At 70.6% G+C, this 56,602-nt stretch carries 49 protein-coding genes (2 of these 49 running past the window's edge); 23 read left to right on the forward strand and 26 right to left on the reverse strand.

The window, feature by feature from the left end; genetic code table 11:
• The 3 genes from ACZ7M7_RS17125 to ACZ7M7_RS17135 form a co-directional block, all read left to right on the forward strand.
• Positions 1–998, forward strand: partial view of an ArnT family glycosyltransferase gene (locus ACZ7M7_RS17125; protein ID WP_472117361.1) — the 3' portion only. Its footprint begins 790 nt before the window's first position; only the last 998 of its 1,788 coding nucleotides appear in the window; its start codon lies beyond the left edge, outside the window; its stop codon occupies positions 996–998.
• An 80-nt stretch (positions 999–1,078) separates the two neighbouring features.
• Positions 1,079–1,999 (forward strand): MurR/RpiR family transcriptional regulator, encoded by a 921-nt coding sequence (locus ACZ7M7_RS17130; RefSeq protein ID WP_369276425.1) that lies wholly within the window; start codon positions 1,079–1,081, stop codon positions 1,997–1,999.
• 364 nt (positions 2,000–2,363) lie between these two features.
• A complete protein-coding gene (locus ACZ7M7_RS17135; protein WP_383627387.1) occupies positions 2,364–2,738 on the forward strand; it encodes a hypothetical protein in 375 nt (124 codons plus the stop codon).
• Between the two features lie 45 nt (positions 2,739–2,783).
• Here the strand turns inward: ACZ7M7_RS17135 and ACZ7M7_RS17140 are convergent, their stop codons facing one another.
• Positions 2,784–3,599 carry a cellulose binding domain-containing protein gene (locus ACZ7M7_RS17140; RefSeq protein WP_472117364.1) on the reverse strand — a complete coding sequence of 272 codons (816 nt, stop codon included), beginning with the start codon at positions 3,597–3,599 and terminating at the stop codon, positions 2,784–2,786.
• A gap of 227 nt (positions 3,600–3,826) precedes the next feature.
• Between ACZ7M7_RS17140 and ACZ7M7_RS17145 the strand changes: the two genes are divergently transcribed.
• Positions 3,827–6,271 (forward strand): polysaccharide lyase 8 family protein, encoded by a 2,445-nt coding sequence (locus ACZ7M7_RS17145; RefSeq protein WP_472117367.1) that lies wholly within the window; start codon positions 3,827–3,829, stop codon positions 6,269–6,271.
• Positions 6,272–6,307: 36 nt separating this feature from the next.
• Here the strand turns inward: ACZ7M7_RS17145 and ACZ7M7_RS17150 are convergent, their stop codons facing one another.
• From ACZ7M7_RS17150 to ACZ7M7_RS17180, 7 genes are all read right to left on the reverse strand, one after another.
• The gene (locus tag ACZ7M7_RS17150; protein ID WP_472117370.1) at positions 6,308–7,150 is read right to left on the reverse strand and encodes an ATP-grasp domain-containing protein; all 843 of its coding nucleotides are present in this window, start codon (positions 7,148–7,150) and stop codon (positions 6,308–6,310) included.
• A 76-nt stretch (positions 7,151–7,226) separates the two neighbouring features.
• Positions 7,227–8,765 carry an HAD-IA family hydrolase gene (locus ACZ7M7_RS17155; protein ID WP_472118016.1) on the reverse strand — a complete coding sequence of 513 codons (1,539 nt, stop codon included), beginning with the start codon at positions 8,763–8,765 and terminating at the stop codon, positions 7,227–7,229.
• A gap of 83 nt (positions 8,766–8,848) precedes the next feature.
• Positions 8,849–9,853 carry a hydroxyacid dehydrogenase gene (locus ACZ7M7_RS17160; RefSeq protein ID WP_472117373.1) on the reverse strand — a complete coding sequence of 335 codons (1,005 nt, stop codon included), beginning with the start codon at positions 9,851–9,853 and terminating at the stop codon, positions 8,849–8,851.
• Positions 9,854–9,900: 47 nt separating this feature from the next.
• Entirely contained in the window at positions 9,901–10,824 is a 924-nt protein-coding gene (locus ACZ7M7_RS17165) for a carbohydrate ABC transporter permease (RefSeq protein WP_472117376.1), read from the reverse strand.
• A complete protein-coding gene (locus ACZ7M7_RS17170; protein ID WP_453820741.1) occupies positions 10,821–11,645 on the reverse strand; it encodes a carbohydrate ABC transporter permease in 825 nt (274 codons plus the stop codon). The genes ACZ7M7_RS17165 and ACZ7M7_RS17170 overlap by 4 nt, the downstream gene beginning before the upstream one ends.
• Before the next feature lie 350 nt (positions 11,646–11,995).
• Positions 11,996–13,336, reverse strand: a complete 1,341-nt coding sequence (locus ACZ7M7_RS17175; RefSeq protein ID WP_472117379.1) for an ABC transporter substrate-binding protein — start codon at positions 13,334–13,336, stop codon at positions 11,996–11,998.
• A gap of 115 nt (positions 13,337–13,451) precedes the next feature.
• A complete protein-coding gene (locus ACZ7M7_RS17180) occupies positions 13,452–14,546 on the reverse strand; it encodes a substrate-binding domain-containing protein (protein ID WP_472117382.1) in 1,095 nt (364 codons plus the stop codon).
• 337 nt (positions 14,547–14,883) lie between these two features.
• Between ACZ7M7_RS17180 and ACZ7M7_RS17185 the strand changes: the two genes are divergently transcribed.
• The 3 genes from ACZ7M7_RS17185 to ACZ7M7_RS17195 all read left to right on the forward strand — a co-directional run bounded on the left by ACZ7M7_RS17185 (position 14,884) and on the right by ACZ7M7_RS17195 (position 19,162).
• Positions 14,884–15,561 (forward strand): TetR family transcriptional regulator, encoded by a 678-nt coding sequence (locus tag ACZ7M7_RS17185; protein WP_383627930.1) that lies wholly within the window; start codon positions 14,884–14,886, stop codon positions 15,559–15,561.
• Positions 15,562–15,728: 167 nt separating this feature from the next.
• Positions 15,729–16,142: a Zn-ribbon domain-containing OB-fold protein gene (locus tag ACZ7M7_RS17190; RefSeq protein ID WP_389453487.1), complete on the forward strand. Its 414-nt coding sequence runs from the start codon at positions 15,729–15,731 to the stop codon at positions 16,140–16,142.
• Positions 16,143–16,381: 239 nt separating this feature from the next.
• On the forward strand, positions 16,382–19,162 hold the full coding sequence (locus tag ACZ7M7_RS17195; RefSeq protein WP_472117385.1) for an alpha/beta hydrolase: 2,781 nt from the start codon (positions 16,382–16,384) through the stop codon (positions 19,160–19,162).
• A gap of 179 nt (positions 19,163–19,341) precedes the next feature.
• On the opposite strand, the gene ACZ7M7_RS17200 is transcribed toward ACZ7M7_RS17195, so the two are convergent.
• Positions 19,342–19,734 (reverse strand): PPOX class F420-dependent oxidoreductase, encoded by a 393-nt coding sequence (locus tag ACZ7M7_RS17200; protein WP_383601737.1) that lies wholly within the window; start codon positions 19,732–19,734, stop codon positions 19,342–19,344.
• Positions 19,735–19,808: 74 nt separating this feature from the next.
• Positions 19,809–20,984 (reverse strand): MalY/PatB family protein, encoded by a 1,176-nt coding sequence (locus ACZ7M7_RS17205; protein ID WP_472117388.1) that lies wholly within the window; start codon positions 20,982–20,984, stop codon positions 19,809–19,811.
• Positions 20,985–21,211: 227 nt separating this feature from the next.
• On the opposite strand from ACZ7M7_RS17205, the gene ACZ7M7_RS17210 reads away from it, so the two are divergent.
• Positions 21,212–22,570 carry a S1 family peptidase gene (locus ACZ7M7_RS17210; RefSeq protein ID WP_383627358.1) on the forward strand — a complete coding sequence of 453 codons (1,359 nt, stop codon included), beginning with the start codon at positions 21,212–21,214 and terminating at the stop codon, positions 22,568–22,570.
• A 399-nt stretch (positions 22,571–22,969) separates the two neighbouring features.
• On the opposite strand, the gene ACZ7M7_RS17215 is transcribed toward ACZ7M7_RS17210, so the two are convergent.
• Entirely contained in the window at positions 22,970–23,155 is a 186-nt protein-coding gene (locus ACZ7M7_RS17215; RefSeq protein ID WP_369275248.1) for a hypothetical protein, read from the reverse strand.
• Between the two features lie 100 nt (positions 23,156–23,255).
• A complete protein-coding gene (locus tag ACZ7M7_RS17220) occupies positions 23,256–24,416 on the reverse strand; it encodes an ROK family transcriptional regulator (RefSeq protein WP_472117391.1) in 1,161 nt (386 codons plus the stop codon).
• Between the two features lie 192 nt (positions 24,417–24,608).
• Here ACZ7M7_RS17220 and ACZ7M7_RS17225 point away from each other — a divergent pair, with 192 nt between their 5' ends.
• The 4 genes from ACZ7M7_RS17225 to ACZ7M7_RS17240 are packed head-to-tail and all read left to right on the forward strand — an operon-like array spanning position 24,609 to position 29,087.
• Positions 24,609–25,574 carry a carbohydrate ABC transporter permease gene (locus ACZ7M7_RS17225; protein WP_472117394.1) on the forward strand — a complete coding sequence of 322 codons (966 nt, stop codon included), beginning with the start codon at positions 24,609–24,611 and terminating at the stop codon, positions 25,572–25,574.
• An 18-nt stretch (positions 25,575–25,592) separates the two neighbouring features.
• Entirely contained in the window at positions 25,593–26,510 is a 918-nt protein-coding gene (locus ACZ7M7_RS17230) for a carbohydrate ABC transporter permease (RefSeq protein ID WP_383627349.1), read from the forward strand.
• Between the two features lie 22 nt (positions 26,511–26,532).
• The gene (locus ACZ7M7_RS17235; RefSeq protein WP_472117397.1) at positions 26,533–27,870 is read left to right on the forward strand and encodes an ABC transporter substrate-binding protein; all 1,338 of its coding nucleotides are present in this window, start codon (positions 26,533–26,535) and stop codon (positions 27,868–27,870) included.
• Between the two features lie 14 nt (positions 27,871–27,884).
• Positions 27,885–29,087, forward strand: a complete 1,203-nt coding sequence (locus ACZ7M7_RS17240) for a Gfo/Idh/MocA family protein (protein WP_472118020.1) — start codon at positions 27,885–27,887, stop codon at positions 29,085–29,087.
• Positions 29,088–29,128: 41 nt separating this feature from the next.
• Here the strand turns inward: ACZ7M7_RS17240 and ACZ7M7_RS17245 are convergent, their stop codons facing one another.
• Complete coding sequence (locus ACZ7M7_RS17245; protein ID WP_472117400.1) at positions 29,129–29,830, reverse strand: L,D-transpeptidase family protein; 702 nt, start codon at positions 29,828–29,830, stop codon at positions 29,129–29,131.
• A 158-nt stretch (positions 29,831–29,988) separates the two neighbouring features.
• Positions 29,989–30,786, reverse strand: a complete 798-nt coding sequence (locus ACZ7M7_RS17250) for an SDR family NAD(P)-dependent oxidoreductase (protein WP_472117403.1) — start codon at positions 30,784–30,786, stop codon at positions 29,989–29,991.
• A 50-nt stretch (positions 30,787–30,836) separates the two neighbouring features.
• Between ACZ7M7_RS17250 and ACZ7M7_RS17255 the strand changes: the two genes are divergently transcribed.
• On the forward strand, positions 30,837–31,385 hold the full coding sequence (locus ACZ7M7_RS17255; protein ID WP_472117406.1) for a hypothetical protein: 549 nt from the start codon (positions 30,837–30,839) through the stop codon (positions 31,383–31,385).
• Here ACZ7M7_RS17255 and ACZ7M7_RS17260 read toward each other — a convergent pair.
• The 3 genes from ACZ7M7_RS17260 to ACZ7M7_RS17270 all read right to left on the reverse strand — a co-directional run bounded on the left by ACZ7M7_RS17260 (position 31,376) and on the right by ACZ7M7_RS17270 (position 34,162).
• Complete coding sequence (locus ACZ7M7_RS17260; protein ID WP_472117409.1) at positions 31,376–32,290, reverse strand: SDR family oxidoreductase; 915 nt, start codon at positions 32,288–32,290, stop codon at positions 31,376–31,378. The genes ACZ7M7_RS17255 and ACZ7M7_RS17260 overlap by 10 nt on opposite strands.
• 154 nt (positions 32,291–32,444) lie before the next feature.
• A complete protein-coding gene (locus tag ACZ7M7_RS17265; protein ID WP_472117412.1) occupies positions 32,445–33,074 on the reverse strand; it encodes an MBL fold metallo-hydrolase in 630 nt (209 codons plus the stop codon).
• On the reverse strand, positions 33,074–34,162 hold the full coding sequence (locus tag ACZ7M7_RS17270) for an S-(hydroxymethyl)mycothiol dehydrogenase (protein WP_472117415.1): 1,089 nt from the start codon (positions 34,160–34,162) through the stop codon (positions 33,074–33,076). Before ACZ7M7_RS17270 ends, ACZ7M7_RS17265 begins: the two co-directional genes overlap by 1 nt.
• Positions 34,163–34,439: 277 nt before the next feature.
• Between ACZ7M7_RS17270 and ACZ7M7_RS17275 the strand changes: the two genes are divergently transcribed.
• Positions 34,440–36,263: an ABC transporter ATP-binding protein gene (locus ACZ7M7_RS17275; protein WP_383601695.1), complete on the forward strand. Its 1,824-nt coding sequence runs from the start codon at positions 34,440–34,442 to the stop codon at positions 36,261–36,263.
• A gap of 31 nt (positions 36,264–36,294) precedes the next feature.
• Here the strand turns inward: ACZ7M7_RS17275 and ACZ7M7_RS17280 are convergent, their stop codons facing one another.
• A complete protein-coding gene (locus ACZ7M7_RS17280; protein ID WP_472117418.1) occupies positions 36,295–37,140 on the reverse strand; it encodes a (2Fe-2S)-binding protein in 846 nt (281 codons plus the stop codon).
• 382 nt (positions 37,141–37,522) lie between these two features.
• Here ACZ7M7_RS17280 and ACZ7M7_RS17285 point away from each other — a divergent pair, with 382 nt between their 5' ends.
• Genes ACZ7M7_RS17285 through ACZ7M7_RS17310 form a run of 6 tightly spaced genes read left to right on the forward strand, consistent with a single transcriptional unit; the run spans position 37,523 to position 44,162 of the window.
• On the forward strand, positions 37,523–38,698 hold the full coding sequence (locus ACZ7M7_RS17285) for an ATP-grasp domain-containing protein (RefSeq protein ID WP_472117421.1): 1,176 nt from the start codon (positions 37,523–37,525) through the stop codon (positions 38,696–38,698).
• Positions 38,695–40,386 carry an IucA/IucC family protein gene (locus tag ACZ7M7_RS17290; RefSeq protein ID WP_472117424.1) on the forward strand — a complete coding sequence of 564 codons (1,692 nt, stop codon included), beginning with the start codon at positions 38,695–38,697 and terminating at the stop codon, positions 40,384–40,386. Before ACZ7M7_RS17285 ends, ACZ7M7_RS17290 begins: the two co-directional genes overlap by 4 nt.
• On the forward strand, positions 40,383–40,652 hold the full coding sequence (locus tag ACZ7M7_RS17295) for a hypothetical protein (protein ID WP_472117427.1): 270 nt from the start codon (positions 40,383–40,385) through the stop codon (positions 40,650–40,652). The genes ACZ7M7_RS17290 and ACZ7M7_RS17295 overlap by 4 nt, the downstream gene beginning before the upstream one ends.
• Positions 40,652–42,433 (forward strand): IucA/IucC family protein, encoded by a 1,782-nt coding sequence (locus ACZ7M7_RS17300; protein ID WP_472117430.1) that lies wholly within the window; start codon positions 40,652–40,654, stop codon positions 42,431–42,433. The genes ACZ7M7_RS17295 and ACZ7M7_RS17300 overlap by 1 nt, the downstream gene beginning before the upstream one ends.
• Positions 42,430–43,746, forward strand: coding sequence for a type III PLP-dependent enzyme (locus ACZ7M7_RS17305; RefSeq protein WP_472117432.1), 1,317 nt, complete (start codon positions 42,430–42,432; stop codon positions 43,744–43,746). The genes ACZ7M7_RS17300 and ACZ7M7_RS17305 overlap by 4 nt, the downstream gene beginning before the upstream one ends.
• Positions 43,747–43,796: 50 nt before the next feature.
• Positions 43,797–44,162, forward strand: coding sequence for a nuclear transport factor 2 family protein (locus ACZ7M7_RS17310; RefSeq protein WP_383601676.1), 366 nt, complete (start codon positions 43,797–43,799; stop codon positions 44,160–44,162).
• 233 nt (positions 44,163–44,395) lie between these two features.
• Here ACZ7M7_RS17310 and ACZ7M7_RS17315 read toward each other — a convergent pair whose 3' ends face one another.
• Together ACZ7M7_RS17315 and ACZ7M7_RS17320 are read right to left on the reverse strand one after the other, a co-directional pair.
• Entirely contained in the window at positions 44,396–45,376 is a 981-nt protein-coding gene (locus ACZ7M7_RS17315; protein ID WP_472117435.1) for a CU044_5270 family protein, read from the reverse strand.
• Entirely contained in the window at positions 45,369–45,902 is a 534-nt protein-coding gene (locus ACZ7M7_RS17320) for an RNA polymerase sigma factor (RefSeq protein ID WP_383601671.1), read from the reverse strand. The genes ACZ7M7_RS17315 and ACZ7M7_RS17320 overlap by 8 nt, the downstream gene beginning before the upstream one ends.
• A gap of 105 nt (positions 45,903–46,007) precedes the next feature.
• Here ACZ7M7_RS17320 and ctaD point away from each other — a divergent pair, with 105 nt between their 5' ends.
• Both ctaD and ACZ7M7_RS17330 read left to right on the forward strand, forming a co-directional pair.
• Positions 46,008–47,636, forward strand: coding sequence for an aa3-type cytochrome oxidase subunit I (gene ctaD / locus ACZ7M7_RS17325; protein WP_472117438.1), 1,629 nt, complete (start codon positions 46,008–46,010; stop codon positions 47,634–47,636).
• The gene (locus ACZ7M7_RS17330) at positions 47,633–47,956 is read left to right on the forward strand and encodes a hypothetical protein (protein ID WP_451168865.1); all 324 of its coding nucleotides are present in this window, start codon (positions 47,633–47,635) and stop codon (positions 47,954–47,956) included. Before ctaD ends, ACZ7M7_RS17330 begins: the two co-directional genes overlap by 4 nt.
• A gap of 7 nt (positions 47,957–47,963) precedes the next feature.
• On the opposite strand, the gene ACZ7M7_RS17335 is transcribed toward ACZ7M7_RS17330, so the two are convergent.
• Positions 47,964–49,925, reverse strand: coding sequence for a ricin-type beta-trefoil lectin domain protein (locus tag ACZ7M7_RS17335; RefSeq protein WP_472117441.1), 1,962 nt, complete (start codon positions 49,923–49,925; stop codon positions 47,964–47,966).
• Positions 49,926–50,126: 201 nt separating this feature from the next.
• On the opposite strand from ACZ7M7_RS17335, the gene ACZ7M7_RS17340 reads away from it, so the two are divergent.
• Positions 50,127–51,341: a glycosyltransferase gene (locus tag ACZ7M7_RS17340; protein ID WP_472118023.1), complete on the forward strand. Its 1,215-nt coding sequence runs from the start codon at positions 50,127–50,129 to the stop codon at positions 51,339–51,341.
• Between the two features lie 66 nt (positions 51,342–51,407).
• Here the strand turns inward: ACZ7M7_RS17340 and ACZ7M7_RS17345 are convergent, their stop codons facing one another.
• From ACZ7M7_RS17345 to ACZ7M7_RS17365, 5 genes are all read right to left on the reverse strand, one after another.
• Entirely contained in the window at positions 51,408–52,070 is a 663-nt protein-coding gene (locus tag ACZ7M7_RS17345) for a TetR/AcrR family transcriptional regulator (protein WP_451168867.1), read from the reverse strand.
• 70 nt (positions 52,071–52,140) lie between these two features.
• Positions 52,141–53,340 carry a glycosyltransferase gene (locus tag ACZ7M7_RS17350; RefSeq protein WP_472117444.1) on the reverse strand — a complete coding sequence of 400 codons (1,200 nt, stop codon included), beginning with the start codon at positions 53,338–53,340 and terminating at the stop codon, positions 52,141–52,143.
• Positions 53,341–53,349: 9 nt separating this feature from the next.
• Positions 53,350–54,126, reverse strand: coding sequence for a MerR family transcriptional regulator (locus tag ACZ7M7_RS17355; RefSeq protein WP_383627289.1), 777 nt, complete (start codon positions 54,124–54,126; stop codon positions 53,350–53,352).
• A gap of 62 nt (positions 54,127–54,188) precedes the next feature.
• Positions 54,189–56,048, reverse strand: a complete 1,860-nt coding sequence (locus ACZ7M7_RS17360) for an endoglycosylceramidase (RefSeq protein ID WP_472117447.1) — start codon at positions 56,046–56,048, stop codon at positions 54,189–54,191.
• A gap of 78 nt (positions 56,049–56,126) precedes the next feature.
• Positions 56,127–56,602 carry the 3' end of a GTP-binding protein gene (locus tag ACZ7M7_RS17365; protein ID WP_472117450.1) on the reverse strand. The gene runs 1,495 nt beyond the window's last position, so 476 of the gene's 1,971 nt are visible here — the last part of the coding sequence; its start codon lies beyond the right edge, outside the window; the stop codon is at positions 56,127–56,129.

Consider the following 56,602-nt stretch of genomic DNA (forward strand, 5'->3'; position numbering starts at 1 on the left):
CGGTCCCGGTGCTACTGGCGCTCACGGGACTGTCGGTCTGGTGCGCGAAGTCGCCCACGGAGTCCCGCCGACGGGCGCTCGGCCGGGCCGCCGTGAGCGCCGGGGTCGTGGCGGCGGCCGCCATCGCGGTCGTATGGGCCTCGTATCTGGTGGTCGACCCACGGCTGCGCTGGACGCCGCAGCAGCCTGTCCCCGTGGTGCACGGGCTGCGCGAACTCGTCATCGATCTGCTGCCGTTCCCGGAGTCCTACGGCGACGGGATGCGGGTGCAGTTCGGCTTCGAGGAGTACCCGTGGCAGGGCTTCCTCTTCGGCCGGCTCTACACCGGCTCACTCTGGTACTACCTGCCGGCCGCGCTGCTGGTGAAGACGCCGCTCGGCATGCTCGCCCTGTGGGCGGCGGGTGTCGTGGCGGTGGTGGCCGTACGGCGGCTGCGTCCGGCGGCGCCCTACCTGCTGGTGCCCGCCGCCGTCCTGCTTGCCGCGGCGATGCTCGGGTCACGGGACTTCGGCACGCGTTACGCCGTCTTCGTGCCGATGTTCCTGGCTGTGGCGGCGGGTTGTGTGCTCACGGTGCGGTGGCGGTGGGCGCCGGTCGCGGTGGGGGCGCTGGTGGCGTTCGTCGCGGTCAGCTCGCTGCGGACGTACCCGTACTACCTGCCGTACTCCAACGAGGCGTTCGGCGGTCCGGCGAAGACCCATGTGCGGCTGCACGACTCGAACGTGGACTGGGGCCAGGACCTGGGCCGGCTCGCGGACCGGCTGGACGAGCGGTATCCGGGCGAACGGATCTGGCTGGTGTACAAGGGCAGCGGAGTGCCGTCCTTCTACGGCATCCATGCCGCCGATCCGCGCAAGGTACCCGCCCGTGAGGTGCGCGGACTGCTGGTCGTGTCGGACTCCTCGGTGGCCAAGGCGACCGGCCGACTGGCCGAATTGATCGACAACAGTCACCCGATCGATACGGTCGGCCATTCGATCACCATCTATCGTCGGTGAGCGCGGGCCTCATACCAGCCCAGGTCACCACAGTGTGTGAGCTATGTTGAAGCACTGTGGAAGACAAAGGAGCCGCCTCCCTGCCATCGCCGCAGCAGGCACGCGCACAGGCATCCGCGATCACCTCGGGCAAGTCCGCCGGCGAAGCGGAGGCGTCCCCGACTTCCCAGCTCAGGACACTCTTCGATCAGCCCCGGCTGTCCCCCGGGCAGCGGCGCATCGCCCAGTATCTGATCGAGCACATCACCGAAGCGGCGTTCCTTTCGATCACCGATCTCGCCGAGCGGGTCGGTGTCAGCCAGCCGTCGGTGACGCGTTTCGCCGCGGCGGTGGGCTTCAGCGGTTACCCCGCGCTACGGGAGAAGCTCCAGTCGATCGCGCTCGGCCATCTCGCCGGTGGCCCCGCGGCCGAGGAGAACGGCGCGAACGAACTACAGTCCGCCGTGGACGCCGAGATCGACAACCTGGAGAACCTGCGGCGCGACTTCGGCGACCCCGACCAGGTCATCGACATCGGCCGCAAGCTGTCCCGGTCGACCCCGCTGACCATCCTCGGACTGCGCATCTCGGCGTCCCTCGCCGAGTACTTCGCCTACGCGGCGCGCCGCGTCCACCCCGATGTGCGGCTGGTGACCCGGGGCGGCAGCGTCGCCTACGACGCGCTGCTGCAGTCGCGTGAGGCGGGCGGCACCTGGGTGCTGGCGTTCTCCATGCCCCGGCACGCCCAGGAGACCCTGACGGCCGTACGGGTCGCGCGCAGTGCCGGACTGCGGGTCGCCCTGATCACCGACCTGGCGCTCGGGCCGGTGGCCGACAACGCCGACGTCGTCTTCGCCACCGGCACCGGCTCACGGCTGGTCTTCGACTCCTACGCCGCACCCGGCGTGATGGCCGCCGCGCTGCTGCAGGCCATGACCGACGCCGACCCGGAGCGGACACAGGCGCGGCTCGAGGACTACGAGCACATCTCCGACCAGCACCAGTTCTTCCTCCGGGACTGATCCCGCCCCACTTCGCTCGAACCGCACCACAGGGGGACCATTCACTTCAAATCACGCATGAATGTTTTCATACGTCTTGCAAAGCGGACGGCATATATAAATACTTCACACGCACCATCCGCCCGCAGAGAGCAGCCGGTCCGTTCATGCGCACGTCACCCCATCCGTCGTGCGATTGCCGTCTGCCCTTCCGGGCTCCTCAACGAACACCCGTTGCCGCCGTCTCCTACCCGCGTCGGCGCGCGGGCTGTTCGGTCGGGCATCGCCTGCGCGAGCGCCCGTGGCGGCGGCCCCGGTCATCCCCTAGGCCGGGGCCGCCCCGACCACGTCGAACACCCCGGACGACGCCGCACACCCGGAAGCGATGATCATGACTCTGACGACCACGCGCATCACCCCGGACTGGCCGTGCCAGGTCAAGACCCCCGGTTCCTACGACTGGGAACGCTCGGCGGCCAAGTGGCTGCGTGAGCTGGTGCCGGCCCGCTACGCCAGCTACCCGGCCCTGATCCGGCACCCCGTGCTGCTCGCCCGCCATGCGCAGATCCAGGTCCAGAACGAGATCCGGGTCGCGCGCACCGCACTGCAGACCGCCCGGGCCGACCTGCCCGCCCTCGGCATGCCGGAGGCGGTCATCGAACACACCATCAAGCTGTACGCGGCCGAGGTCATGCAGCTGCAGCACATCGCCCGCAGCGTGCGTGCGGTGTCGCAGGCGCTGGTCGATCACGGGCGCTGACCGGCCGAGCCGGCCTCGCCCGAGGCGCGCGGCCGTGCGGGGGCGTCAGGAAGCATCCGCCGTCGCCGCGCAGGTGACCTCCGCGGACGGGGCTCCGGACGCCGAGGTGTCCGCGATGAAGCCGAACTTGACGCTCGCGCCGGGCGCCAGCTTCCCGTTCCATGACGCGTTGGCGACGGTGGCCGTGCCATCTCCGGTCGTGGTGAGGGTGCCGTCCCAGACCTGGGTGAGGCGGGCGCCGTCGGCCGGTACGACCGTCGCGGTCCAGCCGCCGGCCGAGGACGCGGGCGCGCCGGTCACCGTCACCTCGCCCTGATAGCCGCCCTGCCAGCTGCTGACGGTCCGGAAGGACGCGCTGCAGGCGGGAGGGTCACCGGGCTCGTCGGCGCCGGGTGCGCCGGGTGCGCCGCCTGCGCCGGGGGCATCCCGGGTGGGCGCGGCCGACGCGGAGGCCGTGGCGGACGGAGCCGGATCCTTCGCCGCCGCCGTCCCGTCGCCGCGGCCGGAGAGCAGGAGCGCCCCGCCGAAGCCGATGACCGCGGCGGCCGTCACGGCGACAGCGACGGCCGCGCGGCGAAACCCCGGGCCTGGCGCGTCCGGGCCGGGCACGTCCGGGCCGGGGCGGACGGCACTGCCGCGCGGTGCGATCCTCGTTTCCCCGGCGACGGCCGGGAGTTCCTGTGTCGCGTCCTCGGCGCCGGGCAGGGAACCGGGCACGACGACGGTCTCGTAGCCGTTCCTTTCCTGCTCCAACTCCTTGAACAGCTCAGCGAGGGCGTCGGTGCGACGTGGGCGCAGGACGTGGATCGGTTCCAGGGCCGGGTCTTCGTCGGGCTGCGCGGGGTCGGGCCGTGTGGGCACGCCGCTCTCCTTCCGTCCCGTCTTCACGGGCGTCGCCAATCCCCGAGGAGTGATACGGGGTTGCCGTCCCGCCGGTTCAGCGGAGAGCGCCACCGGCGCGGCGGAGGGCGCCGACCGCCTCGCACCGGTCCACGTTCACCTTCCCCCACCTCCCCGAAATGATCGATACGATCAATTCGGTATTCACTATTGAGCGTTTGAACGTTCCCCTGCTAGAAAGCGCCGTCATGACGACTCGTTGGTCACGTCGCGGCTTTCTGGCCGCAAGCACCGGCACCGCTGTCGCGCTCGGCCTGTCCGTCCAGGCGAGCGCCGCGCCTCCGTCCGCCGAACCGGCCGCGGAGGCTGACGAGTTCACCACGCTGCGGGCGAAGTGGCGCTCGCTCATTCTGGGCGAGGGGTTCAACCCCACCTCGGAACCGTTCAAGAGCCGGCTAGCCGAACTCGGCAGCACCGCGGGCCAGTTGCGGTCCTCCATGGCCCCGGCGGCCGGCTCGCTCTGGCCGGATCTGGTGTACGCCGATCCGGAGCCCGACACCGATCAGGAGTCCTACGGCTACTCCGGCAACATGAACACCAGCTACAACCGGCTCAACACGCTCGCCCAGGCGTACTCCCAGCAGGGCACCGGCCTGACCGGCAACACCGGGCTCAGGGACGCGATCCTCACCGGCCTCGATCACCTCCACTCGGAGGTCTACAACGCGAGCCGGACCCGCTACGGCAACTGGTACAGCTGGCAGATCGGTGCTCCGCAGGCGCTGCTCGACGTCTGTGTGCTGATGTACGACCACCTGTCGGCGGACCGGATCGCCGACTACGTCGCCGCGGTGGACCACTTCGTGCCCGACTCGGCGGTCGCCCAATACACCGGCACCAGTACCGGCGCCAATCGCGTGGATCTGTGCCGGGTGCTGGCGCTGCGCGGGATCGTCGGTGCGAACCCCGCCAAGGTCGCGCTGGCGCGGGACGCCCTCTCCCCCGTCTTCCCCTATGTGACCAGTGGCGACGGGCTCTACACCGACGGGTCGTTCATCCAGCACACCACGGTGCCGTACACGGGCTCGTACGGCTCGGTGCTGCTCGGCGGGCTCGGGTCGCTGTTCGCGCTGCTGGCCGGGTCGAGTTGGGAGGTCACCGACGCGAACCGGCAGATCGTGTTCGAAGCGGTGGAGCGGGCGTGGGCGCCGTTCCTCTACAACGGGCTGGTGATGGACAGCGTGTCCGGGCGAGCGATCAGTCGGGGACTGTCCGCGTCCGACACGAAACAGATCCAGCAGGACGATCACCTCAGGGGTCATCCGATCCTCGCGTCGATCGTTCTGCTCGGTCAGGGAGCGAGTGCCACGGAGAACGCTCGCTGGCGCGGTCTGGTCAAGGGATGGCTGCAACGCGACTACTACAGCCCGCCCATGAGTAATCAGACGATCGGGCTCACCGCTCTGGCCCGCCTCAAGTCGGTCCTGGACGACACCTCGATCACTTCGATCGCCGAGCCGACCGGCCACCGGCTGTTTCCCAACATGGCCCGGGCCACGCACCGCAGACCCGGTTGGGCCGCCTCGCTCAGCATGGCCGACCGGCGGATCACGTACTACGAGACGGGCAACGGAGAGAACCTGCGCGGCTGGCACACCGGCTCGGGGATGCTCTCCTGGTGGGGTGACACCTTCGGCAACGGCCAGTACAGCGACGCGTTCTGGCCCACGATCGACCCGTACCGGCTGCCCGGCACGACCACGTCGCGCAAAACGCTCGCGGACGCGGCAGGCGGCGACTGGGGTGCTTCCCTGCCCGATGTGAACTGGGTCGGCGGGGCCACCGACGGGCAGCGGGCGGCGATCGGGCAGTACCTGAAGGGTCTGCAGTCCACGCTGCTCGCGAAGAAGTCCTGGTTCTTCCTGGACGACACGGTCGTCTGCCTCGGCGCCGGCATCAAGTGCACCGACGCCATGGCAGTGGAGACGACGGTCGAGAACCGCAACCTCGGCCCCACGGGCGGCGCCCCCTTCGTCGTCGACGGCACCGCCAAGCCCGCCGGCTACCCCTGGTCGGAGACGCTCACCGGCGCCGCGTGGGCCCACATCGGCGGGCACGGCGGCTATGTGTTCCCCGGCGGCGCGACCGTGAAGGCGCTGCGGGACGCGCGGGACGGTCGATGGAGCGACATCAACAAGGGCGGCTCCACGACGGTCCTCAACCGCAAGTACCTGACCCTGTACGTCGATCACGGCACGAATCCGACCGACGGCCGCTACGCCTATCTGCTCATGCCGGGCGCGACAGCCGCCCAGACCCAGGCCCGCGCCGCCGCCACGACCTGGCTGACCGTTCTCGCCAACACCGACGACCAGCAGGGCGTCGCCGTTCCCTCGCTCGGCTTCACCGGCGTCAACTTCTGGTTCGGCGGCACGGTCGGGCCCCTCGTCGCGAGCAATCCGTGCTGCGTGATGATCAGTGAGAGGTCCGACGGCACGGCGGTCATCTGCGTCAGCGATCCGATGCGGATGCAGACGAGCCTGACGCTCACCTGGAACAGGGCCGTGTCCGCGGTGGTCTCCAAACCGTCCACGGTGACCGCGGCGACGACCGGTTCGTCACTGAGGCTCACCTTCGGCGACCTGAGCACGACGAAGGGCGCGACGCAGAGGATCACCGTCCGCGTGGGGTGAGCGCGCGGCCTCGGACCGGTGTGAGCGCGGCCCCGGTCAGCCCGCCGCGGCGAGGAAACGGTGCAGGGACGTCTTCATCGCGATGACGAACGCGTCCCTGCGCCTGTCGTCCAGGGCGTCCAGGGACAGATAGGGGTTGAGGTCCTCCAGCTCGACCAGCAGCAGTTCGCCGCCCGGCGCCCGGCAGGCGTCGACGCGCTGGATGCCGTGGTCGATGCCGTTCCACTCGATGAAGCGCCGGGCGAACTCCAGGTCACCGCCGGTGGGCTCGTACGGCTCCAGCTGCCAGCGCCGGTCGGTGTGCGGCGCGTACAGGGCGTACTGGAAGTCGTGGTCGACGAAGTAGAAGGAGACCTCGTAGGCGAAGTCGACGCACGGCTGGATCAGGACGGTCCCGCCGGCCTCCTCACCCACGCCCTCTTCGACCGGGTCCGAAACGATCCTCAGCCCGATCGAGTCGGCGCCGAGCTTGGGCTTGACGACATACCGATCGGACTCGGGCAGCAGGTGCAGGTCCTCGCGGCGGTCCACGGTCGGGATGACCGGGTACCCGGCGACGGTCAGGTCGAGCAGGTACTGCTTGCCCGCCATGTCCGCCTTGCCCGACAACGGGTTGTACACCCGCGTCCCCTCGGCGACGGCACGCCGGCGGAACTCGTCGTACGCGTCCTGGTGGCCCAGTACCGGACCGCTGTTGCGGACGACGACCGCGTCGAAGGCGTCCATGAGCGCGGCCGCGTCCCGGGGGTGGCACAGGGCGAGGTCGAAGTCCTCGCGCAGCCGTGAGGTGAGGAAGATGTCCTCGTCGCAGTACCGCCGCCCGCGTGCCTGGTAGGCCAGGTCGGTGACGTACAGGAGGCGGGGTCGGGCGGGTGGCATGCGGGCTCCTCGGCTGCGGCGGCAGCCGATCGTAAGCGGACCGGCTGTCACCGAACAAACGTCGGGCCGGCCGAGGTCACAGCCCGGCCGCCCACAGTTCCTCCCTCCCGATACCCTCCAGGCCCCGCCGCACGGTGCGCCGAGGACCGGGGTCGATGGGCGCGTAGGACGGGACCGCGAGCACCCGGCAACCCGCCGCCTCGGCCGCGGCGACGCCCGTGGGCGAGTCCTCGACGGCCAGACAGGCCGCGGGGTCCACCCACAGGGCCCGGGCGGCGGCGAGGTACGGGTCGGCGGCGGGCTTGCAGCGCGGAGTCTCGCCCTCCGCGACCGTCGTACGGAATCTGTCGGCGCCCAGGGTCTTCAGTACGGCGTCCATCACCGGCCGCGACGATGCCGAGACGAGCGCCGCCGGGATGCCCGACTCCTGAAGCAGATCGAGGAGGGCGAGGGCGCCGGGGAGTGGGGCGGCTTCACGCTGGACGGCTGTGAGGAAGCGGGCTTCCAGGTCCGCCGCGAGGGGCTGCGGGTCGTTGTCGCCGGTCAGGGGCAGGAGGCGGGCGGCCGCCTCGGCGGCCGAGCGGCCCAGGACGTCGAAGAGGTCGTCGGCGCCGATCCGGGGCACGGCCTCGCGCACCGTGCGCAGCCACAGCGACTCGGTGTCGACGAGGGTGCCGTCCATGTCGAGGAGCACGGCGTGCGGGGCAGCGGCGAAGGGGCGGCCGTCGAGGGTCCAGTGCCGGTCCGGGTGTCGGCCGAGGGCTGCGAACACCTGGGCCGCGACATCGGCATGCCGGAGCGGACGCGGCGCCGGGCCGATGCCCGGTCCGGCGGCGACCAGCCACGCCGTGCGCTCCTCGGACGTACGGCCGCCATGGCCGCCGGCGTCGACATGGCCGTGGTCGGTCACGACCAGGAACGTCCACTGCTCGTCGGCGTACGAGGGCCGGGAGCGCACGGCTGCGAGCAGCCGGCCGAGGCGGGCGTCGGCGCGGCGGATCGAGGCTTCGTACTCCTCGCCGCAGCCCAAGAAGTGTGCGGTCTCGTCGGGTGCGCCGAGGTAGACGAAGGACGCCACGACATCGTCGGCGGCTCCCGCTACGCCTTCTGCTGCCGCTTCGGCATCGGCATCGGCTTCGGCTTCGGCTTCGGCTTCGGCTTCGGCCAGCACGCGTACCGCCTCCTCGGTGATCTGCTCGTCGCAGTGTTCCCAGGCCTCGGGCGTGTCGGCCGTCGGAGAGATGTACGCCGTTCTGGACGGGGCGCGGAAGAGGGGCCCGCCGTGGTGTGCCTGCATCAGAGGTTGCCAGCCGGCGGCGACGAAGGTGCGGCGGCCGTCCTGGGCGGCGAGGCGGGTGGCGAAGTCGGGGAAGACGTCGAGGCGGTTGCCGGTGAAGTCGTTGCTCCACACGCCGTGTTTGGCGACCGTGACGCCGGTGACGACGGTCGCCCAGCAGGGGCCGGACATGGTGGGCGTGTCGGCGTCCACCTCGATCGGGGCGAGGAAGCCTTCCGCGGCCAGGGCGTCGAGGTGCGGGGTGGGCAGACGGTTCAGTACGTCCAGGCGTACGCCGTCGATGCCGACGACGAGGACGCGGTGTGCGGCTCGGTGCACGGAAGGTCCTTTCCCTGACTGGTTGTTGGCGGGCTTGACGGGCTTGACCGCATGGACGGGGTGGGCCGGCTTCGCCTGCTCGCTCACGCCGAGCGGGTCAGCTCGTCCGGCGCGACCTCGTACGCGAACGGCACCCCCTGTGCGTACCGCACGACCTCCTCGACGGCCCAGTCGGTCATCCGGCCGAGTTCGTTGCCGAGAGAACCCGCGATGTGCGGGGTCAGCAGCACGTTGGGCAGGGAGTACAGCGGCGAGTCCGCAGGCGGTACCTCGGGTTCGGTGACGTCGAGGACGGCATGGATACGGCCGGTGACCAGGTGCGCGGTGAGCGCGTCGGTGTCGACGAGGCGGCCGCGGGCGGTGTTGATGAGGGTGGCGCCGTTCTTGAGGAGGGCGATGCGGCGGGCGTCGAACATGTGGTGTGTCTCGGGCAGTTGGGGTGCGTGGACGGAGACCACGTCGCTGCGCCGGACGAGTTCGTCGAGGCCGGCCTGCGCCGCGCCGAGGGCGTGCGCTTCCTTCGGGCTCAGGTAGGGATCGTGGAGGAGGACGTGGAGGTCGAACGGGCGCAGCAGGTCCAGGACCCGGCGGCCGATGCGGGAGGCGCCGACGATGCCGACGGTGCGGTGGTAGTTGCCGTAGCCGTCGTAGTACGGCAGCAGGTCGGGGCGGCTCCGGGTGGCTGCGTAGGTGCGGGAGGCGTCGAGGACGCGCTTGCCCGCGAAGAGGATGGCGGCGAGGGTGAATTCGGCGACGGGCACGGCGTTGGCGGAGGCGGCCGAGGAGACTGCGATGCCGTGGCGCCAGACGGCGTCGGTGATGTGGTGCTTGACGGAGCCGGCCGCGTGGACGACCGCGCGAAGTCGGGGCATGCGGTGCAGCGCGTCCTCGGTGAGCGACGGTGCGCCCCAGTGGGTGAAGAGGACTTCGGTGCGGGCGAGTTGGCACGGGTCGGCGGTGGTGAAGTCGGTGACGGCGGTCGTGGTGTCGACGCGGGCGACGGATTCGAGGCGGTCGAGGGCGTTGCCGGCGAGGAGTTGGCTGTGGATACCGGCTCCCATGGCCAGCACGGTGTGGGGTCGGCGCATGCTGTTCAGGAGGGGTCCTTCCGGAGCGGGCGTGGCGGAGGGCGTCGTCACTTCACCGCGCCCGCGGTCAGGCCGGAACGCCAGAAGCGCTGCAGGCAGACGAAGGCGACGATCAGCGGGACGACCGCGACGAGCGAGCCCGTGATGACGAGTGAGTAGAACTCGGGCTGTTGCTGGGTGACGCTGTTCCACATGAACAGCCCCAGGTTGACCGGGTAGAGCTGCTCGTCGTTGAGCATCACGAGGGCGCCGAAGAAGTTGTTCCAGCTGGCGGTGAACGAGAACAGGAAGATCGTCATGAAGCCGGGTGCCAGCATGGGCAGGGCGATGCGGACGAAGGTGCGCAGTTCGCCGGCGCCGTCGACGCGGGCCGCTTCCAGGATCTCGTTCGGGACGTAGCCCTCGGAGAAGACGCGGGCGAGGTAGACGCCGAACGGGTTGACCAGCGCGGGCAGCAGCAGCGCCCAGTAGGTGTTGACGACGCCGGCCTTGGTGGCGAGCAGGTACATCGGCAGCTGGATGACGGTGGTGGGGACGAGGACGCCACCGAGGACCAGTCCGAACAGCTTCTCCTTGCCTCGGAAGTCGTACTTGTCGAAGGCGTAGCCGGTGGCGACGCAGATGAATGTGGAGGCTGCCGAGCCGACGACGGAGTAGAGGACGCTGTTGCCGAACCAGCGCAGGTAGATGCCGTCGTTGAAGGTGAGCACCTGGTGCAGGTTGGTCAGGAGGTTGAAGTCGCCGAAGGCGAACCCGGATGTGGCGAAGAGGTCGCGGTGGTTCTTGGTGGCGGCGAAGAGCAGCCAGGTGACGGGCAGGAGGGTGTAGCCGGCGGCGACGATCAGCAGACCGTTGACCATGCCCTTGGACAGCAGGGTGTTCGGGGTGGTGCGGCGGCGGGTGCCCGCAGTGGGCCGGGGAGCGGCGGAGGGCTCGGCGGTGGGTGTGGTGTCGTGGGTGAGGGTGCTCATGACGTGGCCGCCTTCCACCGGTTGCCGATCCGGGTGACGAGGTAGGAGAGGACGACGCCGAGGGCGGCCAGCAGCAGGGACGCGGCGGCGGCCAGACCGTAGTCGTGCTGCACGAATCCGGCCTTCCAGATGAACAGGGTCGGGGACCACTCGGTGTCGATCGAGGGCGCTCCGCGCTGGTTGAGGAGCTTCGGCTCGGTGAAGATCTGGATCGCTCCGACACACGTGAACAGGACGGTCATGACGATCGCTGAGGCGATCATCGGCACCTTGATCTGCAGCGCGGTGCGCAGTGCGCCGGCACCGTCCACGACGGCCGCTTCGATCACTTCGCGCGGAACGGCCTGCAGGGCGGCGTAGAAGATGACCATGTTGTAGCCCATCCACTGCCAGGCGCTCAGGTTGACCAGCGACGCCAGCACATGATCGTTGGCGTAGAAGTCCCAGGAGCCACCGAGCGCGCCGATCCATTCGAGCACCGGGCTCAGTCCCGGCGTGTACAGATAGATCCAGATGATCGAAGCGATCAGTCCGGGGATCGCGTGCGGCAGGAACAGGGCGAGTTGAAAGAACCGCTTGGCGCGGGCGAGGGCCGAGTCGACCAGGAGGGCCAGGGCGAGGGAGCCGCCGATCATCACCGGGATGTAGAGGGCGCAGTAGAGCGCGATGTGCGCGAACGATGCGCGGAAGCCGGTGTCGGCCAGCGCCTTGGTGTAGTTGCCGAAGCCGGCGAACACCCGCTCGGTGCCGCCGAACCCGAGCCCTGAGGAACGCTCCTGGAACAGGCTCATCCACACGGCGTAGCCGATGGGCGCCACCATGACCACGGCGAACAGCACGAAGAACGGCGTGATGAGCAGGGCGGCCGTACGCCGTTGGCTGCGCAGGAGACGCGAGGTGCTCGTGGCCTGGGCGGGCAGCTGGGCCGGGAGCTGCGCCCGGGGTCGGGACGGGGTGCGGCGGCTCTTGGCCGGCCGGCTGGTGGGGCGGACCAGAGGTGGGGCCACTGCGGCTCCTTGGTGGGTGGGGCGGGAGAGGCCGGTGGAGGGGGTGCGGGGAACGGAGGGCGAGGCTGGGCGGGGGCGGTTGTCGACGGGTCGCAGATTCCCTGGGCGGCGAGGCACCACCGAACCGCCCCGCCGCCACTGCTCCGCCGCCCCGCACCGCACCGTCACTGCGCGAGCTTCAGACCCCGTTCGGCGATGCCCGACTCCGCCTTCTGCTGCCCCGCCTCGATGCCCTGTGTGAAGCCGGACTTGGCGGTCTCGTCCTGGATGGCCGTGTAGACGTCCATCTGGTTCGGGCCCCAGGTCCAGCCGGGGACGATGGTGTCGACCTGCTGGGACGCGAGGGCGTAGAGGTTCTGGCCGTTCAGGTAGGCGGTGTCGAACCTGGCGGCGGCCACTTCGCGCATCTCGGGGTTGGCCGGCAGGGCGCTGCTGGGTGACTCGAGGTCGGCGAGCCTGGCCTCGACGCCGGCCTTGTTCGTGGTGAGCCAGGTGATGAACTCGGTGGCGGCGTCGGCGTGTTCACTGCCCTTGAGGACGCCGTAGGACGTGCCGCCGTAGTTGCCGCTGGCGGCGGTGCCCCAGTTGGGCATGGGCGCGGCGGCCCACTTGCCCTTCTGGTCGGGCATGGCGGTCTGCATGCCGCCCGCGGACCAGGAGGCGCCCAGGAAGGAGAGGGTCTTGCCGGAGGTGCGGGCCTTGGTCTCCTCGGGGCTGTAGGCGGTGAAGGACTGCACGAGGTCGTCCTTGATCAAGCCGTCCCAGTAGGCGGCGACCTTGTTGCTCGCCGTGTCGTCGACGGCGGGCTTCCAGGCGTCGCCCTTCGTGTCGAACCACTTCCCGCCCGCCTGCCAGGCCAGTGCGGCCAGCAGCGCGGGGTCGCTCTTCGGCATGGAGGCGAGCCGTACGTTCTCGTCCTTCTTCTTGACCTTCTCGGCGGCCGTCCTGAACTCGTCCCAGGTCTTGGGGACTTCGGTGCCGTACTTCTTGAACAGGTCGGTGCGGTAGTAGTACAGCTGCGGCGCGGCGTCGTAGGGCACGGTCCAGGTCTTGCCGCCGAAGGTCACCAGGTCCTGGATGGGTTGCGGGAATTTCGTCTTGACCGTTTCACCGGCGTGCTCGGTCAAATCGATCAGATTGCCCTGGCTGGCGAACTCGGGGACCATCTGGTACTCGATCGTGGCCACATCGGGTGCATTGCCGGCCTTCACCGAGTTGACGAGCTTGCTGTAGCCCTCGGTGCCGCTCGGTATCTCGGTGAACTCGACCTTGATGTCCTTGTGCGTTCTGTTGAACGCCTCCACGGTCGACTTGGCCCCGAGTGTCCAGGTCCAGTAGGTGAGCGTGACGGGCTTTCCGCCCGCCTCGGTACCTGCCGTGTCACCTTCGCCGTCGCCGCTGCCGCCGCAGGCGGTGGCGAGCAGGCCGAGCGCGGTGACGGCGGCGAGAGCGGCGGTCGTGCGGAACGAACGTGTGGTGCGGGGCGAACGTGAAGTGCGTGTCATGGCACGTCTCCTACGAGACCTCGTACGGGCAGAGGCGGTCGCAGGACATCTTTTGTGCACACACGATCAGAGTCAAGAGCGTTCGCGCAAAACAATCAAAACGATCGCCGTTCGCTCATTCAGCGATCGATTCGCCGCCGCAGGATGAGCGGACCCTCAACTCCGGGAGCAGGTCCAGGTGTTGACGCGGCCCCGGCTGCTGCCCGCTCCGGCGCTCGGCGAGGCGTGCCAGCAGCAGCTTGGCGGCGAGTTCCCCCACGGAGCGCGTGGGCGGCGCGACAGCGGTGAGCGGCACGTCGGAGAGCCCGGCGACCTCGTCCTCGTACGCGATCAGCGCCAGGTCGTCGGGGACCCGGATGCCGCACGCCTGGAGCCGTGGCACCAGCACGATCGCGTCCTCGTCGCTGTGCACCAGCGCGGCGGTGACGCCACGCTTCTTCACCGCGTCGACGAGATAGTCGACGCTCGCCTCGTAGTCCCCGTGTTCCCGCACGGTCGGGGCGGCGGTCTTGTCCACGTCGAGCCCCAGGGCCTGCACGGCAGCCAGGTAGCCGGCGGTGATCTGGTTGGCGTGCGGGCCCTCCTGCAGAACGGCGGTGATCCTGCGGTGTCCGAGGTTCGCGAAGTGACCGACGGCGACCGCGGCGCCGTGGGCCCGGTCGGTGCGCACCCGGTCGAGCACGGCGGCGGGGTTTCCGGGCTGAGCCAGGCGCTCGACCAGGACGGCGGGGACGTCGTGCTCCAGCAGCCACTTCTCCTGACCGTTCTCGGGCACACCGCCGAACCAGCTGGGCGCGACGAGCAGCCCCTCCGCACCGCCCGAGAGCAGGTGGTCGGCCTGCACCGAGTCCTCGGTGTCGACGTAGCCGGACACCCCCAGCACGAGCCGGCCGCCCTGGGCCGCGACCGCCTCCCGGGCGCCGCGCACGATGTCGGCGAAGATGTAGTTCGTGGTCGGGACGATCATTCCGATCACCGCGCCCTCGGCACCCGCCGGCCGTTCGCGCACCTCGGTGGTCGTGTCCCCCGGCCACACGACCGCGCCGTGCAGCCGCTGCACCCGGCCCTGCGCCGCGAGCGCTTCGACGTCGCGCCGCAGGGTGACGGCGGAGACGCCGAGTTCGGCGGCGAGTTCGGCGACGCGGAGGCTGCCCCGCTCCCGGACGAGTTCGAGCACCCGCTCGTGGCGCTGGTCGACGTGCAGTCGCATGGTTCCCCCTGGGGCGAGGCGGTCGAACGATCCCGCGGGCCACGCGGAGTGTGATCCCGAGGCGCTCACTCTACGCCCACAATCGTATCGATCATTTCCGATCAATACGATCACCCCACCGCATTGGCCCTGGCGGGACGGCTGCCCGGATCCCATCGGGGGCGACGCCCGTGGACAGCACTCAGTTCCCCCAAACCACTGCACTGAGTGCCATCAACCCAGCTCAGATGCTACGTTCCCGTCCATGAGCTCCAGCAGTGCGGCATCCGGCCGTGGCGACAAGGCCGAGAGGGCGGACAAGGGCGGGAAGGCGGAGGCCACGACCGCCAAGCCACCCATGCGGGACGCCCTCGTCGCGGCGGCTTTCCAGCTGTTCCTGGAGCGGGGCTACGAGCAGACGACCGTCGACGACATCGTGACGCTCGCGGGCGTCGGGCGGCGGTCGTTCTTCCGCTACTTCCCGTCCAAGGAGGACGTGGTCTTCCCCGACCACGAGCGGTGCCTGACCGATATGACGGCCTTCCTCGCGGCGAGCGGCGACGAGCACGAGCCGGTGCGCCGGGTGTGCGACGCGGCCCGGCTGGTACTGCGGATGTACGCGGAGAACCCCACCTTCTCGGTGCAGCGCTACCGCCTCACCAAGAGGGTGCCCGGGCTGCGGGCGTACGAGCTGTCCGTGGTGTGGCGTTACGAGCGGCAGCTGGCCGAGTATCTGCGCGGGCGTTTCGCCGGCCGGCGCGACGGGTGGCTCCAGGCCGACGTGATCGCCGCCGCCGTGGTCGCGGCCCACAACAACGCGCTGCGGTCCTGGCTGCGCTCCGCCGGTCAGGGCGACGCGAGCGCCGAGGTGGACCACGCGCTGGGATATGTGCAGTCGGCCTTCGGCACCGGTCCCGCCCCGCGCCCGGACGGCGACGAACCGGCCGAGGATGTGGTGGTCGTGGTGTCCCGACGCGGTGCGCCGCTGTGGCGGGTCGTTCAGGAGATCGAGACGGCGCTCGGCCCGAGTACGTGATCCGCCCGCTCGACTCGTTCACATAATTCAGGGTACGCAGTGCCTTTACGAGTGGCACTCAGTGCCATACGCTGAGGCCGTGCACGGTGGCACGGTGAACCGGGCATGTGCGTGCTCGGGCGACCCGCGCACGTGGGATTCCGGCCGAGCGCAGGGAGTTGACCAGCGTGTACCACCACTCAGGAAGCGTTGCTCGCCAGACCGCCGGTTCCGGTGCCGGCGTACTCGACCCCGCGGCCCCCGACAGGGACGCCATCGTCTTCCAGCGCTGCACCTGGTGCGGTACCGCGATGTACCACCGGCTGCTGTGTCCGGTCTGTCAGGGCAGTGATCTGCGGACCGAGCGCAGCGAGGGGGTGGGCACCGTACGGCACTCCACCGTGGTCCACCGCAACACCCCCGCGGCGCGCAATGTGTCCCTCATAGAGATGGCCGAGGGGTTCGTCGTGCGTGGCCGGGTCATCGGCCCGCCGATCGGCATTCACAGCGGGGACCGGGTGCGGTTGTCCACGGCGAAGGACCCGGTCCGCAGCGAGCCGGTGTTCCAGCTGATCGACGAGCCCTACCGCGCCTGGACCTGACCCGCTCTCCCAGCCACCACACCCCGGGCCCGGCCCGGGGGCTGCCGACGGTTCTCCTCGCCGGCCCCGCCGCGCACGCGATCCCTCGTTCGCCCTGTCATCTCCCGCTGTGCCCAACCTAGTTCGCCGCTGAGGCAACCCCTCTTCTCTGCCGCCACAGGCAACGCACAAGTACCACCTTCCGTCCTTCCCAGGTGAAGGGCCCGGGGCCGTCCCGGTGCGAACGGAAGGAGGGGCACGTGATTCGTGCCCGGCGAATATGGGTCACCGCCTTAACGGTGCTCACGGTGGCGGGGTCGTCGCCAGGGTGGGCTCAGGCTCAACCGGCGTCCGAGGCAAGGCCGTCGGCGAACTCGACCGACATCACCAGTGGTGAGGGTCTGCCGAACGACTGGAGCATCACCGGTGACGGGTCGGCGCGCAAGCTGGTGTGGCGGTCCGACGAGCGGGTGCCGATGGGCGATGCCCGCGTCGAGTTCTACGCCGGTGACCGGCTGCTCGGCCGTCCGGCGCCGGCGAGGGACGGGCGTACGTTCCGGCTCGGCCTCGACGGGGTCCGGCTGGACTCCGCGCAGGACCTCGAAGTACGGGCCGCGGGCCGCCGTTTGGACGCGCCCGGCCCGACCGCCGGCAACGCTCGCTCGGCGGTGACCGTCCCGCCGCGACTGCCGGTGAACCAGGTCGACCCCGGCAAACCGGGCGCGTACCGGACCGTCACGGGCGAGTACGACCTCGACCCGGTACGGCTTCCCGGATTTGCCGAGCCGGTCGAGATGCGAGCCGTGGTGGTGGCGCCCAAGGGTGCCGACGGCCGCCGTCCACTCGCCCTGTTCCTGCACGGCCGCCACTCCACCTGCTACACACCGCAGGGCGACATCAGCGGCGACTGGCCCTGCGCCGCCGGCGCCGAGCCGGTGCCGAGTCACCGGGGCTATCTGCGCGACCAGCGGCTCCTGGCCTCCCAGGGCTATGTGACCGTGTCGATCTCCGCCAACGGCATCAACGGCCAGGACTGGAGCGCCGAGGACGGCGGCGCGCAGGCCCGTTCCTCGCTCGTACGGCAGCATCTCGCCCGCTGGGCCGACTGGTCCGCCCACCCGGCCACGGCCCCCGCGGCCGTACGGCACACGCCCAGGACCGATCTGTCCCGTGTCCTGCTCGTCGGGCACTCGCGGGGCGGTGAGGGCGTCAACCGGGCGGCGATGGACAGCCTCTACCCGCCGCCCGCGAACCAGGACGGCTATCGCGGCCCGGTGCGCTGGCACATCCGCGGCACCGTGCTCATCGGACCGACGATCTTCGGCCAGAACCCGGTCGCGGACGTACCGTCGATGACGATCCTGCCGGGCTGTGACGGGGACGTCTCCGACCTGCAGGGCGAGGTGTACGTCGACGGCACCCGCCGGGTCAGCCGCGGTACCGCACTGCACAGCGCGGTGTACATGGTGGGCGCCAACCACAACTACTTCAACAGCGAGTGGACGCCGGGCCAGGCCGAGGCGCCCGCCGACGACGACTTCTGGAACGACGAGGAGCAGTCCGACCCGGTCTGCGCCCCCGGCACCCGCACCCGGCTGACGGCCGACGAGCAGCACAAGGCGGGCGCCACCTACATCGCCGCGGCGGCACGGCTGTTCGTCGCCAAGGACGACCGGGTCCGCCCGCTGCTCGACGGCTCGGGCCGCCGTGCACCCTCCGCCGGCCCCGCGCGCGTCCTCACCCATGCGGTGGGTGCGCGGCGCGGCGCGGGATTCCTGCCGGACGGCAAGGTCAAGGTGAGCGGAGGAGGCGGCCGGCTGTGCTCGGCCGTGCATCCCACTGCGGCCACCGCGTGCCTGTCGTCGGAGACGGCCGGCGGCTCCCCGCACTTCGCGCGCTGGGAGACCGACCGCGAGCCCGGCCGCCGCGCGGCCGCGCTGCGCTGGTCCGCGGCGGGGTCGGCCGTACGGGTACGTCCCGAGCGGCCGCTGTCCCTGACGGGTGCCGAGGCGTTGGCGCTGCGCGTGATCGTGCCGCCGAACACCACCGGGACACAGCTGGACGTCTCGGTCACCGACAAGGCCGGCCGGCACCGGACCCTCGGCCGGATCAAGGTCGACGGGCTGCCGGGCTCGGACCGGACGGCGTCGTACTGGGCGCGCGAGGTGCGGGTGCCGATCGGCGCCGATGACGCGGCGGCTCTCGACCTGCGGCACGTCAAGTCACTGGAGCTGACGCCGCGTACGAGGTCCGGGCGGGCCTGGCTGATGGACGCCTGGGCCTGGCAGGCGGGCACGCAGGAAGTGCGGGAGGCTGCGTTGCCCCGGGTCGACGTCGGACGGCTGACCGTCAAGGAAGGGAACTCGGGCGAACGGTCCTACCGAGTGCCGGTGCAGGTGTCGGGGCACGGCAGCGGGCAGGTACGGCTGTTCGTCGCCGACCCGGTCACGGGCAAGGCCACGGACCGGCTGGTGACGGTGCGGCCCGGTGCGCAGGACATCGACGTACCGGTGAAGGTCCGCGGCAATACCCGCTACGGCTACGACCTCCCGCACAACGTCTTCGTGAAGGCGGTCCGCACGGCCGTGGTCGGTTCGCACCTGGGCGGCGTGACCGCGGAGAACGACGACCCCCTGCCCACGATCGGGGTGAAGCCGGTCGCGGACCGCGTGACCGAGGGGAAGCCGTTGAAGTGGCGGGTGACTCTGTCCGCAGCAGCTGATGTGGAGGTGGGCGGCGTGATCGCCCTGGTGCCGGTCGTCGACGGTGCGGCGCTGTCCACCAAGGACGTCGATCCCGAGTGGCTCGAGGGGACGTCCGGTGCCTCGCCGGATCCGGAGCGCCCGCTGTCCGAGGTGGACGACCTCAATCTGTGGGTGTCCGTCCCGGCGGGCGCCACGAGCACGGAGCTGACGGTGCCGACGGTGAAGGACACGGTGGCCGAACAGGCCGAGTCGGTGCGCTTGCAGTTGGCCGACGACGAGGGCGAACCGGTGCCCGGTGCGCCGGTGGTGAAGGGCACGGTGGTGGACGCGTCCTGAGGCGACGCACCTGCCGCCATTGCGAGTACTTCGCGGTGTCCCCGAGGAGGTACTGGGCGCCGGGCGCGGCGGCGAAGTGTGGCGAGCCCACGCCACCGCGCCTGCCGTGTCCGGCCCACTCGGACGGGAACCCTCCCGAAGCGCTGCCGCCGCCCACTGGGCGCGGCCACCACCGGCAATCAGCCGGCCGGTGTCAGCGTCACGCGAATGCCGACTGTGCCGTTCACGCCTCGGCGCAGTCGGCTGCCGAAGAGGGTGAGGCGGCCGGTGATGCCGTACTTGCGGGCGATGAGCCGGCGGTAGCGGGCGCTGGTGGCCTCGTCGCAGATCTCGGCGGTGGCGGGGACCTGGTCGCCGGTCGGCCTGCCGCGCAGGTCGCAGGGGCCGACGAGGACGTCGGCCCGGGCGCGGATGCGCTTGACCTTCCACGAGTCGGCCACTGTCCAGACGCCCAGGGCGTCTCCGTCGCGGACCACCCAGACCGGCGTGGCGACGCCGGTGCCGTTCTTGCGGTAGCTGGTGATGAGCAGGTACTGGCCCGTGCCGAGCGTCTCGAGCGACGTATCGTCCATGGCCGGAAGTGTAGGCAGGGCGGGTGCGGGCGGCGCGGGTGGGGACGCCGGGCGGGGCGCCCCCACCGTGCGGCTCAGCCGAGGGCGGCCGCCATGCGCCGTACGCCCTCCGTGATCAGCTCGGGCGATGTCGCCAGGTTCAGCCGTACGTGACCCGCTCCGCCGGTGCCGAAGGGGATGCCGGAGGTGAGCGCGACCCGGCCGCGCCGCAGGAAGACGTCCGCCGGGTCGTCGCCCAGGCCGAGGGCGCGGCAGTCGAGCCAGGCGAGGTACGTGCCACGGCCCGGGCGGTGGGTGATCGCGGGGAGGTGCTCGGCCAGGAGGTCCACGAGCAGGCGCCGGTTGTCGTCGAGGCCCGTCAGCAGGGCGTCGAGCCAGTCGGTGCCGTCACGCAGGGCGGCACTGTGGGCGATGATGCCGAAGTGGCTGGGACCGTGGCTGACCTCTTCCGGCAGCCGGGCCAGGTCGTCGGCGGCCGCGGGTCCGGCGATGGCGAGGGCCGCCTTGAGGCCGGCCAGGTTCCACGCCTTCGACGCGGACATCAGCGACAGCCCGTTCTCGGCGCCGGGGACGCGCAGATACGGCACGAAGTCGACGCCGCCCGCGGCGAGCGGGGCGTGGATCTCGTCGGCGACGACGCGCACGCCGTGGCGGTCGGCGAGTGCGGCCACGGCGGCCAGTTCGTCGGCGGTGTGCACGGTGCCGGTCGGGTTGTGGGGGCTGCACAGCAGGAAGGCGGCGCGTCGGCCGTCCGTGGTCGCCCGCCGGAAGGTCTCGTCGAGGGTGTCGAGGTCGATGCGCAGGTCGGCGCCGAGCGGGGCCTCGATCACCTGGCGATCCATGTGCTCGATGAACATGTAGAACGGCGGATACACGGGTGAGTTCACCACGACCGGATCGCCGGGTCCGGTGACCAGTTTGAGCATTTCGACCACCCCGAGCATCACGTCGGGCACGATCGCCGTTCGCTCCACGGCCGGTTCCCAGCCCCACCGCTTCTCCGCGAAACCGGCGAGCGCCTCGGCGTAGCCGGTGCCCGCGGGGTATCCGGTGTCGCCCAGCGCGAGGGCGTCGGTGAGTGCGCGCACGATGGGCTCGGCCAGCGGTACGTCCATCTCGGCCACCCACAGGGGCAGGACGTCCTCGGGGTAGGCGCGCCACTTCATGCTTGTACGACATCGGAGCCGGTCGAGACTCAGTGCGCGAAGCGGATTCGGTTCACCGGTCGTTTCGTGCGGGATCCTGGTCATGAGGCTCAACATAGGGGGATGTGCGCCGGCCGGGAACGATGAGGACGAGCAGTGGCCGGGTGACGGTCGGTGAATTCCTGAATCCGCTGCTGGTCGGGGCGCCGGCGCAAGAACGATCAGTCGTGCGGTGAACACGCGCGCACCGGGCCGCGTATGGAGTGAGGGTGCTCAACCACGGGAGGGCCCCGCGGCGTTGACGCCGCGCTGTACTGGTTCGGGAGCCACGCATGAGGCACGCACGACGACGTCTCGTCCGGCGAGTGACACGGCTGGCGGCGGTCGGCGGACTCCTCCTCGGAGGAACGATGGTCACACGCGCCGTGGCGAGCGAACCTCCGGACGCCGCGGCCGTCCCGCGCACCTACGCCGCGTCGGCCGGTGACTCCGGCAGCGAGCTGGTCGCACGTCTGGGCACGTCCCGTACGGCGGGCAGCTGGATAGGTGCCGACGGGAAGGCAGTCGTCGCGGTCACCGACGAGAGCGCCGCCGCCGAGGTGCGCAAGGCGGGCGCCGAGGCGAAGATGGTCGACCACAGCATGGACGAGATGAAGTCGGCGACGTCGACGCTGCGTTCGGCGCCCCGGGTGGCCGGTACGGCGTGGGTCATGGACTACCGCTCCAACGAGGTGGTCGTACGGGGCGACAGCACCGTCTCCGCGGCCGACTGGTCCCGGATGACGGACCTCGCGGCAGACGTGGGCGGCTTCGTCCGTATGGAGCGCACCGAGGGCACGTTCACGACGCGCCTCAACGGCGCGCTGCCGCTGTTGTCGACCGCCGGGCGCTGTTCGGCAGGCTTCAACGTCACGGACGGCCGGCGCGACTTCATCCTCACCGCCGGGCACTGCGGTCCGAACGGTTCGGTGTGGTTCTCCGACAACCGGGGCCGACAGCAGATCGGGCAGACCGTCCAGCAGAGCTTTCCCGGCGGTGACTTCTCACTGGTCCAGTACGCGAACGGGGATGCCGGTGCCGGGGCCGACGTCGTGTCCATCGGCAAGGGCCAGGGGGTGCGGATCACCGGCGCGGCCGATCCGGCCGTCGGACAGAAGGTGTTCCGCAGTGGCAGCACGAGCGGGCTGCGTGACGGCGAGGTGACGTCGCTCAACGCCACGGTCAACTACCCCGAGGGCACGGTCACGGGGCTGATCGAGACGAATGTGTGCGCCGAACCCGGTGACAGCGGTGGTCCGATGTTCTCCGAGGGGGTCGCGCTGGGTGTGACGTCGGGTGGCAGCGGCGACTGCAACGCGGGCGGCACGACGTTCTTCCAGCCGGTGACCAAGGCGCTGGCGGCGCTCGACATGAAGCTCATCGTGGCCGCGCAGAACGGCTCCGGACAGGGCGCGGCGCCTGCCCCGTCGCAGGACGCGGGCGCGCCGGGTGACGCGTCGCCCGGTTCGTCGGCGCCGGTGGCCGGCGAGGCCGCCGTGACACTGCTGTCCCGGCTCGCGGACCCGAAGAACGTCGGTCCCGGTCTGCTGGTCATCGCCGGCAGTCTGGTCGCCCTGGCGGCAACCCGTTTCATCCGCGCCGAGCAGGACCGCAAGGCGTACCAGCGGTATTACTCGGCGACCTGGGGGTGAGGGTCCCGTCACCCGAGGGTGAGCAGAACGGTCGCCACCGCCGCGCCGGTCAGCCCGATCACGCGCCGTGCGGTGAGGGGTTCGCGCAGGAGCACGAACCCGAGGACGACGGGCAACGTTGGGTCCCACGCCAGATCCGTGAAAATCACGTCACCGGCGGGGACGAGGAGTGCGGCCGTGGTGGCGAGGAGCAGATCGCTGAGCCGGCCGGTCAGGGTGAGGGCGGCGAAGTGCGCGCCGGGAGAGCATGCCGTCGGCGAAGTCGACGATGCCGTAGCAGACGGCCGAGGTCAGTGCGAGAAGGGCACCCATTGGATCAGGGGTGCCCGTGCGGGGTGTTCCGATGCGTGGCGGGACGGGCCGAGGAGGATGCTCGGGCGGCCTGCGCCGAGGCGAGTGTCAGGCCGCCTTCACCGGCTGCAGGGCCGCTGCGGCCCACTCCAGGACGAGGCGCTGGTATTCCTCACGCTGCTCGACGCTCAGTGTCCCGCCCGACCGGCGCCACAGCGCCCGGATCTCCTCGTTGACCTCGTCAGCCGATCGATCGGAGGCGATTTCAACAGTGGTGGACATGCTGTGAAGCATACGGCGCCGAAGGTGAAGGCCATGTGAGTAAGAATGCGCAATACGGACATACCGGACAGTGTTGCTGATCACGTCCATCTGTCCCCGCAGATCGCGGAGTTCAGGCTTCCGTCGCCCCCAGCACCAGCACCTGGATCGCCAGAACGGCGGCGCCACGGGCCCAGTCGTGAAAATCGGACACCTTGGTCTCGAGGTCGATCGGCGCGGCCAGCGGATGCCGCTGGGCACGGATGGTCTCCGTCACAGTCTTCCCGGCGACGTCCATGAGGCCCACCCCTTCTCCGGCGAGCAGGATCTTCTGCGGCAGCACGAAGTTGGCGATCTGGGCGACCAGGGTGCCCAGGGCGCGGGCCGCCTCCTCGATGACCCTGACGGGCATCGGCTCGCCCGCCGCGGCACCGACCAGGATCTCCTCGTAGGTGCGGTCGCGGCCGGTGGCGGCCTGGACCTGGTAGCGGATGCTGGGGATGGTCAGCAGGGAGACAGCGCTGCCGCGCGCCCCCTCCGGGGTCAGCGGACCGTTGGGATGGACGATCCAGTGGCGGCCGAAGCCGCGGTCCTCCTCGGCGTAGGGCACCCGCTTGCCGCCGAGGACCAGCCCGTAGCCGATGCCGGCACCGATGGTGAGGACCACGAAGCGGTCGAGGCCGCGGCCGGCGCCGAACCACGTCTCCGCCTCGACGAGGGCGGCGACGTCGTTCTCCACGACAACCGGCAGCCCCGTGCGCTCCTCGACCAGTTCGGCGAGCGGCACACCACGCCAGTCCAGGAACGGTGACTCCCCGACCACGGCCCGGTCCTCGACGAAGCCGCCCACGCCGATGCCGATGCCCGCGAGCCGTGGGTGGTCGCCGGCCAGCACGTCGGTCATCTCCCCCAGCAGGTTCACCACCGCGGCCGGTTCACGGGTGACCAGCGGGCGGTCGTAGCGGGCGACGATCTCGCTCCTGAGGGTGGTCAGGACGCCGTAGACCATGTCATCGGTGATCTTGAAGCCGAGGAAGGAGAGGGATTCGGCGACGACGTCCAGCGGCTGCGACGGGCGCCCCTGACGCACCTCCGCCGGGCCACCCGCCTCGGGCACCTCGACGAGGAGGCCCGACTCGATCAGCGGTTTGGTGAGCCGGGTGAGGCTGCCCGCGGACAGGTCGAGTCGCCGGGCGAGTTCGGTGCGCGACAGGGGTCCGCCGACGAGCACCTCGATCGCGACCGAGCGTTCACCGGGACTGAGAGGGGGCCAGCTGGCGGCTACTGGGGTCATGGTCGTCAGGCTCCCACATGATCTTGTCTCTGATTTTTTCTCTCTGATTTTTTTCTCTGCAAAACCAACAGGGCCATTCTAGAGCGGTCGGCCTGGCTTGAAGAAGATGTTCGCGCACCTCTTGACGGCTGGATTCTTCCGCGACAAAAGTAAGTGGCGCCGAGGACGAGCCGCAGACGAGGGAGTCTCCTGATGACCATCGCCTCCAGCAGCCCACCTTCGCGCCTGCCGCTGGGTGGCGCCGAGGGAGTAGGGACCAAGTCGAGGACGCGGCGGGCGCGCTCCCGCGAGAACGAGGGGGACGGGCGGCTCGCCGCGGTGTTCATCGCTCCGGCGATGCTGGGTTTCCTGGTCTTCCTGCTCTGGCCGACGCTGCGCGGCATCTACCTGAGCTTCACCCGCTTCAACCTGCTCACGCCGGCGGAGTGGGTGGGCCTGGACAACTACGTGCGGATGGTCCACGACCCGATCTTCTGGGAGTCCCTCGCGGTCACCGTCGAGTACGTGGTCATCAACATCGGCGTCCAGACGGTGTCGGCGCTCGCCATCGCCGTACTGCTGCAGCGGCTGACCCAGTCGGCGGTGCTGCGCGGGGTCGTGCTCACGCCGTATCTGATGTCGAACGTCGTCGCGGGCATCGTCTGGCTCTGGATGCTGGACACCCAGCTGGGCATCGGCAACGAGATCATCGCGGGGATCGGCGCCGACCGCGTCCCGTTCCTGGCGGACGAGACCTGGGCGATCCCGACGATCGCCCTGATCAACGTGTGGCGGCACGTCGGGTATACCGCACTGCTGCTGTTCGCCGGCCTGATGGCGATCCCCAACGACATGTACGAGGCCGCAAAGGTCGACGGCGCGAGCGAGTGGCGCATGTTCTGGCGGATCACGATGCCACTGCTGCGACCGGTCCTGGCGGTCGTTCTGATCATGACGGTGATCGGTTCGTTCCAGGTGTTCGACACGGTCGCCGTGACGACCGCGGGCGGACCGGCGAACGCCACGAACGTCCTGCAGTACTACATCTACGGCGCCGCCTTCGGCCGCTTCCAGTTCGGGTACGCCTCGGCGATGTCGGTGGCCCTGCTGGTCGTGCTGAGCGCGATCACCGTCCTGCAGTACCGGCTCACCCGGGCCGGCCAGAGCGACCTCGGCTGAGGGAAGGGAGACACCGACATGGCTGCCGTGGCAGACACCACGACCGTACGGCGCGTCAGGCGCAGGCCCTCCTTCGGGCGGGCCGTGGCCTGGGCGGTGATGGCCGCCGTCGTGCTCATCACGCTGTTGCCGTTCTACTGGATCCTGCGCACCGCGCTGTCCTCGAACACCGCGCTCGCCGCCCATCCCGGCGATCTGCTGCCCGTGGATCCGACGACCGGAGGCTTCGAGCGGGCGCTCGGTCTGCAGTCGGCCGAGGAGGCGATCGCCCAGGGCGGTTCGGGCGGCGGGCTCAAGTTCTGGCGCTATCTGATCAATTCGGTGATCGTCTCGACCCTGATCACCGTCTGCCAGATCTTCTTCTCCGCCATGGCGGCGTACGCCTTCGCGCGGTTGCGCTGGCGCGGGCGGGAGAAGGTGTTCGGGCTGTTCCTGGCGGGGCTGATGGTGCCTGCGATCTTCACGCTGCTCCCCAACTTCGTGCTGATCAAGCAACTCGGCCTGGTGGACAACCTGTTGGGAGTGGCGCTTCCGACGATGTTCATGACGCCGTTCGCGGTGTTCTTCCTGCGGCAGTTCTTCATGAACGTGCCGCGGGAGGTGGAGGAGGCCGCCCTGCTGGACGGGGCCGGGAAGATCCGGATCTTCTTCCGGGTGATGCTGCCGATGGCGTCCACGCCGATCCTCACGCTGGGACTGCTGACGTACATCACCGCCTGGAACGACTACTTCTGGCCGTTGATGGTGTCCTACAGCGACAGCTCGCGCGTGCTCACCGTCGCGCTGGCCATCTTCCGGGCACAGACCCCGCAGACGGGCTACGACTGGTCCGGCCTGATGGCGGCCACTCTGATCGCCGCCCTTCCGATGCTCGTGCTGTTCGGCTGCTTCGCACGGCGCATCGTCAGCTCCATCAGCTTCACCGGCATCAAGTAAGGGGACTGGGATGCGAGTTCGGATGCGTACGATCCTGGCCTTGGCCGGGGCGATGGCGCTGTCCCTGGCCACCGGCTGCGCGCAGGGCGGCGCGGCCGGGTCGGGCGGGAACACGGTGACGTACTGGCTGTGGGACGCCAACCAGCTGCCCGCGTACCAGGCCTGTGCGAAGGGGTTCGAGAAGCAGAATCCGGGCCTGAACGTGAAGATCACACAGATGGGCTGGGCCGACTACTGGACCAAGCTCACCGCGAGTTTCATCGCGGGCACCGAGCCGGACGTCTTCACCGACCACATCCAGAAGTTCGGGCAGTTCGCCGACCTGAACGTGCTCGAACCGCTGGACGACCTGGGCATCGACGATTCCGCCTACCAGACGGGGCTGGCCGCCAACTGGAAGGGCCAGGACGGCCATCGCTACGGCGCACCCAAGGACTGGGACACCGTCGCCCTCTTCTACAACCAGAAGTTGGTCAGGGAGGCCGGGCTCACCGCCGACGGCCTCGAGGGCCTCTCCTGGAACCCGGAGGACGGCGGCACCTTCGAGAAGACCATCGCGCATCTGACCGTCGACAAGAACGGCAGGCGCGGCGACGAGAAGGGCTTCGACAAGAACAACGTCAAGGTGTACGGGATGGCCACCGGCGGCGCGGGCGACGCCGACGGGCAGACCACCTGGAGCCCGTTCGTCGCCTCGGCGGGGTGGCACTACACGGACCAGGCGCGCTGGGGCACCAAGTACCAGTACGACAGCAAGACCTTCCAGTCGGTGGTCGACTGGTACTTCGGCCTGGCGAAGAAGGGCTACCTCGCGCCCTTCACCGACTACACCGACGGCGCCAACCCGGCCAACGCCCAGGTCGCCGCCGGCAAGGCGGCGACCTCCTTGGACGGCGCCTGGATGATCTCCACCTACTACGGCACCAAGGGGCTCGACGTCGGCACCGCACCCACGCCGACCGGCCCGACCGGCAAGCGGGCCACCATGATGAACGGCCTCGCCGACTCCATCACCAAGAACGCCCGCAACAAGGAGGGCGCGAAGAAGTGGGTGCGGTACCTCGCCTCGAAGGAGTGCCAGAAGGCCGTCGGCGGCTACGGCATCGTCTTCCCCGCGACCCCTGACGGCACCGACGCGGCCGTGGCCGCGTACGGGAAGAAGGGCATCGACGTGTCCGCGTTCACCGAACCGGTCACCGACAGGAAGAACTCCACCACCTTCTCCTTCCCGATCACCGACTACGCGGCGGACGTGTACTCCCTGATGCGCCCCGCGATGCAGGACGTCTACGCCAACGACGCCCCGGCGAGCGGCCTGACCAGGACCAACGACCAGATCAACCTCATCCTCGGCCAGTGAAAGGCACACACTCCATGACGTTCTCCCTCGGCATCGTCGGCGCCGGCCAGTTCTCCGGCCAGTTCGCCACGCTGTTCCAGGCCCACCCCGGTGTCGGCGACGTGTACGTCACCGATCTGCTGCCCGAGCGGGCCGAGCAGCTCGCCGACGCACAGGGACTGGCCGGCACCTTCCCCTCGTACGAGGCGATGCTGGAGTCGGCGGCCGTCGACGCGGTCGCCATCTTCACCCAGCGCTGGACCCACGGGCCGCTGGTGCTCCAGGGTCTGAACGCCGGCAAGCACGTCTACTCCGCGGTCCCCATGGCGATCACCACGGAGGAGATCGCGGCGATCATCGACGCGGTCAAGGCGACCGGTATGACCTACATGATGGGCGAGACCAGCGAGTACAACCCGGCGACCGTGCACGCGCGCAACCAGATCGCCGAGGGCGCCTTCGGGCGGCTCTTCTATGCCGAGGGCGACTACGTCCACGACATGGACCTGGGGTTCTACGAGGCGTACCAGTACAGCGGCGGCGAGAACTGGAAGGCGACCGCCTCCTATCCTCCGCTGCTGTACCCGACGCACGCGGTGGGCGGTGTGCTGGGGGCCTGGCGGACGCACGCGGTGAGCGTGTCGGCGATCGGGGTCGTGGACGACCGGGGTGACGGGGTCTTCGACAAGAGCGTCAGCCAGTTCGGCAACGACGTGTCCAACGCGACGGCGCTGTTCGAGGTCGCGGGCGGTGGCTCGTTCCGTACGAACGAGTTCCGGCGGGTCGGCTACCCGTCGCACATACGGGAGTCGCGGTTCCGGTTCTTCGGCACCGAGGCGAGCATGGAGCAGCTCGCCACTGTGGCCTTCTGGCAGGACAAAAAGGGTGTCAAGGACATCAGTGAGCTGCTGGAGCCCAAGCCCACCATGTCCCCCGACGACCCCTCGCTCCAGCACATCGCGCCGGAGCTGCGGGCGGCCTTCACCTCGGGGTCGGCGCCGGTGCACGACCGCGCGCGGCTGCCGCGGGCCTTCGACCATCTGCACAACGGCCACGAGGGCAGCCACCACTTCCTGGTGGACGACTTCGTGACCGCGGTCAACACCCGCACACTCCCGTCCGTGAACGCGTGGGTGGCCGCCCGCTACACCCTGCCGGGCATCGTCGCGCACGAGTCCGCGCGGCAGGACGGGGCCAGGCTGGAGATCCCGGACTTCGGGGACGCGCCGGAGGCGTGACGTTTCTGCCCGTTCTCCGGCGAGCCGGGTGCCTGCGTGTGTCAGGTGCCCGGCTTGCGGCCGTACACGTAGACGTCGTCGCCGTTCTTCAGCAGTGACCAGTACTTCTTCGCGTCGGTCTTGGTCATGTTGACGCAGCCGTGCGAGCCGGGCGGGTTCCACATGCTGACGCCGACCGAGTGGAAGGCCTGGCCGCCGTCGAAGAACTGGGAGTACGGCATCGGCACGTGGTAGATGGTCGACACGTGGTCGATGTTCCGCCAGTAGATCTTCTTCAGGCCGGTGCGGGTCTCGTAGCCGTTACGGCCGGTGCGGACCGGCACCGGGCCGTACACCAGCTTCTTCCCGTCCTGGATCCAGCTCAGCTGGAGCGTGAGGTTCACGCAGGCGATGCGGCCCTTGTTGACGGGGCACTTGCCGTCCTTGTTGGGGTTGTTGCCGACGGCCTTCTGCTTGTTCATCAGGTCCATCACGCCCCATGTGACGGGACCCGCGTAGCCGGCATTCGGGGTGATGCCGTGCTTGGTCTGGAAGGCCTGGATGGCCTTGCAGTCGGCGCTGGACTGCTTGCCGTCGACCGGCCGGCCGAGGAACTTCTCCACCTTCTTCTGATACGGGCCGGCCTGCGTCGTGCAGCTCGGAGCCGCCTGCGCCGGTGCGGCGCCGAGCGTCAGCGCGAGCGGTGCGACGAGTCCTGTGGTGATGCCGAGTGCGACGGCACGCCGTCTGCGTATGTCCCCCATGGCCGGGCCTCTCCCTTGGGTGTTCCTGTGGACTTCTGCCAGGTAGACCGCTGTACGGGGGCTTCGGTTGTGGTGCGCGCCGGGCTGTGACCGAACGGTGAAATTTCGCCAGGCCTGAATGTGACCCATGTGGCCTGGCTCACTCGGTGAGCGGGGAGTCAGGCGTCGCCCGGGCGGCGCACCGCTGCCCGGAACCCGGTGTTGACCGCGGTGAGGCCGCCGTCGACGGTGAGGGTGGCGCCGGTGATCCAGGCGGCGTCGCGGGACGCCAGGAAGGCGACCGCGGCAGCGATGTCCTCGGGCTCGCCGACCCGGCCCAGCGGGTACAGCGGGCGGATCGCGTCGAGTTCCGCCTCCCGTCCCTCCCACGCCGAGGTCCGCACCGTGCCCGGCGTCACCAGGTTGACGCGGACCGAGCGGGCGGCGGCATGCCCGGCGAGGGTGCGGGTGAGGGAGCCGAGTCCGGCCTTCGCGGCGCTGTAGGCGTGGTTGCCGAAGTCCTGCAGGCCGTTGACGGAGCCGATGTTCACGATGGCTCCGCGGCCGGTGGCTGCCAGGTGCGGGAGTGCGGCACGGCAGCAGCGGTACGTTCCGGTCAGGGTGACGTCGAGGTCGCGGGCCCACGCCTCGTCCGGACCGTCCTCGAAGAGCGCGGTGTCGGGTGAGCAGGAGGCCGCGCTGTTGACCAGGACGTCGAGCGAGCCGAAGGCGTCGACGGCGTGGGCGACGGCCGCCTCGACGGACGCGGGGTCGGCGACGTCGCATGCCGACGCCTCCGCCGCGAGCCCCAGTCCCCGCAGCCTCGCCGCGGACCGCTCGGCCTCGGGCCCGTCCACGTCCGTGACGAGCACGCGGGCCCCCTCCTCGGCGAACCGGCGGGCGGTCGCCACGCCGATGCCGCGGGCCGCGCCGGTGATCAGAACTCCGTGACCTGCAAAGCGCGTGGTGTCCGTCATGACCCGAACCGTAGTGCCGCAAGGATCATCCGGGCAGATAGCGTGCGTCCATGTCCGCGTTCATGCAACAACTCCCCGCACTCATAGGCGTCGTGATCGGCGCGCTCGGCTCGTACATGGCGGTCGTGCGGGGCGACCGGATGAGGTTCCGGCGGGAGCAGACGGCGCGTTGGGAGGAGCGGCGGCTCACGGTGTACGCCGAATACGCGCAGTCGGTGAAGAAGACGGTCACGGTGACGTACCGGGTCGCGGCGCGGGCGGGCGTCGATCCGTACCCGGATCCCCTGAGCCTCGAGGAGGCCCAGCCGCTGCTGGCCGAGGCGAGCATCCGCCGGGACCCCTCGGGTGAGGCACTGATCATGCTGGGCAGCCCCGCGGTGGTGGAGAAGGCGCGGGACTGGGTCGTGGCGGCGATGGAGATGGAACGGTTCGTGCGGGAGGGCCGGGACGACCGTGCGGCCTGGCAGGCGCTGCTGGAGCGGCAGCGCGCCGGCCGCGAGGGCTACTACGCGGCCGTACGCGACGATCTGGGCCTGCCGCCGGGCCACTCGGCGCGCTGGCCGCTCCCGGTCATGGACCCGCCGCCCCCTCAGCGGTAACCGGTCGTGTCCGCCGGCTTGCCCGCGTCCTGGACCTCCACGAGGTACCGCCAGGCGTCGGGCCGGCTGCCGTCGAGGTCGGTGAAGCCGTAGACCGGCGCGAGCTGTCCGCTGGAGAGGGACTCGCCGTTCCAGCGGGCCACGTCGGGGTCGGCGGCGAGGGCGGCGACGGCGCGGCCCACGTAGCGCGGGGTCTCGGAGATGGCGAAGTGCGGGACGCGTGCGAGGGCGTCGCGCCAGTTGTCCTCGCGCACCTCGAACGCGTCGAGCATCATCTCCGAGCGCAGCCAGCCCGGGGTGAGCGCGACCGCGGTGGCGCCGCGCGGTCCGAGTTCGTGGGCGAGGGAGAAGGCCATGCGCAGGACGGACGACTTGGCGAGGTCGTAGAAGAAGGAGTTGCGGTAGTTGGCGCCGTTGTACTCGGCCGTGCCGTCGGTCATCTCGACGACCAGTCCGCCGGGGTGGCGCAGGAGCAGGGGCAGGGCGTGGTGGCTGGTGATCGCGTGCGTCTCGACCCCGAGCCGGAGCAGCCTGAGGCCCTTGTCGAGGTCGTGCTCCCAGACGGGGCTGTCCCAGGCGAAGAGCTTCTCGCCGCCCCAGACGTCGTTGACGAGGACATCGAGGCGGCCCTGTTCGTCCGCGATGCGGTCCACGAGGACACGGACCTGGGCGGGGTCGAGGTGATCGGTGGGTACGGCGATACCGTGCCCGCCCACTTCGGTGACGAGGTCGGCGGTGTCCTCGATCGTCTCGGGGCGGTCGTACTCGGAGCGCCGGGCGCGGGTGCTGCGTCCCGTCACGTAGACGGTGGCGCCGGCCGCCCCGAGCTCCACGGCGATGCCGCGTCCGGCGCCCCGTGTCGCGCCTGCGACGAGTGCGACCTTGTCCTTCAACGGCTGTGACATGTCCGGCCTCCCGACCCTGTGCGCCCGGCCCTGTGCGAGCGGTCTCGTCTTCGAGGGTGCCGGGTAAGCCGGACATCTTCTGTCGTCTTTTGCTGGTCCTGCTCCGGTCTTGCCGTGGGGTCACCCGGCCGGGCGCAGGCGCGCGTCGGATGCGTCAGTGGCCGCGGTCGATCCACTCCTGGAGCTGCGGTGCCTCCGCGCCGATGGTGGTCCCGTCGCCGTGGCCGGTGAGGACCTTGGTCTCGGGCGGGAGGGCGAGCAGGCGGGTGCGGATCGAGTCGATGATCGTCGGGAAGTGGGAGTAGGAACGGCCGGTGGCGCCGGGGCCGCCCTGGAAGAGGGTGTCGCCGGTGAAGACGACGCCCAGCCCGGGGTCGTACAGGCACACCGCGCCCGGTGCGTGCCCCGGGGTGTGCAGGACCGTCAGGTCGACGCCCGGGCCCTCGATGATCTGCCCGTCCACGAGGTGGGAGTCCGGGTCGCGGTCCGGGTAGGTCTGCTTCCACAGCGGCAGGTCGTCGGGGTGGAGCCAGATCGTGGCGCCGGTGCGGTCGGCGAGGGCGGGCGCGGCGTCGATGTGGTCGTTGTGGGCGTGGGTGCACACGATCGCGGTGAGGCGCCGGTCGCCGACGGCCTCCACGATGGCGTCGGCGTCGTGGGCGGCGTCGATGACGATCACCTCGTGGTCGTCGCCGACGAGCCACACGTTGTTGTCGACGTCCCAGGTGCCGCCGTCGAGCTTGAACTGGCCGGAGGTGACGAGGCGTTCGATGCGGGCGGTCATCAGAACATCACCACCGAGCGCAGGACGTCGCCGTGGTGCATCCGCTCGAACGCCTTCTCCACCTCGTCGAGTTGGATGGTCTCGGTGACGAACGCGTCCAGATCCAGACGGCCCTGCAGGTGCAGGTCGATCAGCATCGGGAAGTCGCGGGAGGGCAGGCAGTCGCCGTACCAGGACGACTTCAGGGCGCCGCCGCGGCCGAAGACGTCCAACAGCGGCAGTTCCAGCTTCATCTCCGGGGTGGGCACGCCGACGAGGACGACCGTGCCGGCGAGGTCGCGGGCGTAGAAGGCCTGCTTGTAGGTCTCCGGACGGCCGACCGCCTCGATGACGACATCCGCGCCGAACCCACCGGTCAGCTCACGGATCGCCGCCACCGGGTCGGTCTCGCGCGAGTTGACGGTGTGGGTGGCGCCCATCGTGCGGGCCTTGTCGAGCTTGCGGTCGTCGATGTCCACGGCGATGATCTTCGCCGCGCCCGCCAGGTTCGACCCGGCGATCGCGGCGTCCCCGACGCCGCCGCAGCCGATCACCGCGACGGTGTCGCCCCGGCCGACGTTGCCGGTGTTGATCGCGGCGCCGATGCCGGCCATCACCCCGCAGCCCAGCAGGCCGGCCACCTGCGGGGTGACCGCCGGGTCGACCTTGGTGCATTGCCCCGAGGCGACCAGGGTCTTCTCGGCGAAGGCTCCGATGCCGAGCGCCGGGGAGAGTTCCCGGCCGTCCGAGGCGAGGGTCATCTTCTGGGTCGCGTTGTGGGTGGCGAAGCAGTACCAGGGCCGGCCGCGCAGACAGGCCCGGCACTGCCCGCACACCGCACGCCAGTTGAGGATCACGAAGTCGCCGGGCGCGACGTCCGTGACGCCCTCGCCGACCGACTCCACCACGCCGGCCGCCTCGTGGCCCAGCAGGAAGGGGAAGTCGTCACTGATGCCGCCCTGTTTGTAGTGCAGGTCGGTGTGACAGACGCCGCAGGCCTGAACCTGTACGACGGCTTCTCCCGGCCCCGGGTCCGGCACGATGATCGTCTCCACGCGCACGGCTTCGTCCTTGCCCGGTGCGATCACGCCGCGTACTTCCTGCGCCATGGTGCTCCACCCTTCCCTCGGCGGGTCTTCGTCCACTGCCGACCCTAGTTGTGACTGATCGGTAAGGGCGCGCGACAGACGCCATCCGGCCAGGCAGTCGCCCTCCGCCGGCCTCCAACGGCCCTCACGGAATTCTCCGGCGTCGGGTGTTCTCAGGAACAGCAGCCTGCCCGCGGTCACCGAACGGCCCCGGCGCTCGCGCGGGCACGAAAACGGCAGGCTCCGCAGGAGAGGGCCGACGTAGCCTGAAGGCTCCGTTCGACTCCGGAGGAGCCCCGTGAGCATCGCAGCGACCGAATCCACCCCGCCCACCTGGCGGCTGCTCCTGGGCTATGTGCGCCCGCACCGGTGGACCCTGCTGGTGGGTGCCGTGCTCTCGCTGGTCACCGGGGCCACGGGGCTGCTCCTGCCACTGGTGGCAAAGGGGTTGATCGACGACCTGTCCCACGACCGGGCCATCACCGGGGCTTTGGTGATCATGTCCGGGCTGGTCGTGGCCAACGCGGCGGTGGGGGCGCTCGGTTCGTATGTGCTGCAGCGCACCGCCGAGTCGGTGGTGCTCGGGGCGCGGCGCACCCTGTCGTCGTATCTGCTCAGACTGCGCATCACCGCCGTGGACCGCAGTGAGCCGGGCGATCTGATGGCCCGCATCACCTCGGACACGACGCTGCTGCGCGAGGTCACGACCGACTCGCTCGTGGGCCTCGGCACCGGAGGGCTCACCCTGGTGGCGACGGTGGCGATGATGGGTGTGGTGGAACCGGTGCTGCTGCTGGTCACCCTCGCTGTGATCCTCGGCGCGGGCACGATCCTCGGCGTGATCGTGCCGCGCATCAACCGGGCCAGTCGGCAGGCGCAGGACGCCGTCGGGGTGATGGGGGCCTCACTGGAGCGGATCCTCGGCGCCTTGCGCACGGTGAAGGCGTCCGGCGCCGAGCACCGGGAGGAGCGGACGCTGCACGAGGCCGCCGAGGAGTCGTGGCGGCAGAGTGTGCGGGCCGCCAAGTGGTCGGCGGCGGCGGGCAACACGGCCGGCCTCGCGATGCAGATAGCGTTCATCACGGTGCTCGCGGTGGGCGGGGCGCGGGTGGCGACCGGGGCGATCGACGTGGGCACACTGGTCGCGTTCCTGCTGTACGTCTTCTATCTGATGTCGCCGATCCAGCAGGTCGTCGGCGCGATCACGCAGTACCAGACCGGCGCGGCGGCGCTCGCCAGGATCCAGGAGGCGCTGCAACTTCCCGCCGAACCGGCCGCCGCGCCCGCCCCGTTGCCCTCCGCCGGTGCGCAACCCGCCGCGCTGGCCTTCGAGGACGTCCGCTTCCGGTACGCCGACGATCTGCCGTACGTCCACCACGGGGTGACGTTCGCCGTGCCCGCGCAGGGCATGACCGCCTTCGTCGGACCGTCGGGGGCGGGCAAGACCACCGTCTTCTCCCTCATCGAACGGTTCTACGACCCCGAGACCGGGACCATCACACTCGACGGGCGGGACCTGACGGACTGGGAACTGCCCCAACTGCGGTCGGCGATCGGCTATGTGGAGCAGGACGCCCCGGTCCTGTCGGGTTCGCTGCGGGACAACCTGCTGCTGGGCAATCCCGACGCGGACGACACCGCCGTCACGCGCGTACTGAAGACGACCCGCCTCGACGGCCTGGTCGCCCGGCTGCCCGGCGGCGTCGACACGCTCGTCGGTCACCGGGGCACCAAGCTGTCCGGCGGCGAACGCCAGCGTGTCGCCATCGCCCGCGCCCTGCTGCGCCGCCCCCGGCTGCTGCTCCTGGACGAGGCCACCTCGCAGCTGGACGCGGTGAACGAGGCGGCGCTGCGCGACACGGTCGCCGATGTGGCCCGTACGACCACGGTTCTGGTCGTCGCACATCGCCTCTCGACGGTGACGATGGCCGACCGGATCGTCGTGATGGACGGGGGCCGGGTGCGCGCGGTGGGCACGCATCGCGAACTCGTGGCGGCCGACCCGCTCTATGCGGAGCTGGCGGCAACGCAGTTCCTGGCGACGGCCGAAGTGACGACAGCCGAAATGACCACAACCGAAGTGGCGACAGCCGACCGACCGCTGCCGGGCGTGACCGAGTGACGACGCACGGGTGGCGCGGTGCCCGGCCGGTTCAGCCCTGGAGCCTGCGCAGCCGCTCCGCGTCGCAGGTGCGGGGGCAGGTGCCGCACGCCTCGGCCGGGCGGATCGTGTAGTACATGCAGCACCCGGTGCGCGTGCGCGTCGGGTGCCGGCGCCCGTCGTCGGTCGTCAGATGACGGAAGTCGGCGCCGTCGGGATACGGGGCCACCGCGGTCGGCAGCAGCCGGGTGGCCGCCTCGACGGCGTCTTCCTCGCGGCCGAGCGTGCGGCCCAGGTACCAGACGCCCGAGACCAGGTCGTCGGCGACCATGCCCCACAGCGCGCGCGAGCGGCGGCGCGTGAGGGGGCCTATCGCGTCCAGGAGAGGTCCCATGTGGTCGGCGACGGCAGCGCGCAACTCGGCACGCAGGGCCTCCTCATGAGGGACCGTCAGCACGCCCGGCAGCCGGGCCGCCCGGTCGTCGGCCAGGCAGGCGAGATCGCTCCCCGGTGTGAGGGTGAACTCGGCCGAGCCGAAGTCCAGGCGCAGGTCCTCGGGCCGGATCCGCGGCACGCGGCGTTCCAGGTACCAGACGCCGCTCATGAGGAGTGAGACCGACCAGGCGTAGTCGTGCAGGGCACGCGAGGCGGCGACGTCGCGACGCGGAACTGTCCCGTGGCGATCGTGAATTCGGGCCGCCTCCGCCGCGACGAAGGCATCGAGCACGGCCTCGTCCTTCACCAGCTCCGCCGCCGACACTCCCGCTCTCGCCATGTCGCCACCGGGCTCGGCGATCCGCACGGACAGGACGTCGCAGAGATCGGTCAGCCGCATATAGGCGTCACGGAGCGTACGCGCTACTGCGCCGGCGGGCGGGGTCGTCAGGGCCACGGGCATCGGTGCTCCTGTGCGAGTTTCGGCGATAGCCAGATAGGTAAGGCTTACCTTACACTCGCGATCAAGCGCAAAATGCCAGGTGGAGATCTCCGCGATTCGCGATGACTGGTCACCTGTCGCGATCATCGCAGCGATCGCATGGCAGCTTGAGGTCTAAAGCAAGGCTAACCTAAGCTCACGCCTTGTGACTGCGACCCAGCAGGGCACACCCATCGGTGCGCCCTTCCGTGCCCTCGGGCACGTACCGCTCCTCCTCACCGGCCTCGCCCCTCCGGCGCTCCGGCGCTCCGACTGCCGCTGACGTCCAGGGGCGGGCCGTGCCCGACCGGCGCCCGGCACCACCCTCAACACCTCACCCGCTAGCGGAAGTTGTTCATCCGGCATGCGCCTGTATCTGCTCGCTCTCAACCCCACCGACTCCGTCACCGAGGGCTTCCTGCCGGCCGCGGCCCGGCTGGGCCTGGACGTCACCGTCCTCACCGACCAGCCCGAGGCCCACCGCCGCGCCTGCCCCGGCGTCGAGATCCTGCAGTGCGACGTCCGGGACTTCCGGGCCGTGGTCACCCGGATCTCGACGCATCACAAGCCCGACGCCGTCTTCACCAACAGCGATCACCTCCAGACCCAGGCCGCCCTGGCCGCCGCCTACTTCGACCTCCCCGGCAAGGACTGGCGGGCCACCCTGCGCTGCAAGGACAAGGCCGAGATGCGCCGCCGCCTGGCCGCGGCCGGCCTGGACACCGTCCGGTCGGCCGAGCTGACCGAACCGGTCGCTCCCGGCGGCACGCCGTACCCGTGTGTCGTCAAGCCGCGCGAGGGCGTGGCCAGCGAGGACGTCGTCCTCGTGCACGGCCCGGAGGAGCTGGTGACGCACACCAAGGCGATCCTGGAGCGCCGCCCCGGCGCCGTTCTGGTCGTCGAGGAGTATCTGCCCGGCGACCTGTTCACCCTGGAGACCCTCGGCGACGGGCGGGTCCGCCATGTCCTGGGCGGCTTCCGCACCGACCTGTCACCGCCGCCGTACTTCATCGAGGAACGCCTCACCTTCGTCCCCGCCCACCCCCAGCCGGTCGTCGCGCAGGTTCTGGAGCAACTGGACGCGCTGGGTGTCGGGTTCGGCGCCTGTCACACCGAGTTCGTGGTGCACGAGGGGCGGGCGCGGATCATCGAGGTCAACTACCGTGCCATCGGCGACCAGTGCGACCTGCTGCTGGCCCGCCTCCTGGAGATCCCGCTCTTCGAGCACATCCTGCGCACCCACCTGGGCGAGCCGCTCCCGGCCGACCTGGGCGCCCGCCCGGACGGCGCGGCCCGCCTGGAATACCCGTGCGCCGACCGCGAAGGCACCCTCGTCGGCGCCTCGGACGCCGCAGAACTCGACGTCGACGGCGTACATCTGACGTACCGTCCGCTGCGCTCGGTGGGCGAGCGGCACGAGCTGTACCGCACCAACCGGGACTACCTGGGCGTCCTGCGAGCCACCGGCACCGACCAGCCGACGGTGGACCGCGTGGTGGCCGGCTTTCTGGCCGAGCGGAACTGGGAGATCCAGCCGTGACCGCGCCGACCGCACCGGACGCCTGCGAGGCGCAGTTACTGACGCGGGTGCTGAGTGCGCTGCTGCGGGAGGACGTGGTCGGGCTGCGCACGCGGAGCGCGCTCGTGCACCGGCCGGACGGGGACTGGCTGCGCCTGGCGACACCGCACGGCGACGCGCTTCTGCTGCCGGTCACCGAGGACGGCTACCAGTGCGTGTACGCCGCCCGGCTGCCGCTCCTGCTGCGCGAGTCGGACGGCGCCGAGCTGCCGTCGTACGACAGGGTGCTCGGCGCGTTGCGGGAGCTCGCCGAACCGGAGGACCGGGGCGGCTTCGACCTGTTCGCCGAGGAGTGCCGTCAGACGCTGGCCACGATGCGGTTGCACGCGGTGACGCATGCGGAGGCCATGGAGGGTCTTGGGGACAGCGTCCGGCGCGGTACGGGACTCGGCGCCGGGCTGGCGTACGACGCCCTCGCCGCTCGTCACGACCATCCCGTCTACCCGACGGCACGTGGCCGCTCGGGGCTCGACGAGCGGCAACTTCGGGCGTACGCCCCGGAGTTCCGTCCCCGCTTCGCGCTCCGCTGGATCGCCGTGCCACGGGACGCGGTCACCCTGGCGGGCACGCTGCCGGGGTTCTGGCCGGCGCCCGAGGGCCTCGGACTGCGCGAGGTTCAGGGCACGCATGTGATGCTGCCGGTCCATCCGCTCACCGTCGACGCCCTTCGCGCCGCCGGCCTCCCGGACGGCACGGTGCTCGCCGACCGGGCTCACCTGGACGTCGTGCCGACGTTGTCCATGCGGACCGTGGCCACGGTCGCCGATCCTTGCGTGCACCTCAAACTCCCCCTCGCCACCGCCACGTTGGGGCTGCGCAACAAGCGGACCGTCAAGCCCGGCACGCTCGTCGACGGTGGGGCCGGGCAGCGGCTGCTGGAGGCGGTGATCGACCGTGAGCCACGGTTCCGGGACACGATCCTGCACGCCGACGAGACGACGTACGCGCACGCCGGGCACGAACTGCTCGCCATGCTGTGCCGCCGCCACCCGGTCGGCCTCGACGACGCCGTGGTGGTGCCGATGGCGGCGCTCCTCGCCCGGGCCCCCGACGGCCGGCCGGTGATCGACGCTCTCGCCGACCGTTTCCACGGCGGCGACCCGCTCGCCCTGCTGGACGCCGCCCTCACCCTGCTGTTCGACTGGCAGACCACGCTGTTCGGCTACGGCATCGCCCTGGAGTCGCACCAGCAGAACGTCTCGCTGGTCCTGCGGCCGGGCAGTCTGCGGCTGTTGTTCAAGGACAACGACGGGCCCCGCATCAACACCGAACGGCTGGACGCGGTCCTGCCCGGGCCGTGGGGCTTCGACGACGCGCGGATCCTCGGCACGGACGACGGGCCGGTCGCCGACCTGTTCGCCACGATCACCGTGCATCTGTGCGCCGGCGCGTACGCGTTCGGGCTGCCCCGGTACCGCCGCGCGCTCCTGGATCTCATCCGTGTCCGGCTGGCGCAGGCCGTCGACCGGCTCGGCGGCGACGTTGCCGACGTCCTGCGCGCCCGGGTGCTGGAGGCCGCTGAGCTGCCGGTCAAGGCGATGGTGTCGGCCGGGACGCTGCTGTCCAAGGAACGGTCGGGTGCGGCCGACATCAACAAGCACTACACGACGGGACCCAACTACCTGCTGCACAAAGGGGGTTCGGCATGAGCGCGCAAGCTCCGCGGATGCCGCGGTCGGGCTTCGGGCGCGGGCGGGTGCACGCGGTGGCGGGCTGCTGCTCCGTGGCGTCGTTCGCGGCGCTGGGCCCGCCGTATCTCACCGAGACCCTGCCGGAGTTGAGCGACCGGAACGCCCACTGGGCGGGCGTGCTCCATGTTGTGCCAGCGGCATCCGTGCTGATAGGCGGCGCCGCTGCCGCCGTCACAGCCGCTCTTCTCCCCACACCGCACCTGCGCACCCGTTGGAGCCACTGATGCCTTCCCTGACCGACTCCCTCAGGACCTCCCCCGAGTTCTCGACGCGGCTCGACGAGCGGAGCGGTCATCCGCTCGCCCGCGCCGACCTGCCCACCGCCGACGAGGCCGTGGCCCACACTCTCCTCAACTGCCTGCTGCGCGAGGTGTCCGGACCCGAGCGCCAGTGCGTCGTCACCGATGGCCGTCTGCTGCTGCGGCTGCCGCGCCGCGGGGTCCTGCTGCGCGTGGCCCTGCGCCGGACGTCGCTGCTCGGGGCGCACCGGTTCACCGGACCGGTGCGCGAGCAGCGCGGCGGCGCATGGGCCGAGGTGGACTGGCGGCGCCTCGCCGAGTACACCCACGACGAGCTGTCGCTGCGGACGGGCGTGCGCAACGAGGAGTTCCTGGAGCAGATCGCCTCCAGCCACGAAGCCGTCGACACGGCCCTCGCCACCATGCCCTCGGCTCACCACCCGACGGACGACCGGCTGTCCGCGTACCTCGCCTCCGAGCAGTCCCTCCTCTTCGGCCACCGCTTCCACCCCACCCCGAAGGCCCGTACCGGCGATCCGCGTGCCTGGTCCGCGTACGCCCCGGAGGCCGGGGCCTCCTTCCCGCTGCGGCATCTCGCCGTGCGCGCCGATCTGATCGCCGAGGAGTACGCCGACCCGTCGGCCGTCGCCGCGCTGGACCGGCAGCGCGCGGACGTCCCGGCGGGCTACCGGCTGCTGCCCTCCCATCCCTGGCAGTACGAGACGCTCCGCGACCACCCGCTGCTGCGCGCCGCCCTCGACCGCGGCGACGTCGTCGACCTCGGCCCGGGCGGACGGCCGTTCGCCGCCACCGCGTCGGTGCGCACGCTGTACGACGGGGCGACGTTCCTGAAGTTCAGCCTGAACGTGCGGATCACCAACTGCCTGCGCAAGAACAGCAGTTATGAGCTGTCCGGTGCCGTCGCCCTCACCCGCGCCCTGGCCCCGGCGCTGGCCGACCTGGCCGAGCGCTTCCCCGGCAACGCCGTCCTGCGCGAGCCCGCCTATCGCACGCTCGCCCTCCCGGGCCCCGACGGTACGCCGGACCGCGCACTGTTCGAGGGCTTCGGCGTCATCGTCCGCGAGGGCCTGCCGCGGCGGCTCGCCCCGGGCGCCACTCCCCTGCTGGCGGCCGCCGTCGCCGACGAGTACCCGACCGGCCCCGCCCACATCTCCCGCCTCCTCTCCGGGGCGGACGAACAGGCCGCCCTCGACTGGTGGTCGACGTATCTGGACCTTCTCCTGCCGCCCGTGCTGGCCGCCTACTTCGACCACGGGCTGGTTCTGGAACCCCACCTGCAGAACGTCCTGATCTGCGTCGACGGCGACGGCCGGCCCACCCAGGTGCTCTTCCGCGACCTGGAGGGCACCAAGCTTGTCCCCGACCGCCACGAGGACACCCTCGCCGCGCTGCCGCCCGAGGTCGCGGGGCCCCTGACGTACGACGCGCAGCGCGGCTGGGACCGCGTCGTGTACTGCCTGCTGGTCAACCACATCGCCGAGCTGCTGGCCGCGCTGGCCGATCTGCATCCGCAGGCGGAGGCCGCGCTGTGGGGCCGGGTGCGTGACACGCTCCGGGCGTACACCGACCGGTTCGGCTGCCCGCCCCGGCTGTCCGCTCTGCTCGCCGGGGTGCCGTTGCCCGCCAAGGCCAATCTCCTCACCCGCTGGGAGCGCAAGGCCGACCGGGAGGCGGGCTACGTCCGGCTGCCGTCGCCGCTCGCCGCGGACATTCTGCGCGACACGACCGGGAGTGCTGCCCGATGACCGACCCCACGCCCGCGGTACGGGACCGTGTCCTTTCCCTGCCCGCCGCCGAACTGCCCGCGTATGTCTACGACATGGCGGCCCTGCGCACGCACGCCGCCGCCGTGCGCGACGCGCTGCCCGAGCGGGTCGAGCTGTACTACGCCGCGAAGGCCAACCCGGAGCCGGAGATCCTGGCCGCGCTCGGCCCTTACGTCGACGGCTACGAGGTTTCCTCGGGCGGTGAACTCGCCCATGTCGCCAAGGCGGTGCCCGGCCGGCCGCTCGCCTTCGGCGGCCCCGGCAAGACGCCGGACGAGGTGACGGCCGCGCTGGAGGCGGGAGTCGAACGCTTCCACGTCGAGAGCGGCCACGAGTTGCGCATGCTGGCCGAGTTGGCGCGACGTGCGACGCCCGGGCGGCGAGTGGCGGTGCTGCCGCGCGTCAACCTTCCGGTGGCCGACGGGTCGTTGGCGGGCAGCTCACTCACGATGGGGGGCCGGCCGACCCCGTTCGGCATGGATCCCGAGCGAGCCGAAGCGGTGATCGGCGCACTGACGGACGGCACGTGTCCGCAGCTCGAACTGCGTGGTGTGCACGCCCACCTGGCCAGCGGGCTCGAAGCCCCGGAGCAGGTGGCGGTGGCCGAGTCCGTCGTCGCGTGGGCGACCGGGCTCGGGGTCCGGCTCGCCGAAGTGAACGTCGGCGGCGGCATGCACGTCGACTACGCCGCCCCGGAGCGGCGCTTCGACTGGAAGACGTACGGCGAGGGGCTTGCCCGGCTGACCGAGCGGCACCCGGAGCTGACCCTGCGCATCGAGCCGGGCCGGGCGCTCACGGCGTACTGCGGCTGGTACGCCACCGAGGTGCTGGACGTGAAGCGCAGTCACGGCGAGCTGTTCGCCGTCGTGCGGGGCGGCACGCACCATCTGCGGACCCCGGCGACCAAGGGCCACGACCAGCCGTGCTCCGTCCTGCCGGTGGACGCCTGGCCGCACCCCTGGCCACGGCCGGCCGGCGAGGACGAGCGAAGCGAGACGGGGGTCCCTGCGGAAGAAGTCCAGGGGAGGATCACGCTGGCCGGTCAGCTGTGCACCCCGAAGGACGTCCTGGCCCGCCGAGTCCCGGCACCGGGGCTACGGGCCGGGGACCGGGTGGCGTTCGCGCTGGCGGGGGCGTATGCGTGGAACATCTCCCACCACGACTTCCTGATGCACCCACGGCCCGGATTCCACTTCCTGGACGGGGATTCCGGTGCGTGGACGGGCCGGGTCGGGCGCGAAGGTTCGGCTGGGCTTGCCGAGTCCGGCAGGGCGGAGGAGCCTCAGAGGTGAGGCTCTCGCGGCCGCTCCTCGTCCTGCCGCGGGCCTCGGAGGAGGTCACCATGGGCACCGCTGCACGCCCGTCTTTCGACACCGAGACACTGCGCCGGGCCGTGGAAGGGCAGAGCCCGGAGACGCTTCTGTCTCTCTACACGGACGACGCCGAGATACGCGTCGTGAACCGCAACGCCCAGCCCAGCCACCCGAAGGTGCTGCACGGCCGTAGCGAGATCACCGACATGCTCACCGACGTCTACAACCGCGACATGACGCACAAGCTGGAGGCATGCGTGGTCCAGGGCGACCGCGCGGCCTACAGCGAGTCCTGTGAGTACGCGGACGGTGTGCGCGTCATGTCCGAGTCGATGATCACGCTGCGCGACGGCAGGATCGCCCGGCAGATCATCATCGAGGCATGGGACGAGTAGGGAGGACGCTGCCGGAGGTCCAGGTCACTTCACGGGTGAGCTGGACCTTCTCGGCACGGGCCGCCGCGGGCCGGTCACGTCCGGTCCGGTCCGGGCGGCGATGGCCGGTTTCCGCGGCGGGCCGCCTGCTGTCCGCCGTCCTCGCCCGGAGGGCGCTGCGAGCGGTGCGGCCTCGCCGACTTCCTCCCTCGCCGCGTGTCGTCCGTACCCGGCGCACCCGGCATCGGGCGTGATCAGCGCATCCAGGCGCTGTACGACATCACGTCGCCGGCCTTGACGCCGTATTCAGGTTCCGCCTTCTTGAAGGTCGTCTCCAGTCCCAGTACGGCGCCGGTGGCGGGCTCCATGATCAGCATCCTCCGGCTGTCGGACCGGTCCAGAACGTACGCCTGTCCGCGCCGGCCGAGCCGGTCCGTCACCTGTCCGAGGGGCCTGAGCCCCTCCGTGTCCGCGAGGAGTTGCGCGAGCGTCGCCGACTCCCGGGCACCGAGGGTCCAGCTGTCGAGCAGCGACGCGACGGCGTCGAGGAGTTCACCCGAGGTCAGCGCGGTCTTGCTGTAGGCGGTCTCCTGCAGGTAGGCGCGCAGGCGTGCGACGTCGGTCGGCGGCGGCGCGTGCGGCGGGGCGTCGCTCCAACTGGGCGGGTAGGTCTGACTGCTGAGGACGTGACCGTCCTCGACGGGACGCGGCTCGCCGTCCTCGTCGGTCAGCACCGGCCGGCCGGGGTGACGCGGGTCGGTCGCCACGACGACCTCCGTGTGGCTGTCGTCGGCATTCCACCGCACGATGCGCTCGATGGGGAGGGTGATCGGCGGCTTCTTGTCGCTCATGGCCAGGCTCCACGCCTGTACGTGCGTGCCCTTGCGCAGCGCGGGCGAGTTGTCCGCCGCCGCCCGCTCGGCGCGCTCGGCCAACTGCTTCAACGGGACGGGCGAGGAGTCGGCCTGCACGATCAGGGGCCGCGGTGCGGCGACGGCGGGGGCCGTCGTCTGGCCGGTGAACAGCAGCGCCGACACGAGCGCGGCGACGACGGCCGTGGCCGCGAGCCCCCAGGCCAGCCGAGTGCGACGGCGGGGGACGACGGTCGTGGTGCGTTCGTGCAGCAGCCGGTCGAGGTGGCGTTCGGCGTGATGGTCCAGCGGGCCGTCGCCGAAGTGGGGGCCGTCGACCGGTACCGGGTTGGCTCCGCGCAGCAGTTCGAGTTCGTCAGCCATGGCTTCGTTCCTTGGACACGGTCGTCGGGCTCAGACGGTCGATCTCGGCTCTGAGTCGGCGCCGGGCCCGGTGCAGCCGCATGGCCGCGGCCCGCCTGCCGCAGCCGAGCGCCACGGCGACCTCCTCGACGCCCAGTTCCTCCCACGCCGTCAGCCGCAGGACCTCCTGGTCGGCCGGGGACAGCCGGTGCAGCGCCTCGTGCACCCAGGCGCCCGGCGCCTCGGCGTCCGGGCTGTCCACGATGTGCCGGCCGTGCGCGGTCTCGTCGTTGCCGAGCCGGTCGACCAGCCGCCGCCGGCGCCCGAAGCCGCGTACCGCGTTCGCCAGGCAGTTGCGTGCCACGCCGTACAGCCAGGGCAGCGGTGGGGACGGGAGGTCGTCCCGACGCCGCCAGGCGACGGTGAACACCTCCGCCACCACTTCCTCGACCTCACTCGTACGCCCGTCCAGTCGCCGCGCGACATAGCGGCTGACCGCCCAGTAGTGCTCGCGATAGGCAGCGGCGAAGATCTCGTCGTTGCTCATGTTCCGTTCGTGTCCGGCACCGGCCGGATCGTCACACCCGTTTCCGTGATTCTTGTCGCGTCCCCCGAGTGTGACGTGCGGGTGGGCCGCGGACACAGGCGGGGCGTGAAGAGGATCAGAAACGTCACAGGCACCAAGGTCGTCCAGTGGCTGACCACCACCGACCACAAGACGATCGGAACGCTCTATTTGGTCACTTCGTTCGCTTTCTTCTGCATCGGTGGCGTGATGGCGCTGTTCATGCGCGCCGAACTCGCCCGGCCCGGTCTGCAGATCATGTCGAACGAGCAGTTCAACCAGGCGTTCACGATGCACGGCACGATCATGCTGCTGATGTTCGCGACGCCGCTGTTCGCGGGCTTCGCGAACTGGATCATGCCGCTGCAGATCGGCGCGCCGGACGTGGCGTTCCCGCGGCTGAACATGTTCGCCTACTGGCTGTACCTGTTCGGCTCGCTCATCGCGGTCGGCGGCTTCCTCACTCCGGAGGGCGCGGCCGACTTCGGCTGGTTCGCCTACAGCCCGCTGTCGGACGCGGTCCGCAGCCCGGGCATCGGCGCCGACATGTGGATCATGGGTCTGGCCTTCTCCGGCTTCGGCACCATCCTCGGCTCGGTCAACTTCATCACCACGATCATCTGCATGCGCGCCCCCGGCATGACCATGTTCCGGATGCCGATCTTCGTGTGGAACGTGCTGCTGACGGCCGTCCTGGTCCTGCTCGCCTTCCCCGTCCTCGCGGCGGCGCTGTTCGCGCTGGAGGCGGACCGCAAGTTCGGCGCGCACATCTTCGACGCCGCCAACGGCGGGGCCCTGCTGTGGCAGCACCTCTTCTGGTTCTTCGGCCATCCGGAGGTGTACATCATCGCGTTGCCGTTCTTCGGCATCATCAGTGAGGTCATCCCCGTCTTCTCCCGCAAGCCGATGTTCGGCTACATGGGTCTGATCGCGGCGACCATCACGATCGCGGGTCTGTCCGTGACGGTATGGGCGCACCACATGTACGTCACAGGCGGTGTGCTGTTGCCGTTCTTCGCGTTCATGACGTTCCTCATCGCCGTCCCGACGGGCGTGAAGTTCTTCAACTGGATCGGAACGATGTGGAAGGGCTCGTTGTCCTTCGAGACACCGATGCTCTGGGCGGTCGGCTTCCTGATCACCTTCGTCTTCGGTGGTCTGACGGGCGTCATCCTGGCCTCACCGCCACTGGACTTCCACGTGTCCGACTCGTACTTCGTCGTCGCCCACTTCCACTACGTCGTCTTCGGCACCGTCGTCTTCGCGATGTTCGCCGGGTTCCACTTCTGGTGGCCGAAGTTCACGGGCAAGATGCTCGACGAGCGCCTGGGCAAGATGACCTTCTGGACGCTGTTCATCGGCTTCCACGGCACCTTCCTGGTGCAGCATTGGCTGGGCGTGAACGGAATGCAGCGCCGCATTCCCGACTATCTGGCGGTGGAAGGGCTGACGGCGCTGAACAGCCTGTCGACCGTCTTCTCGTTCGTGCTCGGCGCGTCACTCCTGCCGTTCTTCTACAACATCTGGAAGACCGCGAAGTACGGGGCGAAGGTCGAGAGCGACGACCCATGGGGATACGGCCGCTCGCTCGAGTGGGCGACGTCCTGCCCGCCGCCGCGGCACAACTTCCGCACCCTGCCGCAGATCCGTTCCGAGTCCCCGGCGTTCGACCTGCATCACACCCCCGCGCCGAAGAGGGAGTTGACCACTCTGTGAGCGTCACGGACGAGTTCCTGAACGATGTCGAAGGGCATCTGCTGCTCGCCGCGACCCGCGATGAGGGCCGTACGGCCGCCGCCCGTTTCAGTGCGCCCCTGCCCTGGCTGACGGACACCCAGCGGGACGAGATCGAGCGGCGGTTCGAGGCGGAGTACCTCGCACTCGCCCGCGCCTCCTGGCAGCACACGGCGGCGCGTGCCGGGAGACTGCGGGACGAGTACGAGGCGAGGTACCGGGACCTCCGGCGCCGTCTGCTGGCCGGGTGGCTGCTTACCTGCGCCTTGGCGTTCGGTGTTCTCGTGGCGTGCCTCGTCTAGGCCTGGGCTAGCTCACCGTCCACTTCTGGTTGTCCTGGCCGTTGCAGCTCCAGAGCACCAGCGTGGTGCCGCCCGCGGTGGCCGCCCCGTACGCGTCGAGGCAGAGCCCGGCGTTGACGTTGGTGATAGTGCCGTCGCTGTTGAGGTTCCACTTCTGGTTGCTCTGGCCGTTGCAGTCCCAGATGACCACCCGGGTGCCGTTGGTGGTGCCGAGGTTGTACGCGTCGAGGCACTTGTTGCCGTGGACCACCAGCTCCTTGCGGGTGCTGTTGTACTGCCAGACCTGGTTCTGGCCGCCATTGCAGTCCCACAGCTGGGCGTCGGTGCCGTTGGCGATGGTGTTGTCGTCGATGTCGACGCATCGGCCGGACCCGGTACCCGTGATCAGCGTGCCGTTCTTGCCGGGCAGCGGACGTACGACGATGCCGTCGAGGGTCGGGGCGCCGGAGAAGGAGAGGGTGTTGGCGCTGCCCTTGGCGAGGGAGACGTTGACGGAGATGTTGCCCTCAGCGGAGCCGGTCGGCGGGAAGGAGACCTTGGTGGGTGTCTGGCCGTTGACGGTGAGCGTGGCCGTGCGGGCCGTGGAGGTGTTGTTGGTGTAGGAGACCTCGACCGTCTTCAGGCCGGCGCTTCCCGCGACCACGCCGGAGAAGCTCGACGTGCCGCTGTAGGTGCTCGCGGACTGCTCCGTGCCGCCGGTGACCGTGAGCATCACCGAGCCGCCCGCCGGGACGCTCGTGGTGTAACTCGTGCCGGTGGTGGCGAGGTTCTGCCGGGCCCACGGGTCACGGAGGGTCGCGGCGGCGTTCGTCAGGCCCAGGTCGGACCAGCGGACGGTCATGTTCTGGGTGGTCGACGTGCGGTTGAGGAGGACGACGGCACGGTTGCCGCTGCCGGACAGGACCTTGCCGTAGACCTGAAGACCGGTGGTGTCCTCGGCGACCTTGACGCCCTGCAGGCCGCGCGGATCCTGGTCGACGGCGATGACCTCGGGGTTCTTGAGGATGTTCGCCGTCTCGGCGCTCATGGTGGTGAGGTCGAGGCCGGTCAGGAGCGGGGCGCCGGAGATCGCCCACAGGTTCATGTGGCTGCGGTTCTGGGCGGCGGTCAGGCCGGTCATGCCGACGACCATCATGTCGGGGTCGTTGTAGTAGCCGGTGTGCTGGGCCGTGGGGTGGATGTTCCGGTCGAAGGCGGTCAGGACGTTGCCGTACGACGGTGTGCCGCCGTGGAAGAAGATGTCGGTGTTGGTCCGCCACATCGGGCCCATGCCCGGGGCCCAGTTCCAGGGGTTGTCGTAACCCCAGTTGCACAGGGAGAGGGCGAGCGGGCGGCCGGTGGTCGCGCTCGCCGTGGCGACGGCGTCACTGATCGCCTGGTAGGTCGTCCTCGGGTCGAGGCCCTCGGCGTCGCCGCCGCACCAGTCGACCTTGACGAAGTCGAAGCCCCACCGGGAGAAGGCCAGCATGTCCTGCTCGTAGTGGCCCTCGCTGCCCGAGCCGGGCGCGGCCGGGCGGCCGGTCGGGAAGTAGTAGCCGCAGCCGTCCTTGCCGGCGTCGGTGTAGATGCCGGCCTTGAGTCCCTTGCTGTGGATGTAGTCGGCGATGGCCTTCATGCCGCCCGGCCACTCCGCCTCGTCGACGGTGATGTTGCCGGCGCCGTCACGGGTGCCCTGCCACCAGCCCTCGTCGATGTTGATGTACTCGTAGCCGGCCTCGGGCAGGCCTGCCGCCACGAACGCGTCGACCTGCTGCTTGATCACGTTGAAGTCGACCTTCGCGGCGAACGCGTTCCAGGACGCCCAGCCCATGGGGGCGGTGGGCACCGGTATCTGACGTGCCGTGGCCGCCTGGGCGGGGGCGGGCCCCGCGAACAGCAGGGCGGCGACGGCGGTGAGCACCAGGACGAGGGCGCGCACCGCGGTGGCTCCGCGGCGGCCGAGGCGACTCATTCGGGGCGGGGGGTACATGCGGCTCCTTCGTGCGGGAGAGACTCAGCGCGGTTCGTTATTTCGAACATGATTCGGAACATCGAACATGTGGCGCTGAAAGTAGAGCCACGGGAGGGGGAAGTCAACGGATGGGACAGACCTGAAGTCGCCCTTACGGAGGCACAGTTGGCGCCACCGGCGGCCCGCACCGCCATACTGGCCGATGTGCGCGTAGCGATCATGACGGCGGGCTCCCGGGGCGATGTGGCCCCTTACACCGGACTCGGGCACGCCCTGTCCGCGGCCGGACACGAGGTCACCCTGGTCACGCACGGCTGCTTCGAGGGGCTGGTGGCGGGGTCGGGCGTGCGCTTCCATCCGATGCCGGTGGATCCACGGGCCGAGCTGGAGTCGGAGCGGGGGCGGAGTCTGCACCGCAGTGCGACCGGGCCGGGCAAGCTCGTGCGGGTGGTCCGGCTGGCGCGGGCGCTGGCCGGACGGATGACGGACGACATGCTCACCGCCGCAAGAGCCGGCGACCTCCTGCTCCTGGCGGCCTCCACCGCACCGCTGGGCCACGCGATCGCCGAGGGTCTGTCATTGCCGACCATCGACCTCCCCCTGCAACCCCTCGCTCCGACACGCGAGTTCGGGCCTCCGATGCTCGGGGGCGGCTCCTGGGGAGCTGTCGGAAACCGGGTCGCCGGACACGGCGTGAACCTCGCCATCCACCGGGTCTTCTCGGCGGCCGTACCGGACGCGCGGGCACGGCTCGGGCTGTCGCGCCGCAGGCCCCGCACCGCGGCGCGCACGGGCCGCGTCCTCCACGGCTACAGCCCGCTGGTGGTGCCCCGCCCTCGCGACTGGCAGCCGCACCTGGAAGTGACGGGCTACTGGTGGCCGTACGACGGTGAGGCTCAACTCCCGCCCGCGCTGCGGGAGTTCCTCGACGCGGGCCCGCCGCCGGTGTTCGTGGGCCTGGGCAGCGCGACCGTGCCCGATCCGGCGGCACTGAGCACCGAGGTCGTACGCGCCCTGCGCCGGGCCGGGCTGCGCGCGGTGATCCAGCGCGGCTGGGGTGGCCTGGAGGCCGCGGGCGACGACGTACTGACCATCGACGAGGTGCCGCACTCCGCGCTGTTCCCGCGCATGGCCGCCGTGGTCCACCACTGCGGTGCGGGCACGACAGGTGCCGGGCTGCGTGCCGGAGTCCCGGCCGTGCCCGTGCCGATCCAGTTCGACGAGGGCTTCTGGGCCGCCCGACTGGTCGCGCTCGGCGTGGCGCCCCGGGCCGTGCCGCTACGGAAGTTGACGGCCGAGGCGCTGACGGCGGCCGTACGGGAGGCGACCGGCGACCCCTCGTACACCCGACGTGCCCAAGCCCTGGCCGAGGGTCTGCGCGCCGAGGACGGTACGGCTGCGGTCGTCGAGGCGGTGAACCGGCTCGCGGCATGAGCCAGCGACGAGCGCACATCGTCCAGCCTTGATCCCCGTCTCGGGGACCGGCCCTGGGAACCTGCCTCAGGGACCTGCCAGCCGGGGGTCGGCCGGCTGGAGAATGCCCAGCAGGATACGGACGAGTTCGTCGACGACCTCGTCCAAGGTCGCGTCCACCCACCCCGCGCTCCAGTCGTGCAGCAGCCCGTTGACGCTGCCGATGAACGCGGTCACGGCGAGACGGTAGTCGCGTGGGGCCGCTTCTCCGCGGGCAACGGCGGACGCCACCTCCGCGCACACGAGGTCGACCCAGCGGGCACGGCGGGCGAGCCGCTGTTCCTCCAGGCGGGCACTGACGCCGACGATCTCGACGAACGTGATGCGGATGCGGCGCGGGTCGGAGGTGACGTTCGCGGCGTACTCGCGGAAGATCACGGTGGCGCGCTCGGCCAGCGGCAGGCCCCGCGCCTCGGCCACCGCCCCCAGGACGGCCTCCTCCGCCCAGGCGTTGACCTCGAGGTGGAGGGCGGTCAGGACGTCCTCGAGGGCGCGGAACTCCTCGTAGAACTGACGGGTCGACAGTCCGGCGGCCTCGCTCAGCGCAGCGACTGTCGTGCCCCGGTATCCGGGGTTGTCGCCGAAGAGTTGGAGCGCCGCGTCCAGGAAGCGTCGCCTCCGCTCCGCCTTTCGCTCCTCGGCCGACTTGCCGCCGTAACGACCGGTGGGCGCCTTGAGCCTGCCCGCCACGCTGTCCTCCCACCGCCTCGCCGACCCGACGATCAATTTTGTCGTGTACGCACTCTTGCAGAGAAGGGGCTCAGCCCAAAGCTTTCAGCACCGCACCCACTCCGTCCTCGGTCGCCATGTGCCGCGCGGCGACCGAGGCGGCACGGGCGTACGTCTGCTGCCGCACGACCCGGCCGAGGGCGTCGGCGAGCCGCTCGGCGGTGAGGGACGCGAAGGGGATCGGGTCGGTGGCCGCGCCGATCGCAGCCAGCCGGGCCGCCCAGAACGGCTGGTCCGCCGTCACCGGCACCGCAATCGCGGGCGCTCCCGCACGCAGGGCGGCAGCCGCGGTGCCCGCCCCGGCGTGATGGACGACCGCGGCCACCCTCGGGAACAGCAGTGCGTGCGGTACGTCGCCGATGGTCAGGACGTCGTCGCCGTCGGCCGCGAGCCCGGCGCTGCCCGCCTGGACGATCCCGCGCAGCCCGGCGCGGCGCAATGCCCGGACGGCGAGTTCGCTCAGGCGCTCGCCGTGGCCGGCCGCCATGCTGCCGAAGCCGATGAACACCGGGCGGGGGCCGGCCGCGAGGAAGTCCTCCACCTCGGCCGACAGCCGAAGTTCCGGTGCGACGTACGACCACCAGGGGCCGACGACATCGAGTCCAGGGCGCCAGTCGGACGGACGCGGCACCAGCGCCGTACTGAAGCCGTGCAGGACGGGCCGGTTGGCCCGCTCCTGTCGCCGGCGCATGCCGCTCGGGCCCAGGGGAGGCAGGGCGAGGCGGCGGCGCAGTGCAGTGACGGCTTCTGCGTAGACACGGTCGGTCATGCGCAGCGCGAAGCGTCCGGCGATGCGGTTGCCGAGGCGGCCGAGTGAGCGGGTTCCCATGACGGTGGGCGGGAAGTCGCCGGTCGGGGCGGTGGGCTGGAGGTAGGCGCCGATCGTCTGGATACGCATGGCTTCGGCCACGTGCAGGCCGAGCGGTGCGGTGGTGGTGGACAGGAGGAGCAGGTCCGTGCCCGGGTCCACCGCGTCGGCGAAGCCGTGTCCGAGCTCGGTGACGAACGCGGCGGCGTTGCGCATCAGTTCGCGTCGGCCCTGAACCCCGCCTGGGACGTGGGGGCGGCTGGGCAGGCTCCGGCAGCGCAGGCCGGCCTCCCGTACCAGCGGCGCGAAGGCGTCGGTCGTGGCGAGGGTGACGTCGTGTCCGGCCTCGCGCAGGCCCGCTCCCAGCCCCGTGTACGGCGCGACGTCGCCGCGTGATCCGGCGGCGGCGATCAGGATCCTCATCCGTCCTCCTCAATGGTCGCGCCGGCGGCCCGCGTTCGCATGGACGGCCTTGCAGAGATAAGCGGCGAGTCCGGGCCGCTGCTGCGAGGGCGGTACGACGAGCGCGAAGGCGCGCGGATCGGTGGCGAAGTCGTCCGCGATGCGCCGGTGCATGTCGGGGGGACAGGTGGTGAACCATCGGGCGATGTGCAGCCGGTGCTCCTCGGCGAGGTCCATGGCACGCTCGCCGTCGGCGGGTTCGCCCTCGTCGAAGGCGGCGAGCAACTCGCCACGCCAGGCGGCGGCCTCGCCCATGAGCTGCCGCCAGTCCTCCTTGGTATGGGCGGCTGCGCGGGCCATGGACTCCCGCTGTCCCGCCGAGTCCTGCCACTTGAGCTGGGCCTCGGTGGCGTAGCTGAGGTCGAAGCCGATCTCGCCGAAGACCTCGAAACGTTCGGCGGGGGTCAGCTCCACGCCCGTCCGCTGGACCTCGATGGCCTGTTCGGCGACCTCGGCCAGTCGCTGGAGTCGCCCGATCTCCTCGCTCAACTGCCGCAGCCGGGCCTGGAGATGCTCCAGGGCGTTCGCCTGCGGGTCCTTGAGGATCTCGGCGATCTCGTCGAGCGAGAAGCCGAGTTCGCGGTAGAAGAGGATCTGCTGGAGCCGCGCCAGGTCGGTGTCGCCGTACAGGCGGTAACCGGCGCCGCTGCGGCCACCGGGCGAGAGCAGTCCCGCCCGGTCGTAGTGGTGCAGCGTGCGCACGGTCACCCCGGCGAAGGCCGCGACCTGTCCCACGGAGTAGCTCATTCACCTGCCCTTTCGTCGGAGTAAAGGGTGCGGCCTGACGTAAGGGGAGGGTCAAACAGGTCCTATCCGATGGTCCGCGCGGCCCACGCGGAGAGCTCGGACCGTGCGGCGTTCAGCACCGTGGCCGACGGGCTGTTCGCTCCGTTCGTCACCAGCGCGTAGTGCAGTACGCCGGAGTCCGGGTCGGTGAGCAGCAGGCGGCGGCTGCCGGTGCCGCCCGGTTCCGCGGCCACGCCGATCGGGGTCGTCGAGGTGTACGACGGCGGGGCGTGTGCCGCGCCCAAGTCGGAGACCACCGTGGTGGACCCGGTCGGGAAGGATGCCGGCAGGTGCAGTTCGGTCGGTGCCGTGCCGGTGTTGGAGCGCCACACGAGCAGCCCGTACTGTCCCGACCCCACCAGCTGTGCCACGTTCGGCAGCGAGCTGGGCACCGGGTTCCAGGTCAGGGTGGTGGTGCCGTCCCGAGAGCGATCCTCGTAGGTGAAGGCGACGGTCGTGCCGGACGTCGCGCCCGGGTAGACGCGGTCGAGCAGCCGGGCGTCCTGGCGGAGCACGGGCGTGCCCGAGTCGTCGAGGCGTACGGCGGAGAGGTCCTCGTCGTTCCAGGCGTCCCCGGCGCTGAGGACCTTGTCGGGGTTGCCGTTCATCAGCTCGTGGTGGCGGCCGTTGTAGATGTCCCACTGCCACTGCGAACCGGAGAGCACGGGGCCGGAGCCGGCGGGGCTCGACCACCAACTCGCGCCCGGTACACGGGAGTCGAGGGCCTGGTACATCGCCTTGAGCACGGTCGGCGCCTTGTCGGAGACCGAGCCCGCCAGCGGATGGCCGAACTCGCTGACGATCGCGGGCGTGCGGGTGGCCGCGGCGCGGTCGCGGACGGTCCCGAAGTCACCGGCGTACTGACCGTCCTGGGCCTTGCCCCACATGAAGATGCCGGAGATGGCCTTCTGGTCGTAGAAGTGGGTGTTGAAGACGTACCGCGGTCCGAGTGTGCCGGCGTCGAGCAGTCCGCCCTCCTGCTTCTGGAAGTCGAGGTTGGCGTTCCAGAAGAGGTTCGGCTCGGCGAACAGCGGCTTGTCCTGCCAGCCTGCCGCGTCCATGCGGGCCCGGAACTTCTCGTAGAACGGCCACAGCACGTCGCGTTCCCAGGTGCGGCTGGTCTGGCCGGAGTCGTGGACGCCCGCGTGCGGCTCGTTGTAGGGGTCGAAGCCGACGACGCCCGCGAACTCGCCATCGGAGACGTTCTGTTCGATGTACGCCATCGTCCTCTGGGCAGTGGTCAGGAAGGCGTCCTGGAGTCCGTACTCGTTGTGCCAGAAGTCGTACGACGCCTGCTTCACAGCCTCGTTCTGGGTGATGTTCTGCCCCCAGAAGAGGCAGATCCCGCAGTTCTCGTCCGGGTAGTTCCCGAGGTCGACGGCCCACTTGGGGGCGCCGTCGCCCGTGTACCAGGAGTCGGGGTCGAACAGGTACCGGGAGTAGAGGTCCTGGTGGAAGTCGGGATAGACGCGGATGCCGGCGTCCAGGAAGGCACGCATCTGGGCGGTGGCGGCGGCCAGATACGTGGTGTCGACCTGGCCGCGTACGGGTTCCGCGTAGGCCCAGGACAGCAGGAAGCGGACCGAGTTGCCGCCGCCGAGGGCGCGCAGCGCGATCGCGGACTTCTTCGCGTCGGCGACCGAGGCGAAGGGGAGTCCGCCGTTCTCGGCCAGTTTCGTCTCGCCGGAGACGTTGTAGCCGCGCAGCACGACCTCGCGGCCGTGGCCGTCGGTGAAGCGGCCGTTCTGGACGGTGAGGGGCGTTTCGTCGAACCACAGGGAGCCGGGAAGGGTGGCGGCGGTGGCGGGCGCGGGGCCCGCCACCGTCAGGGATCCGAAGAGGACGACCAGGACAACGAACAGACGCGTCCGGATGTTCCGCATGTCCACTACAGTCCGGTGATATCACGACACAGTCAACACCCCTGACTCTGGAGTAAGTTCCGTCCCTGCTGTCACTTTTCAGCCGCCGACCCTGCGCGTCAGGTTCAGCAGGTACTCCTTCCGGTTCAGCGGGTTGAAGTCGGTGCGCCGACGCTCCGGGAGCGTGCCGCGCGCGGCCGGTGCATAGTGGTCGAAGGCGCTCTCCAGCTCGCCCTCGCCGCGCGTCAGGCCGGGCAGTTGCTGCTCCAGCTCGTGCACGTGGGCCGCGGGCACCGATCCCTCCAGGACGCAGGAGGCACCGCGTGACTCGGTCGTCTGCGGCACCGCGCGCAGCCTGGCGAACACCGGCAGCAGGGCCGCCAGGGTGTCGGTCGGGGCCTCGACGCGGAAGCGGTGCATCGGCTCGTGGACCTCGGTGCCCGCCCGGCGCAGGGCCTCGATCAGGACCAGCGGCGTCAGGCCCCGGAAGTCGTAGCCGGTGCTGGACATGCTCTTGTCGAAGCCCTGGTGGGCGTGGCTCTGCCGGGGCGAGTAGCCGGAGTGGGTCATGGTGA

This window comes from Streptomyces sp. NPDC111606 (assembly GCF_055656945.1).

Coding starts and splice junctions, on each gene's coding strand:
- ACZ7M7_RS17135 (WP_383627387.1), top strand. CDS start 2,364: ATGATCATGACTCTGACGACCACGCGCATCACCCCGGACTGGCCGTGC.
- ACZ7M7_RS17145 (WP_472117367.1), top strand. CDS start 3,827: ATGACGACTCGTTGGTCACGTCGCGGCTTTCTGGCCGCAAGCACCGGC.
- ACZ7M7_RS17150 (WP_472117370.1), bottom strand. CDS start 7,150: ATGCCACCCGCCCGACCCCGCCTCCTGTACGTCACCGACCTGGCCTAC.
- ACZ7M7_RS17160 (WP_472117373.1), bottom strand. CDS start 9,853: ATGCGCCGACCCCACACCGTGCTGGCCATGGGAGCCGGTATCCACAGC.
- ACZ7M7_RS17165 (WP_472117376.1), bottom strand. CDS start 10,824: ATGAGCACCCTCACCCACGACACCACACCCACCGCCGAGCCCTCCGCC.
- ACZ7M7_RS17170 (WP_453820741.1), bottom strand. CDS start 11,645: ATGGTGGCGCCCATCGGCTACGCCGTGTGGATGAGCCTGTTCCAGGAG.
- ACZ7M7_RS17175 (WP_472117379.1), bottom strand. CDS start 13,336: ATGACACGCACTTCACGTTCGCCCCGCACCACACGTTCGTTCCGCACG.
- ACZ7M7_RS17180 (WP_472117382.1), bottom strand. CDS start 14,546: ATGCGACTGCACGTCGACCAGCGCCACGAGCGGGTGCTCGAACTCGTC.
- ACZ7M7_RS17185 (WP_383627930.1), top strand. CDS start 14,884: ATGCGGGACGCCCTCGTCGCGGCGGCTTTCCAGCTGTTCCTGGAGCGG.
- ACZ7M7_RS17200 (WP_383601737.1), bottom strand. CDS start 19,734: ATGGACGATACGTCGCTCGAGACGCTCGGCACGGGCCAGTACCTGCTC.
- ACZ7M7_RS17205 (WP_472117388.1), bottom strand. CDS start 20,984: ATGACCAGGATCCCGCACGAAACGACCGGTGAACCGAATCCGCTTCGC.
- ACZ7M7_RS17210 (WP_383627358.1), top strand. CDS start 21,212: ATGAGGCACGCACGACGACGTCTCGTCCGGCGAGTGACACGGCTGGCG.
- ACZ7M7_RS17215 (WP_369275248.1), bottom strand. CDS start 23,155: ATGCTTCACAGCATGTCCACCACTGTTGAAATCGCCTCCGATCGATCG.
- ACZ7M7_RS17220 (WP_472117391.1), bottom strand. CDS start 24,416: ATGACCCCAGTAGCCGCCAGCTGGCCCCCTCTCAGTCCCGGTGAACGC.
- ACZ7M7_RS17225 (WP_472117394.1), top strand. CDS start 24,609: ATGACCATCGCCTCCAGCAGCCCACCTTCGCGCCTGCCGCTGGGTGGC.
- ACZ7M7_RS17230 (WP_383627349.1), top strand. CDS start 25,593: ATGGCTGCCGTGGCAGACACCACGACCGTACGGCGCGTCAGGCGCAGG.
- ACZ7M7_RS17235 (WP_472117397.1), top strand. CDS start 26,533: ATGCGTACGATCCTGGCCTTGGCCGGGGCGATGGCGCTGTCCCTGGCC.
- ACZ7M7_RS17240 (WP_472118020.1), top strand. CDS start 27,885: ATGACGTTCTCCCTCGGCATCGTCGGCGCCGGCCAGTTCTCCGGCCAG.
- ACZ7M7_RS17245 (WP_472117400.1), bottom strand. CDS start 29,830: ATGGGGGACATACGCAGACGGCGTGCCGTCGCACTCGGCATCACCACA.
- ACZ7M7_RS17250 (WP_472117403.1), bottom strand. CDS start 30,786: ATGACGGACACCACGCGCTTTGCAGGTCACGGAGTTCTGATCACCGGC.
- ACZ7M7_RS17255 (WP_472117406.1), top strand. CDS start 30,837: ATGTCCGCGTTCATGCAACAACTCCCCGCACTCATAGGCGTCGTGATC.
- ACZ7M7_RS17260 (WP_472117409.1), bottom strand. CDS start 32,290: ATGTCACAGCCGTTGAAGGACAAGGTCGCACTCGTCGCAGGCGCGACA.
- ACZ7M7_RS17265 (WP_472117412.1), bottom strand. CDS start 33,074: ATGACCGCCCGCATCGAACGCCTCGTCACCTCCGGCCAGTTCAAGCTC.
- ACZ7M7_RS17270 (WP_472117415.1), bottom strand. CDS start 34,162: ATGGCGCAGGAAGTACGCGGCGTGATCGCACCGGGCAAGGACGAAGCC.
- ACZ7M7_RS17280 (WP_472117418.1), bottom strand. CDS start 37,140: ATGCCCGTGGCCCTGACGACCCCGCCCGCCGGCGCAGTAGCGCGTACG.
- ACZ7M7_RS17285 (WP_472117421.1), top strand. CDS start 37,523: ATGCGCCTGTATCTGCTCGCTCTCAACCCCACCGACTCCGTCACCGAG.
- ACZ7M7_RS17295 (WP_472117427.1), top strand. CDS start 40,383: ATGAGCGCGCAAGCTCCGCGGATGCCGCGGTCGGGCTTCGGGCGCGGG.
- ACZ7M7_RS17300 (WP_472117430.1), top strand. CDS start 40,652: ATGCCTTCCCTGACCGACTCCCTCAGGACCTCCCCCGAGTTCTCGACG.
- ACZ7M7_RS17305 (WP_472117432.1), top strand. CDS start 42,430: ATGACCGACCCCACGCCCGCGGTACGGGACCGTGTCCTTTCCCTGCCC.
- ACZ7M7_RS17310 (WP_383601676.1), top strand. CDS start 43,797: ATGGGCACCGCTGCACGCCCGTCTTTCGACACCGAGACACTGCGCCGG.
- ACZ7M7_RS17315 (WP_472117435.1), bottom strand. CDS start 45,376: ATGGCTGACGAACTCGAACTGCTGCGCGGAGCCAACCCGGTACCGGTC.
- ACZ7M7_RS17320 (WP_383601671.1), bottom strand. CDS start 45,902: ATGAGCAACGACGAGATCTTCGCCGCTGCCTATCGCGAGCACTACTGG.
- ACZ7M7_RS17335 (WP_472117441.1), bottom strand. CDS start 49,925: ATGTACCCCCCGCCCCGAATGAGTCGCCTCGGCCGCCGCGGAGCCACC.
- ACZ7M7_RS17340 (WP_472118023.1), top strand. CDS start 50,127: ATGACGGCGGGCTCCCGGGGCGATGTGGCCCCTTACACCGGACTCGGG.
- ACZ7M7_RS17350 (WP_472117444.1), bottom strand. CDS start 53,340: ATGAGGATCCTGATCGCCGCCGCCGGATCACGCGGCGACGTCGCGCCG.
- ACZ7M7_RS17355 (WP_383627289.1), bottom strand. CDS start 54,126: ATGAGCTACTCCGTGGGACAGGTCGCGGCCTTCGCCGGGGTGACCGTG.
- ACZ7M7_RS17360 (WP_472117447.1), bottom strand. CDS start 56,048: ATGCGGAACATCCGGACGCGTCTGTTCGTTGTCCTGGTCGTCCTCTTC.